This is a genomic window from Erwinia sp. STN24 (assembly GCF_041320675.1).
GTDB lineage: Bacteria > Pseudomonadota > Gammaproteobacteria > Enterobacterales > Enterobacteriaceae > Erwinia > Erwinia aeris.
Window position 1 is genome coordinate 1 of sequence record NZ_JBGGPM010000002.1, and the last position, 56,547, is coordinate 56,547.

Here is a 56,547-nt window from a genome sequence, read left to right on the forward strand (position 1 = left end):
AGCTTCGAGGCGAAACTCTGGGCTAAAATTGCGTCTGTTACGTCCGGTCATAATGTCACCTGTTTTGACTATGAGGCGATGATATCACCTCTATTCAGGTGGCCAAATTCACTATGCCACTACAAAGGTATTGTTGCATTGCTTGTACTAATCGGTTGTAGGCGTATGTGTTTGTACATTTACTAAAACGCTCAAGTAGTTCTTTAAGTCTATCTTTGCGTAGTTCTACGTAATACTGATGTGCTACATGAACATCTAAACTACTACCTGATTGCTTCGTCTTTCCATCTATACGAATCTGTGCATAGTACTTACCAGTTCTTTTATCGAGATATACACCTTTGATACCATGCTTAGAAGATGAACGTTTGAAGAGATTGTTGATTACTCTTGGAACCATGATACAGTTTTGTGGGCTATATTCTCGATTACCTTGAATCAGTATATCTTTATCAACATGCCAATCTTTTACATAGTTATCTACATACCACTTATAAAAGTTACTGAACAAGTACCAATCATCGCATATCGTTACGTCTTCATATCCTTTAGTCTTTCCTGCTCTGTTATGTATTGAACACCAGATAGGGTAAGCTAAATCTTGTAGTGGTAGGTTTTTTCTTTTTATGTCATTTACTTTTTTTATCATTATATATCATCCTTGATATGCTGAAGTACTTCATCCTGAAGTACCAATTTATTGTGTATGTTTTATAGTGTTGTCTTCACTTACTTTAGAATCATTGCGATATTGATAAGGTATTGAACACTTGCGGCAAGGTTCTTTGCTTTACCATCTTCTATCAATGAATCTAAAAATTCTTTTTGTGTAGGGGTAAGTTTTACCGTAACTTGTTCAGTTTTCTTTTCTTTCATATTGTTCCTTGAATTAAATTCCTTTTTATATAAAATCCATGCAAAAAAGCCCCCATCGTTGCGACGGGGGATCTTAAGATTGGAGGATTTCATATCGGACGCTTTTTAGCGTGCTGTACCTACATTATACCACAAGCTTTTCAGCCGTTTCATTTATCTACAACGAGTATAGAACAACACTCCAAAGCGTTTCGTATTTTTTTATATAAGTATTTAGTCTTCTTTGCTTCTGATACTATCTTTATACTTTTGGTAAGTCAGTACTACTTCTGCGATAAATGCCAGTACTAAGTACACCATAAAAAGAACGTATGCATATACAATCCATCCAGTGATCATAAGCACGAAGAAGAATGCGATTATCAGTACATATACAAACCATTCTAACATTGTGAGTTTCCTTCTCTGAGTTAGTTTCTATGTAAGTATTTATCGCACAAAACAAAAAAGTGCTTCAAATGAAAAAGGGGCTTTCGCCCCTTTGTTTAACTAAAAATAAAAGTGAAATTATGTCGCATCCATATCGCTACTGCATCTTCATCTTCTTCGTGTCCTATGTAGTTCTGCAACATTGCATAATCTGTCATAGACAAAGGTTCATCTTCGGCAAAGTGAATTCGTGGCATCAAACCATCTTCAACTGAAAGTGCGAATGAAGGAGTACGATAGATTACCAAGTTACCTGTTCGTTCAATATCGATTGCAGATACAAGTACAGGAACCTTATTAGCTTCAACCATAAGTACATACTTGAACTGATCAACGTTACGGTACTTGATGTCGATGATGTAACTTTTACCGTTCCTGTATAGCTTAATACATTCGAGTATCTTTGAAAGTTCTCTTTCAATTTTCGAACGTATTTCAATTTTACGTACATCATAGAGCATTGAAGTATCAACATGCTTCAATGCATCAACATCCACATGTACTTGTTCCAGCGTTAACAGCCGATCAGAAAGTTCTTTTAACTTTGTCTGGGACTCTTCTAGCTCTACAAGAACGTCAAAAGGTACTTTCCTTCCGGCATTCCTTAAACGCTCTATTCCTAATTCATATTCTTGTATGTGCTTTTCTTCTTCCTGAATATTCAGGCGTAACAATTCCAATTCTGGATTAGATTCACCAGCTTGCACAATCTGAGCGAAGTCCAATCCCTTTATGTGTTCTATCACAAAACGTTCTACGATTTCATAACGCAATGCTTTATTCACACAAAGATTATCACGTTCCCCTAAACAGCGTATGTATCTATACTCTTCAATCTTAGGTTCACTCTTAACTGGCTTACGTTTAGATACTACAACGTTATGGTACATTGGCTCACCACAAAGAGCACATCGAAATATACCAGAAAAAATATTACTCTTCGTTACATCTTTACCGCTATCAACGGTCTCGTATTTTATTTTTCCTTTGTCATCTAGTTTTGGATCGCCGTTTTCATCTAATTCTCTTCTAGTGATCATACCGCCGTTTAAACGTCCTGAACCGGGCCTACGACTCGCTAAAAGCTTTTGTACTAAATCAAATTCTTCTTTACTTATGACTGGTGGATAAACATCCATTTCATAACGTTTTTGATCTACAGGGTTTTTTGTATTGCTGTAATCACGGATTATCTCTGAAATAAAGATAACACCGGTTACACGGCGATTTTTTAGAACTTTATGAACTGCTTCACCTCTCCATGCTCGATCAAATTGCCACTCTTCCCCTTTCCCTTGAAGAACTTTTGCAATAGTCGGACAACCTATACCAGTCTGATAAAGTCTAAAAATCTCTTCTACAATTTTAGCCTTTTCATTTAGTACATACTTGTTATCAACAACATCTATCCATTTGGGACGCTTCTGAGTAACGATTGTGCCGTTACTAAAAGCATTGTCACGCTTTTTAGCCCATCCAGTACGAATACGAGTACTTTTAAATTTTGATTCATCATATGCACGCTGGGCATTCATCAAAACCATAGGCAACATCGCACTATTTTCACGACTGATGATAATATTCATAGTTGCATCGTGAATCGATATATTGTGATTGATTAAATCGTTGATGTATCCAATCACCGTAAAAGGATTTTGCCTGGAAAATCGATCTCCATTCTCGTACACGAGGTGAGAACCATCCCACATACCCGCACGAACTTCTTGCATCCATGCACCTAAGCCAGAAGTAATTAGCATGTTGTGTCCTTTGAAGGCACTCACCCCGCCCGACTCGGTGATGATTACAGGCTCTGGATCATCCATCTCAGCAAGGATGTTAGTACGTTTAAGGTATGCTTCAAGCAGTTCAGCTTGGCGGGCTAACCCTGAACCATCTAACTGTTGATCTGAGCTAACACGATGATAAACCACGCATCTTTTCATTTTTGGCCTAACCTTTTTTGTTTGTGCAACATTATACACACTTGTATGATTATCAAGCAAAAAAGGTGATATCTGCCGATCCGCTGCCGCAGGATCAGGCGCTGCGGGTGATTGAGATGCTGGACGAGGCCGCCATTCATGGCCTGCTGTATGTTGATAACGCGATGCTTTACCAGGCCGAAACCGGCCATGTAACCCGCACCATTAACTGGGGGCTGTCGCTGCCGGAACATCAGCGTCCGGTGTTTATTAAGGTGCCGAGCCTGAGCAAGGCGGCAGAAGAAGCGGAATCGATCTGGAAATTTGCCATATCCCATCCCGATACCCGCGCGCTGCAACAGTTTGCCGACAGCGTGGAGCAGGAAATGGGCCTGGCCTGCGAATGGTCCTGGCACGATCAGGTCGATATTGCCAAAGCGGGCAACAGCAAAGGCAAACGGCTGGCGGAGTGGGTTGAATCTGAAGGCTATCGGATGAGCGATGTGCTGGCCTTTGGCGATAACTATAATGACCTGAGCATGCTGGAAAACGTCGGGCTGGGCGTGGCGATGGGCAACGCCGACGATGCCATCAAGGCGCGCGCGCATCGGACGATCGGCACCAATCTGGAGCCGGGTATCGCACAGACTATTTATCAGGAAGTGCTGTAGCGGCTTTACCGATGGCAGGCGATCGGCAGCAGTCTGGCGCTGGGTATCGCACAGACTATTTATCAGGAAGTGCTGTAGCGGCTTTGCCGGTGGCAGGCGATCGGCAGCAGTCTGGAACCGGGTATCGCACAGACTATTTATCAGGAAGTGCTGTAGCGGCCTTGCCGATGGCAGGCGATCGGCAGCAGTCTGGCGCTGGGGATTGCACAGACTATCTGTCAGGAAGTGCTGCCAGCCTGGCTGACGATGTCCGCCTGTTGACGCGGGCATCGCCCTGAAAGCGATATCTGCGTCAACGCGACGGCAAAATGTATAAGCGGCGCGTCAGGCGGCGATCGCCACGCTTTTGATCTGGGCGTAGAGCCACATGCCCGGTTTAATCATCAGCTCATCCCGCGCCCAGGGCGTAATGCGCGCCCAGAGTTCGCTTTGCCCTATCAGCAGCTTCACCTCGACCTGATTATCGATATCCAGCAGCTCGCCGACCTGCGCCGGAATGACGTTGCGGATAGTGCTGTTCAGCGGCGGCTGCAGCACCAGCGAGACGTCGGCGGCCTGAATGCGAATGCGCAGCGGCGTTTTCAGCGGCGCGTCGATGCGGTTAACCCAGATATGCTGATCGCCCAGCGAAAGGGCCGTCATCGCATAGTGCGGATGCTGCTCCAGCACCTGAACGCGCAGCACGCTGCTTTGCTCCGCGCGCGGCAGCCACGGCCGCATGGCGCTGCTGGCCCAGACTTTTTCCAGCGCGCCCAGCGCTTTCACTTCGCCTTTATCCAGCACCAGCACGTTATCCGCCAGCTGGATAATCTCTTCAAGGCTGTGGCTGACGTACAGCACCGGAATGGCCACCTGTTTCGCCAGCGCCTGCAAATAGGGCAGCAGCTCACGCTTGCGCGGCAGATCCAACGAGGCCAGCGGCTCATCCATCAGCAAAATTTCCGGCGCGCTGAGCAGAGCGCGGCCTATCGCCACCCGCTGTTTTTCTCCGCCGGACAGCGAAAAAGGAAAACGCGACAGCAGCTCGCCGATGCCTAGCAGCGCTACCAGTTCATCGAACTGCGAGCGCATCGTTTTCGCCATGCCGTATTCCAGGTTGCCTTTCACCTTGTAGTGCGGAAAGAGGCGCGCATCCTGAAAAACATAGCCGATACGGCGCTTTTCCGGCGGCAGGTTCACGCTGGTCTGAGCATCGAACAGCACCCTGTCGTTCAGGGAAATATGTCCTTCCTGCGGCGTGGTCAGGCCGCCGATAGCGTTAATAAGTGACGTCTTGCCGGCGCCAGAGACGCCGAAAACAGCCGTGATGCCTTGCGCCGGTATGTTTGCGTTTACCTGCAAAGTGTGGTCGCCAAGGCGCTGGACAATATCAAGCTCTAACATGGCATCCCCAACTTTTTGCGTCCCCGACGCGCCAGCCATTCCGCCAGCCACAGCGAACAAAGCGCCAGCGCAATAGCGATCAGGCAAAGCCTGGCCGCCGCGTTTTCCGCGCCCGGCGTTTCAATCAGCGTATACATGGCGGAAGGAAGCGTGCGGGTTTCGCCAGGAATATTGGACACAAAGGTGATGGTCGCGCCGAATTCGCCCAGCGAACGGGCGAAGGCGAGCACCGTGCCGGCGATAATGCCGGGCAGCGTCAGCGGCAAGGTGATGGTGAAAAACACCCGCCAGCGGCCTGCGCCCAGCGTGCGCGCCGCCAGCTCCAGCCGACCGTCAACGCCTTCCAGCGCCAGGCGAATTGCCCGTACCATCAGCGGAAAAGCGACCACGGCAGAGGCCAGCGCCGCGCCGCGCCAGCTAAAGGCGAAGGTAAAGCCGAACCAGTCGTAGAGATACTGGCCGATAAAGCCGCGTCTGCCGAATCCAATCAGCAGCAGATAGCCGACCACCACCGGCGGCAGCACCAGCGGCAGGTGGATCAGGCTGTCGAGCAGCGTCTTGCCGGGAAACCGGCAGCGTACCAGCACCCAGGCCGCTGCTATGCCCAACGGCAGGCTGAACAGCACCGCCACGCTGGAGACTTTCAGGCTGAGCAGAACCGCCTGCCATTCGGGATCGCTTAATATCACAGAGGCGTAAATCCGTAGTGTTTAAACACGGCCGCAGCTTCCGGCCCTTTCAGATAATGATAAAACGCGGCGACGCCGGCGGTATCATGCCCTTTCACTTTCGCCATTGGATATTCCACCGGCTTGTGGCTGTCTGCCGGGAAAACGCCAACCACGGCCACTTTGCTGCTGGCTACCGCATCGGAGCCATACACGATGCCGTAAGGCGTTTCATTGCGCTCCACCAGTGCCAGCGCGGCGCGCACGCTGTTGCCTCGCGCCAGCATCGGCTCCAGCGTTGACCAGGCGCCCAGCGACTGCAATGCTTCCTTGGCGTAGATCCCTGCCGGAACATGATCGGGATCGCCTACGGACAGACGCTGGCCCTGCAACAGGCTTTTCCAGTCGGTGTTTTTCGACAGCGTGACTCGCGGCGATTTCGCTTCTTTCGGTGCTACCAGCACCAGCTCGTTGCCTAACAGCGTATAGCGGCTGGCTTCATCAATGCTTTTTTTCTGCGCCGCGTAATCCATCCACTGCTGATCGGCAGAGATAAAAAGATCGGCGGGCGCGCCCTGCTCTATCTGCCGCGCCAGCGTAGAAGAAGAGGCAAAAGAGGAGACAATTTTTACCTCTTTTCCCTGCTGGTAGCGATTAGCGATATCCTGCAACGCATTGGTTAAGGAGGCGGCGGCAAAAACGGTAATTTTTTCAGCCGCTACGGCCTGGCCGGTCAGGCTTGCCGTTACCACGGCACCGATCAAGAAATGGCGTAATTTCACAGACATGGTCTTCTCCGAAGGTCTCGTTATGTAGCCTTCACTATAACGATTTAACAACCGGTGTCATAAAGATTATCGGCATGAACGGAGAGAAGTTGAGGCGGCTCGCAAAAAATAGCGCCCGGTGTCGCCGGGCGTATCGGGCAGGGATCTAGCGGCGTTCTTTCGCAGGCTGCTCGTTGCGATGACCAAACTTTGAAATGACGTTAAAGACTTCGCCAAGGCCATAGATCAGGCCAAGGATTATCGCCATCACCACGGGAACCATGAGGATCGCTTCTGCAAGACCGATGAGTAATTCCAGCATGGTATTTTTCCTCACTGAATAAAAGAAGTTATTGTATCCGTAGCGGATAAAAGTGCACTGACCTTTTGTGCGTTTTACCTGTTTTTACGCCCCGCCTGCGCAACAGTGTACAATTCCGGAAACCCTTTTTTGCCAGGAGCGACCATGCAGGCTGAGCTTTCCCTGATCCTGAAATTACAGCAGCGGCTTTTCGCCGATCCCCGCCGTATCGAACTGCTTAAACAGATCGCCGCGACCGGCTCCATCAGTCAGGGCGCGAAAATGGCCGGGATCAGCTATAAAAGCGCCTGGGATGCAATTAACGAGATGAACACGCTGGCCGACCGCACGCTGGTAGAGCGCGCCACGGGCGGCAAAGGCGGCGGCGGCGCGCAGGTCACCGCCTACGGTGACAGACTGATTCAGCTTTTCGCGCTGCTGGAGCAGATTCAGCAGAAAGCGTTCGATGTATTGCAGGATGACGTGCCGCTGGGCAGCCTGCTGGGCGCCATCGCCCGGTTTTCGCTGCAAACCAGCGCCCGCAACCAGCTTTTCGGCACGCTGGTGCAGCGCGACGCGCAGACGGTGCAGCAGCATATTGAGATCCTGCTGGCCAACGGCGAGACGCGCATCAAAGCCGCGCTGACTGAACAGAGCGCCAATCGCCTTGAACTCACGCCGGGCAAAGAGGTGCTGGTGCTGATAAAAGCGCCGTGGATAGACGTGACCCAATCCGCGAGCCAGGCCGATAACCAGCTCGACGGCGTACTGAGCGAGTTGATTAAGGGCGAGACCCACAGTGAAGCGCTGATCGCGCTGCCGGGCGGCGAAACGCTGTGCGCTACCTTAACCAACCAGCGCGCGCAGGAGCAAAATCTTCAGCCTGGCGCGGCGGTAACAGCACATTTTAATGCCGATCGCGTGATTATCGCCACGCTGCTCTGAAAACGGCGGCACCATTTGACAGCGCCGCCGCTCAGCGTCGATAGTGAAGGGAATAGTGCATAAAATGGAATAAACAATGTCTACGTTGCAAATTTCGCAAGGCACGTTTCATCTTAGCGCGACCCGTAACCTGATGCTGCCGTCGCTGACGATCCGGGCTGGCGAAAGCTGGGCTTTTGTGGGCGCTAACGCCAGCGGCAAATCTTCCCTCGCGCGCGCCCTTGCGGGCGAGCTTGCCGCCGCACGAGGCGAAGTCGTCAACACTTTCCGCCCCACTCGTCTTTCGCTTGAGCAGTTACAAAAGTTGGTTTCCGAGGAATGGCAGCGTAACAACACCGATATGCTCAGCCCGGATGAAGAAGATACCGGCCGCACCGCTGCCGACATTATTCAGCAGGAGGTGCGCGATGAGGCACGCTGTCGTCAGCTGGCGGAAACCTTTGGCATCGCTTCGTTGCTCGATCGTCGTTTTAAATATCTCTCGACCGGGGAAACCCGCAAGACGCTGCTCTGTCAGGCGCTGATGGCCGAGCCGGACCTGCTGATCCTCGACGAGCCTTTTGACGGGCTGGACGTTGCGTCGCGCGCCAATCTGGCCCAGGTTCTGGCGCAGCTCCACCAGCAGGGGCACACGCTGGTGCTGGTGCTGAACCGTTTTGACGATATTCCCGACTTTGTCGAACAGGTTGGCGTGCTGGCCGAATGTGAGCTGACGCATGTAGGCGCACGCGAAGCAATCCTGGCCGAGGCGCTGGTCGCCCAGCTGGCACACAGTGAAAACCTGCAGGGGATGGCGCTACCGGAAGCGGACGACGCATCGGCAAAAACGGCGCTGTCATCGCAGACGCCGCTAGTGGTGCTGCGGGACGGCGTAGTCTCTTATAACGATCGCCCTGTTCTTAACCATCTTGACTGGACGGTGCAGGCGGGCGAACACTGGCAGATCGTCGGCCCGAACGGCGCGGGAAAATCAACGTTGCTGAGCCTGGTAACGGGCGATCATCCCCAGGGCTACAGCAATGACTTAACGCTGTTTGGCCGCCGTCGCGGTAGCGGCGAAACCATCTGGGATATCAAACAGCATATTGGCTACGTCAGCAGCAGCCTGCATCTGGATTACCGCGTCAGCAGCAGCGTGCGCAACGTGATCCTTTCCGGCTATTTTGACTCTATCGGTATTTATCAGGCCGTTTCCGATCGGCAGCAAAAGCTGGCGGAGCAGTGGCTACAGCTGCTGGGGATGCGTGCCGTGGCGGACGCGCCTTTTCAGAGTCTGTCATGGGGGCAGCAGCGGCTGGTGCTGATAGCCCGCGCGCTGGTCAAGCATCCGGCTCTGCTGATCCTGGACGAGCCGCTACAGGGGCTGGATTCGATCAACCGCCAGCTCGTGCGCCGCTTTGTTGACGTGCTGATTGGCGAAGGCGCCACGCAGCTTCTTTTCGTTTCGCACCATGCTGAAGATGCGCCACAGTGCATCACCCATCGCCTGACGTTCGTGCCGGACGGTGACGGCTATCGCTATCAGCAGGACAGGCTCTGAGGCGAGCTTAGGGTCAGCCGTCAGGCTGGCTCAGGCTACCTGTTCAAAGAAAGGATAGCGCATCGAAGTAACGGCATGGCGTGATGTACGTGGGCAACTCTTGCATAGTATGTAGGGCCAGTCTGGCTGGCGTGGGCGCGGGATGAATATGTAAATCTGAAGCCTGCTAAAATTTTGCAAAAATCTATATAAGGCTTATCTGATGAAGAAAAACAGACATATCAGTGCCGTCATGATGCCTGTTAAACATTTCCATTTTTTGGATTTTTCAACGTAAAAAAAGACCATGTAAAGTATGAATATAAATGATAGTGCCAGCCCACCAAAAACGTTTCCATTACCCCTGTTATTATTTAATGAACCTTGCGGGATAGTCGAATCCATATCGTAGATAACATCGTATTTATCAACCATAGATAAATAAATCAGCACCATGCAAACCAGATAAAAAAGAATAAATGCAATTCTAAAAAACTTATTCATAAAATCATGACCCTGTTACGAGACCAGTCTGGTAAAATGCTGCCAGTTTTTGACAATAAAATCACCATATCGCGTATCTTTTTTGATGCTTTCCAGACTCGGATTGGTGCCCCGGTTATATCTGGCTCCAATAATTCTCACATCATTCATACTGAGCCGAGAGGGTAACTTGTCATAGTCAGCAAGCTGGCGTAAGTGCATAGCCGCGAGGGTAATGTTATAGGCATCTTTTTCAAGACACCGTGATAGCGAGCGGAGTTCTGATGTACTCATCTTGTCTGCATTAAGGCCCATAGTTTTAGCTGCTGTACGCAGTTGCATGCTGACAAAGCCAAACGAGGTTTTAGCCGGCGGAGAGGTTACAGTAAGATTACGATCGATACAGACTGGGCCGCTCCAGTCTATGAAGCGAACTTCAAAAGCAAAACGATCTATAATATCTGGATCACCGCCTACCTCAATCCAGCAGACACCAGCAAGTAATTCTGGGGGCAGTTTATAGCGAAGAGCAGCCGATCTGATAAGCAAACTCTGTTTTTTGACCCAGGTATCTTTAAAACCTCTGGCATAAGATCTGCCACCGCCGAATCTTTCAGGAAGTATTTTCCAACGGAATACATCAAGGAAAGTCCATGAAGGGGATTTTGTCATCTTCCTGCATTGTTCAAAGTTACGCATATCCATATAAAAAATCTCCATTTATTTCTCTATGCTGCTCAATAAAACTGAGCGTTAATATCAGAAACCCTCGCCTTGTTGAGTACCAAAGAAATTTTAAAACGTGCGTTCCACTATGCTTTACTTATCTGACAAATCAGTCCTTACGCATGTTTTATACGACATATGAGTACCTACGACAACCCAAAATATACTGTATTTTTATAATGATTGTTTTCTTGTGATTGTAGCCTGAATTAAGAACAGACCGTTTATTTCATCCCCAACACTTAGTGCCTTTAAAAAAAGGCGCACTCCCATAATGGCCAGTAACACAGTCGCTCATATCTGGTTCGTAGATTTCGACATTATTCTACCGAGTAAAGCCATGATTATCTGCCCCTGTACGGCCTGAATAACCGCGTATAGTACCGCTACACTTTTTGGTATATACCAACTGCGCCATGCATGACGTAGACATGGCGTAAGTCCGTTCCTGGAGCCTCGGCACGCGTATCCCTGTGTTCGACGGTCGGGCCTCGTCTATACGTCCTGACAAGCGGCGAACGTTCGCCTGCCTGGATGTTGGCGCTACTCTTTTCGTTCTTTTAGTATGTTGGCACTAATGGTTCGCGCAGCCTTAGTATGTTGGCACTAAACACCAACAATGGTTTCAAGATGCCGGTGTGTCAGAGCGTCATCCGATTAATCTGATATTTACCCGCCATAGATTTCCCCTGCCCTGTCGACAGGCGGCACGCTCCGTGTAACCGCTACCACTTTCAACCGTAGCGGGAAAGGAATTTATGGATTAAACAGCCTTGAAACCTGCCTCTTAGGAATTTTCATCTTGTGTAAACGATTCCATTTATTCACACTCGATCACGCTTTATCGTTTCGCGCTGTGCTATTTTTCTTTCAGGCTTGCAGGCATTACAAAGTAATCAGGACTCAATATGCAGAAATTTAATCCGGTCGATCATCCGCATCGCCGCTATAACCCACTGTCCGATCAGTGGATTCTGGTTTCTCCGCATCGTGCCAAACGCCCCTGGCAGGGCGCACAGGAGACGCCTTCTCAGGAGAAGCTGCCTGCGCACCATCCGGACTGCTTTCTTTGCCCCGGCAACACGCGCGTAACCGGCGATAAAAATCCCGATTACACCAGCACCTATGTGTTTACCAACGACTTTGCCGCGCTGATGACCGATACGCCGGACGCGCCGGAGAGCGACGACCTGCTGATGCGCTGCGAAAGCGCGCGCGGCACCAGCCGGGTGATCTGCTTTTCACCGGATCACAGCAAAACGCTGCCGGAGCTGTCGGTTTCCGCGCTGGAAGACGTGGTTCGCACCTGGCAAGAGCAGACTGCCGATCTGGGTCAGCACTACCCGTGGGTACAGGTTTTTGAGAACAAAGGCGCAGCGATGGGCTGCTCCAATCCGCATCCTCACGGCCAGGTGTGGGCCAACAGCTTCCTGCCTAACGAAGCCAAACGCGAGGACGATCTCCAGTGCGCTTATTTTGCGAAAAAGCAGTCGCCGATGCTGGTGGATTACGCCAGTCGCGAGCTGAATGACGGCAGCCGCACGGTGGTGGAAACCGACCACTGGCTGGCCGTGGTGCCCTGGTGGGCCGCCTGGCCGTTCGAGACGCTGCTGCTGCCGAAAGCGCACGTCAAGCGCCTGACCGACTTAACGGACGCGCAGCGGGCCGATCTGGCCGTGGCGCTGAAAAAGCTGACCAGCCGCTATGACAACCTGTTCCAGTGCTCCTTCCCCTACTCTATGGGCTGGCACGGCGCGCCGTTCAACGACGACGCCAACGACCACTGGCAGCTTCACGCGCATTTTTACCCGCCGCTGCTGCGTTCCGCCACGGTGCGCAAGTTTATGGTTGGCTATGAAATGCTGGCCGAAACCCAACGTGATTTAACGGCGGAACAGGCGGCTGAACGGCTGCGTGCCGTCAGCGATATTCATTTCCGCGAGACCGGAGCATAACCATGAGTTTAAAAACCCTGACCCAACAGATTTTCAGCGAAAAATTTGGCTATGCCGCGCCGCAAACTATCCAGGCGCCGGGCCGCGTTAACCTGATTGGCGAGCACACCGACTATAACGATGGTTTTGTGCTGCCCTGCGCTATTGATTATCAGACCGTGATCGCCTGCGCCAAACGCGACGATCGCCAGGTACGCGTCATCGCCGCCGACTATGAAAATCAGGAAGATATTTTTTCGCTGGACGAGGCGATTACTCCGCATGACACGCAGATGTGGTCAAACTACGTGCGCGGCGTGGTCAAGCACCTGCAAAAACGCATTCCTGACTTCAACGGCGTGGATATGGTGATTGCAGGCAACGTGCCGCAGGGCGCGGGCCTCAGCTCTTCTGCCTCGCTGGAAGTGGCGGTCGGCACCGTGTTCCGTCATCTGTATGCGCTGCCGCTGGACGGCGCGCAGATTGCCGTAAACGGCCAGGAAGCGGAAAACCAGTTTGTCGGCTGTAACTGCGGCATCATGGATCAGCTGATCTCGGCGCTGGGCGAGAAAGATCATGCGATGCTGCTCGACTGCCGCACGCTGGGCACGCGTCCGGTGCCGATGCCGGAAGATATCGCAGTAGTGATCATCAACTCTAACTTCCGCCGTAACCTGGTGGGCAGTGAGTACAACACTCGCCGTCAGCAGTGCGAAGCGGGCGCAAAATTCTTTAACAAAAGTTCGCTGCGCGATGTCGATCTGGCGCAGTTTGCAGCGATGGAGCATGAGCTTGACCCGCTGGTCGCCAAACGCGTGCGCCACGTGCTGACCGAAAACGCCCGCACGCTGGAAGCGGCGGATGCGCTGGCGAAGGGCGATCTGGCGCGCATCGCCGTGCTGATGGCGGAATCTCACGCTTCCATGCGCGACGATTTTGAAATCACCGTGCCGCCAATCGATACCCTGGTAACCATTGTGAAAAACAGCCTGGGCGATCGCGGCGGCGTGCGCATGACCGGCGGCGGCTTTGGCGGCTGCGTGGTGGCGCTGATGCCGTTGGATCTGGTCGACAGCGTGAAAGCGGCCGTGGCGGAGCAGTACGAGGCGCAGTCCGGCATTAAAGAAACTTTCTACGTCTGCAAAGCCTCTGAAGGAGCGGGCCCATGCTGAGTCACTCGCATGCGCCAGACGGCCAGCCGTGGCGCATCACAACGCTGCGCAACGCGGGCGGCATGGTAGCGACCTTTATGGACTGGGGCGCCACCTGGCTTTCCGCGCGCGTGCCGATGAAAGACGGCAGCGTGCGCGAAGCGCTGCTGGGCTGTGCCACGCCGGCCGACTACCTTAATCAGACCGCCTATCTGGGCGCAACGGTTGGCCGCTACGCCAACCGTATCGCTAACGCCGCTATCAGTGCAGGCGAGCAGCGCTGGCAGCTGGCGGCCAATCAGGGGAAACATCAGCTGCACGGCGGGCCACAGGGCTTTCACGCCCGTCGCTGGCAGATCGTCAGCCAGACCGGCCAGGAAGTCGAATATCAGCTGGATTCCCCTGACGGCGATCAGGGCTATCCCGGCCATCTCCAGGTTACCCTGCGCTATCGGCTGGAAGAGGACAATACGCTCACGATCCGCTATCACGCCACGGTGGACCAGGCCTGTCCGGTTAATCTGACCAACCACGCCTATTTCAATCTGGATGCGCAGCACGGCGACGCGCGCCATCATCGCCTGCGCCTGCGTGCCGACCATTATTTGCCGGTCGACAGCGAAGGCATTCCCAACCGCCTGCTGACCGACGTCACCGATACCGGCTTTGATTTCAGAGAGATCAAAACGGTGGCGCAGGACTTCCTGCTGGATGACGATCAGCGCGCGGTCAAAGGCTACGATCACGCGTTTCTGCTGAACGGCGGTGACGATACGCAGCCGGACGCGGAGCTGTGGTCGGCCGACTGCAGGCTGAAGCTCAGCGTGTTTACCACCGCGCCTGCGCTACAGTTCTATTCAGGAAATTATCTGGAAGGCACCCCGGCTCGCGAGCAGGACGTCTATACTGCCTTTCAGGGCATTGCGCTGGAGAGCGAGTTTTTACCCGACTCGCCTAATCATCCGGAATGGCCGCAGCCCGACTGCTGGCTGCAGCCAGGTGAATCGTATCAGTCAGAAACGCGTTATCGCCTGACGCCGCTTTGATTAAGCGCATGAAAAACGTGCATCGCGCCTGCGGCAGGCTTACGTGGCGCGCAGATTTCCGCTATGGTAATGGCCAGTTAAAATTGCGTCGGCAATTTTCGCTTTCCGTTATCTTAGAAACGTCAGATTATTAAGGAGTTAAGCTATGGCTGTAACTAAGCTGGTTCTGGTACGTCACGGCGAAAGCCAGTGGAACAACGAAAACCGCTTTACCGGATGGTACGATGTCGATCTGTCCGATAAAGGGCGTACCGAAGCGAAAGCGGCGGGTCAGCTGCTGAAAAAAGAAGGCTTTACCTTCGATTTCGCTTATACCTCCGTGCTGAAACGTGCCATCCACACGCTGTGGAACATTCTTGACGAAGTGGATCAGGCCTGGCTGCCGGTTGAAAAATCCTGGCGTCTGAACGAGCGTCACTACGGTGCGCTGCAGGGTCTGGATAAAGCGGAAACCGCGCAGAAATATGGCGACGAGCAGGTTAAACAGTGGCGTCGCGGCTTTGCCGTCACGCCGCCGGAGCTGGATCGCGCTGACGAACGTTTCCCTGGCCACGACCCGCGCTACGCCGCGCTGACTGCCGAGCAGCTGCCGACTACCGAAAGCCTGGCGCTGACCATCGATCGCGTGCTGCCTTACTGGAACGAGTCTATTCTGCCGCGCATGAAGAAAGGCGAGAAAGTGATCATTGCTGCACACGGCAACTCGCTGCGCGCGCTGGTGAAATACCTGGACGACATGAGCGAAGAAGAGATCCTTGAGCTGAACATCCCAACCGGCGTGCCGCTGGTGTATGAGTTCGACGAAAACTTCAAGCCAATCAAGCACTACTATCTGGGCGATGCGGACGAGATCGCGGCTAAAGCCGCCGCCGTAGCGAATCAGGGTAAAGCGAAGTAAGAGCCAATAAAAAAATCCGCCGAAAGGCGGATTTTTTTATGTCGCGTACGGGAAACTTATCCGCGACGCGCTTTCACCGCCTCTGCCAGCTGGCGCAGCACGGTTTCAGTATCTTCCCAGCCGATGCAGCCATCGGTCACGCTCTTGCCGTAGACCAGCGGCTCGCCGCTTTCCAGGCTCTGATTGCCTTCAACCAGATGGCTCTCGATCATTACGCCGATAATCGCTTTTTCGCCGCCCGCAATCTGCTGCGCCACGTCGTCCGCCACGGTCAGCTGCTTTTTAAACTGCTTGCTGCTGTTGGCATGGCTGAAGTCGATCATAATTTGCGGCTCCAGGCCCGCTTTCGCCAGGCCTGTCTTCACTTCTTCCACATGCTGCGCGCTGTAGTTCGGCTCTTTGCCGCCGCGCAGAATGATATGGCAGTCGCCGTTGCCGCTGGTTTCCACAATGGCGGAGTGTCCATATTTGGTCACCGACAGGAAGCAGTGCGGCGCGCTGGCGGCATTGATCGCATCAATAGCCACTTTAATGGTGCCGTCGGTGCCGTTTTTGAAGCCGACCGGACAGGAAAGCCCGGAGGAAAGCTCGCGGTGCACCTGAGATTCGGTAGTGCGCGCGCCAATCGCGCCCCAGCTCATCAGATCGGCCACGTACTGCGGCGTGATCATATCCAGAAATTCGCCCGCCGCCGGCAGGCCGGTATCGTTGATGTCCACCAGCAGCTTGCGCGCAATGCGCAGACCGTCGTTGATCTGATAGCTGTTATCCATATGCGGATCGTTGATCAGCCCTTTCCAGCCAACCGTGGTGCGCGGTTTTTCAAAGTAAACGCGCATGACCACTTCCAGCGAGTCGCTCAGCTCTGCGCGCAGCTTCAGCAGACGGGCAGCGTACTCCTTTGCGGCCTCGGTATCGTGAATTGAGCAAGGGCCGATCACCACCAGCAGGCGATCGTCGTTTTTTTGCAGGATACGGTGAATGGCCTGGCGGGTATCAGCGACAGTTTTAACCGCCGTCTCCGTGGCAGGAAATTTTTCAAGCAGCGCAACGGGAGGTAAAAGTTCTTTTATTTCTTTAATTCTTAAGTCATCATTCTGATAATTCATAATATTTCCAGATAGTTACTGAGCCGTACTGCACACCAGGCGCATCCAGACCAATTTATCGCGTGAACCCCAGCCTGTAAATCGACTTTGCACAAATTATTATCAGTACGAGTTGCCGTTTTCGCGCTTTTTACTACACTTTAACTTGTTAATACTTAAAAAAAACGCACAGGGATCGCCTGCTTTATCGCCGCGTATCGCTTGCGTAAGGAGAGGTTGCCTCTTCCACTTTATGCAAACCGCTTTTTTAGCAGGGTTTGGTTCGCCAAGACGCAAAAAAAATTAACGGAGTAAGATGATGAAAAAGTTTGCAATCGTTTTCCTGACAGCAGCAATGACTCTGGGCAGCGCTTCCGCCATGGCGGCGGGCAGCAACAACGGTACCGCTAACCAGGCGGCAGACGCCGGGGCCGCAGCGGGCAGCGCAAAACAGAATATTGCGCCGAACAACGTTGATAACAGCCATATCAATAATACCGGCGACGCCACTGCCAATACCACGCACAAAACGACCCATCACGCTAAAAAGAAAATGACCGCGGATGAGATCGATAAAAATACCCAGTGCAAAGACGGTAAATGTCCTGACATTAACCAGAAGGTAGGCCCTGGCACTGACAGAAAAACCGACGGCACCTCGCAGTAAGTTAGCCGCGGATGACAAAAGGAGAGCTGAGGCTCTCCTTTTTTTATTGGCCGCCCCAGCGCATTCACAATAAAAAAGCCCGTCACGGGCATGCTCCATTCCTTGTTATGATAAAGCAGGTTTATTGAAAAGATGGATACTTATGGCGCATTCGCATTCTCATAGCGGCGGAAACCGCAATCGTTTACTGGCCGCCTTTCTGGTCACGGCCGTTTTTATGGTCGCGGAAGTTGTTGGCGGCCTGCTTTCCGGCTCGCTGGCGCTGCTGGCCGATGCCGGGCACATGCTCACGGACGCCGCCGCGCTGCTGATGGCGCTGCTGGCCGTGCAGTTCGCCAGTCGCAAGCCAAACGCACGCCACACTTTCGGTCTGCTGCGGCTGACTACGCTGGCCGCGTTTATCAATGCTATCGCTTTGATCGTGATTACCGCGCTGATCGTCTGGGAAGCCGTCCAGCGCTTTATGCATCCCGAACCCGTGGCCGGTGGCTTTATGCTGGGCATTGCCGTAGCGGGCCTGCTGGCGAACCTGCTCTCTTTCTGGCTACTGCATCACGGTAGTGAAGAGAAGAACATTAACGTTCGCGCCGCCGCGCTGCACGTGCTGGGCGATCTGCTGGGTTCCGTCGGCGCCATTGCTGCCGCGCTGATTATTATGTTTACCGGCTGGACGCCCATCGACCCGATCCTGTCGCTGCTGGTGGCGGTGCTGGTGCTGCGCAGCGCCTGGGCGCTGCTGAAAGAGAGTTTTCATGAACTGCTGGAAGGGACGCCGCCGCAGCTGGACGTGGAGAAGCTGAAGCGGGCGTTAACGCGTGATATTCCTGAGGTACGCAACGTGCACCACGTTCACCTGTGGCTGGTGGGCGAAAAGCCGGTGATCACGCTGCATACGCAGGTGATCCCGCCTTACGATCACGACGCCCTGCTGCACCGTATTCATGACTACCTGCACGAGCACTATCAGATCGAGCACGCCACGGTGCAGATGGAATACCAGAGCTGTGACGATGGCGACTGCGAGCTGTCATGGGGAAAAAGCGGGCACGACCATGCCCACCATCATCACTGATTAAGCCAGCGCCTGCCTGCGGGCGCTTTTAATCCAGAGCCACGAGCCGTTCAGCGCAATTAACGTCAGAATGGCATATTCCAGCGACATTGCATAAACCCCCTGACGAGCGAAGATCATCACGCTAATCACATCAATCACCACCCACAGCAGCCAGTTTTCGACATATTTCCGCGTCATTAAAATCATCGCCACCACCGACAGCACCAGCAGACAGGAATCCCAGAACGGGAAAGCGTCCGGCTGAAGCTGCGGCATCGCCACCGCCAGTCCCAGCGTCTGCATCAGCTTAACGGCGACTTCCGTCAGCCAGCCAAAAACCGGGTTGATATACAGGGTCATCAGGGCAATCGCCACCACGCTGAACAGCGCCCAGCCAAGGGCTTTTGGCAGGCCCAGCCAGCGAATTTGCAGCGCCTGCTGGTTGTCGGTGGTCTGCCGCGTCCATGCATACCAGCCGTAAACGTTAGCGCCGAAGAAAAAGAGCTGCAGCAGCAGGCTGGCATAAAGCTGGATCTGGAAAAAGATCGCCGCGAAGAGCGTGACGTTGATCAAACCAAAAACGTAGTTGATGTTTTTTTCAAGGCTGGCGAGCCAGATACAGAGCAAACCCGCCAGCGTGCCGATCGCTTCAATCCAGGAGAGATCGTAGCCGCCCGCCCCTACAGGGATGTGAACCAGAATATTTTGCGTGCTGAAAAAATCCATATTGGCACCTTGTAGCTGAAAACGGGCGTTATTTTAATGATGCAGCAAAGGTTAGCATACGATCCAGCGGCCGTAACGCGCCTTCGCGCAGCGCCGCATCAACGTTAATTTCATGTTCGCTGCCGCCGTGCTCCAGCCCTTCTGCAATAGCCTGTAGCCCGTTCATCGCCATCCACGGACAGTGCGCGCAGGTGCGGCAGGTTGCGCCCTCGCCCGCCGTTGGCGCTTCCAGCAGCTCTTTGTCCGGGCAGGCCTGCTGCATTTTGTAAAAGATACCGCGATCGGTTGCCACAATCATTTGCCGCTGCGGCAGCGTTTTCGCCGCCTGGATCAGCTGGCTGGTTGAGCCTACTGCATCGGCCAGCTCGACAATGGCCTGCGGCGACTCAGGGTGCACCAGTACCGCCGCATCGGGATAGAGCGCTTTCATCCGCGCCAGCGCCTGGGTTTTGAATTCGTCATGGACGATACAGGCCCCTTGCCAGCACAGAATATCCGCGCCGGTCTGGCGGGTAACGTAGCGGCCAAGATGGCGATCCGGCGCCCAAATAATTTTTTCCCCCAGACCGTCAAGGTGTTCAATCAGTTCAACGGCGATGCTGGAGGTCACTACCCAGTCCGCGCGCGCTTTTACCGCTGCGGAAGTGTTGGCATACACGACAACGGTACGATCGGGATGCGCATCGCAAAACCGGGTGAATTCGTCAATCGGACAGCCCAAATCCAGCGAGCATTCCGCCTGAAGCGTCGGCATCAGAATGGTTTTTTCCGGGCTGAGTATTTTTGCGGTTTCGCCCATAAAACGTACGCCCGCCACCAGCAGCGTGGAGGCCGGATGCTGGCTGCCAAAGCGCGCCATCTCCAGCGAATCCGCCACGCAGCCGCCGGTCTCTTCCGCCAGCGCCTGGATTTCCGGATCGGTATAGTAATGCGCAACCATTACCGCATCGCGCTCTTTCAGCAGCCTTTTGATTTTGCTGCGATAAAATTGCTTTTCATCAGGCGTTAAGCGGGCAGGCTTAGGCGGAAAAGGATAGACAGCGGTTTCGGGATCGAACATCAGGCTCATCACACGGCTCTCGTTTTGTGCACTTAACCAGAGTGGCGGCCATAACGTTCGTTACGCGCTTATCCGCCCGGCTTGTTTTATATGCTAAACAAGATAGCCGAAACTTTCACCGCTGTCGCGGATTATTTGCTGCCCTTAACGAAGCTGGAAGTTATCCGTCGCCTCCAGCTTCAGTAAATAAGCCTTAACCTCAAGCCCACCGGCAAAACCGGTCAGCTTGCCGTTGGCGCCGATCACCCGATGGCAGGGCGCAATAATCGATACGGGATTTTTGCCGTTAGCCGCGCCTACCGCGCGTACTGCGGCTGGATGCCCAATCTCGCAGGCAATCTCCCGATAGCTGCGGGTTTCGCCAAAGGGGATCGCCACCAGCGCGGCCCAGACTTTTTTCTGAAATTCCGTGCCGACAAAATCAAGCGGCAGCGCGAACTGCCTGCGTTTGCCGGCAAAATATTCCGAAAGCTGGCGCGCCGTTTCCAGCAAAATCGGATGCGATCCTTCCCGCAACAGCTCGGGAAGTCGGTAACGCCTGGGATCTTCGTTTTCCCACAGTACGGCTGCAAGCCCTTTATCGCTGGCAATCAGTTTTAACGTGCCGACCGGCGACGGCATAAGCGTGTAAAAATGACTCATCTTATTTCCTCCTCCTCCGTGCTACGGACAGTAATTATCCGCGTAACGGCCCGAGTTGCCAGCCGTTTTCGGTCATCGATCTGAAATAGTTAGCTGTCCGAAAATGGCTGGCACGGCATCGAAAAGCGGCCTACTCTGCCAGACAGGTTGCCTGACGGGAAAAGATGATGATTGATGCAAAAATCGCGTACCTTGCGCTTACCTCGCGCGACAGCCGTTTCGATGGCGTGTTCTATGTAGGCGTGATCTCGACGGGGATTTACTGTCGCCCGGTCTGTCCCGTAAAGGCGCCGCTGGCGAAAAATTGTCTGTTCTTTGACAGCGCTGCCGCCGCCGAAAAAGCGCATTTCCGCCCTTGCCTGCGCTGTCGGCCTGAACTGGCACCCGGCAATGCGCCTATTGATAACGGCAGACGTATTGCGGACAGCCTTATCCAGCATATTGCCGAGGGCGTGCTGGAAGAAGACGCCAGTCTGGAAACGCTGGCGGCCCGTTATTCTGTCAGCCTGCGGCAGCTGCGGCGCATTGTGCATAAAGAACTGGGCGTATCGCCGCTGGAGCTAAAGCAGACTCGCCGGCTGCTGCTGGCAAAACAGCTGCTGACTGAAACCGCGCTGCCGGTGACGGAAATTGCGCTGGCCAGCGGTTTTGCCAGCCTGCGCCGCTTCAACGATGCCTTTAGCAAGCGCTACCGGATGCCGCCCGGCCGCCTGCGCAAACAGATACCTGCGGATAGCGATACCTCGACGCTGTTACTGCATTACCGCCCCCCTTTTGACTGGGTGGCCCTGCTGGATTTTCTTCGCCTGCGCGCGCTAAAAGGCGTGGAAGCGGTCGATGACGTCAGCTATGCCCGTACGGTGCGTCTGGGCGCGCATCGGGGCTGGATCCGCGTCATCCACACAGGAAACTCGCTTCAGGTAACCTTTACGCATTCACTCGCGCCGGTTTTGTCTGCTTTGCTTTTGCGGCTGCGAAATTTATTCGATTTGGATGCGCATCCGCAGATCGTTGCGGAGCATCTTGGTCAGGATCCTTTATTGAGCGAAAGCCTGCTGAAAAACCCCGGCCTGCGCGTGCCTGGCGCTTTCGATAGCTTTGAAATGATGGTGCGGGCCGTACTGGGCCAGCAGATTACGGTAAAGGCAGCCACAACGCTTGGCGGGCGCTTTGCTGACGCTTTTGGCGAGGTTATTACCACGCCTGTTCCCGGTCTGACGCATCTGTCGCCTGAGGCGTCTACAGTTGCGTGCAGCACGCCTGAAGCAATAGCCAGCCTTGGCATCGTACGTACGCGAGCCAGAACGCTGCTGGCGCTGGCAGATGCCTGCGCGCAGGGCATGCCAGAAACAGCCGCGCAGCCGGAGCTGATGATAGCCAGGCTGACCGCCTTGCCGGGCATCGGCGATTGGACGGCACATTACATAGCTATGCGCGCCTTACGCTGGCCCGATGCGTTTCCGGCGGCGGATATCGTGGTGCGAAAAAATTTGGGTAGCGTGACGGCAAAAGAAGCGGAACGGCTGGCAGAAGCCTGGCGGCCGTGGCGCAGCTACGCGGTGATGCATATCTGGAAAAACCTGACGCCGCTGAAGTAGCACGGCAGTTGAAGCGCTGCACTCAGGCCGCTTTAGAGCGACCGGAGCTGGGCGCGTATGGACGCGCGAAACGAGCCTGGGGGACGGCGCGTCCGTGTTCCGAGCTGCCTCAGCCGCCTCTGCTGCCATTCTCCGATCTTATCGCGACAGAATAATAATACTGCTGCTTCAGGCCAGTTAGCCAGGTTCGAACCCCGCCCGAATTACAAACGGCAAAAAGGCGCCTTTAGGGCGCCTTTCTATATTGGTGGGTCGTGCAGGATGACTCGGCTAAAGCCTCGCCCTTCGGGTCGTTGCCTTTGGCAACGCTGTCTCCCTCTGGTCGACTCGACCTGCGGCAGGTTCGAACCCTGCCCGAATTACAAACGGCAAAAAGGCGCCTTTAGGGCGCCTTTCTACATTGGTGGGTCGTGCAGGATTCGAACCTGCGACCAATTGATTAAAAGTCAACTGCTCTACCAACTGAGCTAACGACCCGAAGTGGTGGGTGATGACGGGCTCGAACCGCCGACCCCCTCCGTGTAAAGGAGATGCTCTACCAACTGAGCTAATCACCCACTTCGGTACTTCTCGTGAAAGTAATCCTTCACGTTTTACAGCGGTTACCATTTTAGTAATGGTGGGTCGTGCAGGATGACTCGGCGTCCCTGGGCCTGACGGCCCGTTGCTTATGGCAACGTTGTTTCGCTTTGCTCAACCGAACCTGCTGCAGGTTCAAATCCTTCACGTTTCACAGCGGTTACCATCTTAATAATGGTGGGTCGTGCAGGATTCGAACCTGCGACCAATTGATTAAAAGTCAACTGCTCTACCAACTGAGCTAACGACCCGCTGTGTACTGCCTGCCGCTTAATGCCTGAAGACCGGAAGGTTCAAATCCTTCACGTCTTGCATCAGATACCACTTAAAAAGTGGTGGGTCGTGCAGGATTCGAACCTGCGACCAATTGATTAAAAGTCAACTGCTCTACCAACTGAGCTAACGACCCGCATCATGCGGTACTGCTTACTACTTAATTAGTGGTGGGTCGTGCAGGATGACTCGGCGTCCCTCGGCCTGTCGGCCCGTTGCTTAACGCAACGTTGTTTCGCTTCGCTTAACCGAACCTGCTGCAGGTTCAAATCCTTCACGCTTACCTTTTGTCACTACTTAATTAGTGGTGGGTCGTGCAGGATTCGAACCTGCGACCAATTGATTAAAAGTCAACTGCTCTACCAACTGAGCTAACGACCCACTTTTACGCTGTCAGAACGTTTTAACATATGTCCCGGCAACGGCGGCATATATTACTGATTTACCGTTTCAGCGCAACCACTATTTTCAGATAACTTGTTCAACTGCCTGAGTTTCACCCGACCGGGCCATAAATTAGGCTAAACCCGTTCGTAAGCGGTTAATTACAGCGCAGCCGCACGTTTTTGCGCTTGTTTCGCCACGTCGGTGTTTGGATACTGTTTGATCACCTGCTGGTAGACGGCTTTCGCTTTCGCGCTGTCGCCCTTCTCCTGCATGATCACACCCACTTTATACAGCGCATCCGCGCTTTTCGGCGATTTAGGGTAATTTTTCACTACGGTGGCGAAATAGTAGGCCGCGTCGTCTTTTTTACCCTTGTTGTAATTCAGCTGTCCCAGCCAGTAGTTAGCATTCGGCTGGTAGGTTGAATCCGGATACTTCTTGATAAAAGCCTGGAACGCAGCGATAGCCTGCTCGTTCTGCTTTTTCTCCAATACCAGCGCCACAGCCGCGTTGTAGTCGCTGTTGGCGTCGCCACCCTGCGTCGGCGCAGCAGAAGCGCTGTCGCTGGCTGTAGCGCCTTCTGCGGCCGCTGCCGGAGCCGTAGCGCCTGAAGCCGCCTGAGGCTGCGCAGACGCGCCGCTGCTCAGCGTATCTATCTGCTGATAGAGATTCTTCTGGCGTTCGGTGATCTGGTTAAGCTGATACTGGTTTTCCTGAATCTGACCACGCAGCGAGTCAATGTCACGCTGGTTGTCGGCAAGCTGCTGCTGGAATTGCTGAAGAAGCTGTGCCTGCGCGTTAGAGATACGCTCAAGCGAGGTGACGCGGTCTTCGACCGAGCCTGAACCTACGTTACTGATTGACGCCTGGGCATTAGCGGCCCAGGGGGCCGCTACGCCAACCAGTAACGACAGACCCAGCAAGTGAAGTCTGAAGTTACTAATCATATGATTCTCTTAGTATACCAGTACGGCACGACGGTTTTTGGCGTAAGCCGATTCGTCGTGGCCCAGTACGGCTGGCTTCTCTTTACCGTAAGAAACGATAGAGATCTGGTCAGCAGAAACGCCTTTGCCCTGCAGGTACATTTTAACGGCAGTAGCACGACGCTCGCCCAGGGCGATGTTGTACTCTGGCGTACCACGCTCATCCGCATGACCTTCTACAGTCACTTTGTAAGACGGGTTGTTACGCAGGAAAGTAGCGTGCGCGTCCAGCATCTGAGCGAACTCAGACTGGATGTCATACTTGTCCAGACCGAAGTACACGATGTTGTTGCGTTGCAGCTGCTGCATCTGCAGGCGCGCCTGCTCGTCGGAGGACATATTGCCGCCGTTCATGCCGCCGTTCATGCCGCTGTTCATGCCGCCGTTTGCGTCATCGCCCATACCCATACCGCTGGTCTGGTCGTTGTTGTTGTTTTTGTGTGAGCTACATGCAGCCACTGCGATAACTGGCAGTGCCAGCATTAAGCCTTTCAGCACTTTATTCAGTTGCATTTCTACAATCCTATTATTGTTTGCCATACATATTTATATGCATCACAGATACGGCGACCAGGCAGGTGATTTTACCTGTCCATCAGTAGCCGGAAGACGCGCTTTGAAACGACCGTCGGTCGACACCAGCTGCAGTACGGATCCCATGCCTTGAGTAGCGCTGTAGATAACCATAGTGCCGTTTGGCGCGAGGCTCGGCGTTTCATCCAGGAACGTGTCCGTTAATTGTTGAACGGCTCCCGTTTCCAGATCTTGTCTGGCGATATGTTGCGCACCGCCGTTGGTGCTTACCATCACCAGAGATTTTCCATCGGTGCTGACATCGGCGTTCTGATTCTGAGAGCCTTCCCAGGTCAGACGCTGCGGCGCGCCGCCGTTTACACCAATTTTATAGATTTGTGGACGACCGGCCTGATCCGAGGTATAGGCCAGCGTCTGGCTGTCCGGGAACCAGGTAGGTTCAGTGCTGTTATAGCGGCCGTCGGTGATCTGACGCATCTGGCCTGAACCTAAGTCCATCACGTAAAGATTCATGCTGCCGGATTTCGACAGGGTGAACGCCAGCTTGCTGCCGTCAGGCGAGAACGCAGGCGCGCCGTTATGACGAGGGAAAGAAGCAACCTGGCGGATAGCGCCGTTGGCCAGCGTCTGGATCACCAGCGCCGATTTGCCGCTTTCAAAGGTCACATAGGCCAGCTTGCTGCCATCTTTCGACCAGGCCGGAGACATCAGCGGCTCAGGCGAACGGTGCACCACAAACTGGTTATAGCCGTCATAGTCGGATACGCGCAGCTCATACGGGAACTGGCCGCCGTTGGTCTGCACCACATAGGCGATACGGGTACGGAACGCGCCTTTGATGCCGGTCAGCTTTTCAAAGCTTTCATCGCTGGCCGTATGCGCCGCGTAGCGCAACCATTGTTTAGTCACCTTGTACTGATTCTGCGCCAGCACGGTGCCCGGATTACCGGAGGTATCCACCAGCTGATAAGAAACGGTATAGCTGCCGTCGGCGCCAGGCTGGATCTGCCCGACCACCACCGCATCAATACCCAGCGCGGTCCATGCAGCAGGCTGCACTTCCGCTGCGGTGCCTGGCTGCTGTGGCAGACGAGCGCGATCCAGCGGATTGAATTTGCCGCTGTTGCGTAAATCCGCCGCCACGATGCCGCCAATATCTTCCGGGGCTGCGCCCGGGCCAGCCCATTTAAACGGGACTACGCCGATAGGACGTGCGGTGTTAACGCCCTGGGTAATCTCAATGCGAACTTCTGCATGCGCCATAGCGACAAACAGCATCAGGAAACTTAGTGCTACTCGTAATGCCTGCTTCATCTTCTCTCCCTTACCTGAACGCTACGTCCACGATAATTAGCAGTGTTTCAACAAACCAATGGTGCATTTATAGAGTACGGCAAGTTGACCATAGTTCAACCTGCCGCGTCCTGGCATCTTCTTACAGCTAATCTTACGGTTTGAAGATTAACGTCGCCTCTTTCACCGCCTGATACACATCCGTGCTTGGCGGTTTCGGGATCCTCGCCATGCGGGCAGCGTTAATAGCCGCCTGACACAGCGCCGGATCGCCGCCTGCCGGGGTGGCCGAAATCAACAGCCCGTCCGGCGCCAGCTTGATATGCACGTTACAGGTGCGTCCTTTAAACGTATCCGCGTCATAAAACTTGCTCTGGATAGCGCTCTGTACCTGGCCAAGGTAGCTGTCGATAGCGGCGCCGGAGGCACCCGATTTCTTCTGGTTGCCCTGCCCCGCCGCGCCCGCGCCGCCGGTTTTACCCTCTTTTGGCGCGTTCTTGCCGGAGGTCAGGCCGCCCAGCAGGTCGTCGACGTCGCTGCTCTCTTTAGCCGCTTCCGCCGCGGCTTTCTTCTTCGCATCGGCCGCCGCTTTCGCTTTTGCGGCTGCGTCCGCTTTGGCTTTTGCCGCCGCTTCGGCCTTCGCTTTCGCCGCCGCTTCGGCTTTCTCTTTTGCTTCCTCAGCCGCTTTTGCCTTCGCCGCCTCGGCCGCTTTTTCTTTGGCTTCTTTTTCTTTGGCTTCTTTCGCCTGCTGCGCCGCTTTCTCTTTGGCTTCTTCGGCGGCTTTTTCTTTCGCCGCCTTCGCTTCGGCAGCAGCCTGGGCTTTCGCATCGGCCTGCGCTTTGGCTTTTGCCTCCTGCGCCGCTTTCACTTTAGCCGCCTGCGCCGCCGCGGCCGCTTTTTCTTCCGCTTCTTTTTTAGCATCCGCCGCGGCTTTTTTCGCTTCGGCTTCCGCTTTCTTCTGCGCGTCCGCCGCGGCTTTCGCCTGCGTATCGGCCTGCGCTTTGGCATCCGCCTGGGCTTTAGCTTTCGCTTCTGCCGCCGCGGCCGCTTTGGCATCCGCCTGGGCTTTGGCTTTCGCCTCTGCCTGCGCCGCGGCCTGCTGCTCGGCCGCCTGCTTCGCCGCTTCCTCAGCTTTTTGCTGTTCTGCGGCCTGCTTCGCGGCCTCTTCCGCTTTCTTCTGTTCCGCCGCCTGCGCCGCTTCCTGCTTCGCCTCCAGCCGCTCTTTTTCCAGCGCTTTCAGACGCTGCTGTTCCGCAGCCTGCTTCTGCTGTAGCTCTTCCGCCTGCTGCTTCGCCTGCTTTTGACGCTGCTGCTCGGCGCGCTGGCTGTCGCTCTGCTGATTCTGCTGGCGGTTGTACTGCTCGACGATAGCGCCAGGATCCACCATGACGGCATCAATGTCGCTACCCCCGCCGCCGCCGCTGCTGGCGTCGATATGTTCGTCAAACGAGCTCCAGATCAGTAACGCAATCAGAAAGATATGCAGGATCACTGAAATGATGATGGCGCGTTTTAACTTATCGTTCTGTTCGGTTACCTTCGACACTTTCGATTCCCAAAAACGGTCCGAAATTAAATCGGCTGCGTCATTAATCCAACCGACTTCACGCCCGCCTGATGCAGCAGGTTCAGCGCCTTGATGATCTCATCGTAAGGCACCTCTTTCGCGCCGCCGATCAGAAACACCGTCTTCGGATTCGCTTCGATACGGCGCTGCGCTTCAGCGACGACCTGCTCCGGCGGCAGCTGTTCCATGCGATCGTGATCGACCACCAGGGTGTATTGTCCCACGCCCGCCACTTCAACAATCACCGGCGGATTATCGTCGCTGGACACCGTTTTGGAATCCGTGGCGTCCGGCAGATCCACCTCTACGCTCTGGGTGATAATCGGCGCCGTCGCCATAAAGATCAGCAGCAGTACCAGCAGAACGTCGAGCAGCGGAACAATATTGATTTCGGACTTCAGGTCGCGTTTACGGCGACCGCGCGTTCTGGCCATAGGTCACTCCTACCTGCTGTTCTCGCTGGAGAAAGCCTGACGGTGCAGAATAGCGGTGAACTCTTCCATAAAGTTATCGTAATTCTGCTCCAGCTTGTTCACGCGCTGGTTGAGGCGGTTATACGCCATAACTGCCGGAATAGCGGCAAACAGACCGATAGCGGTCGCGATCAGCGCTTCGGCAATCCCCGGCGCCACCATCTGCAGCGTGGCCTGTTTTACCGCGCCCAGCGCGATAAAGGCGTGCATGATGCCCCAGACCGTACCGAACAGGCCGATGTAAGGACTGATCGAGCCAACCGTGCCCAGGAAAGGAATATGGTTTTCCAGCGCTTCCAGCTCACGGTTCAGCGAGATGCGCATGGCGCGCGTTGCGCCTTCCACCACCGCTTCCGGCGCGTGGTTGTTGGCACGATGCAACCGGGCGAACTCTTTAAAGCCGGCATAGAAAATTTGTTCAGATCCGGCCAGCTCATCACGGCGCGCCTGGCTTTCCTGATACAGGCGCGACAGCTCAATGCCCGACCAGAATTTGTCTTCAAACGCGTCGGCTTCACGGCCCGCCGCATTCAGAATACGGGTGCGCTGAATAATGATTGCCCAGGAGGCAACAGAAAAGCCAATCAAAATCAACATGATAAGTTTGACCAGAAGGCTCGCCTTCAGGAACAAATCAAGAACGTTCATGTCAGTCACTGCTTGAACTCCGCGACAATAGACTTGGGAAGCGCAATGGGCTTCATCAGATGTGGATTGATGCAGGCGATCAGGACTTCGGCTTCATTCAGCGTCCGGCCTTCTGCATTAACAATACGTTGTGCGAATGTCATGGTCGTTCTGGTCATGTTGACGACCTCGCTCTGCACCTCAAGAAGTTCATCAAGACGCGCGGCGGCCAGGTAATCAACCGTGAGACGACGCACGACAAAACCGACCTGCTGTTCCAGCAGCGTCTGTTGACTGAAATGGTGCTGGCGCAGCATCTCGGTTCGTGCCCGTTCATAAAAAGCGACATAGCTGGCATGGTAAACCACGCCACCGGCGTCGGTGTCTTCATAGTAGACACGCACCGGCCATCGAAAAAGCATTGTACTCACTCTACATCCCGGTATAACTTTTTAAACGTTGCTACTATACGCAAGAGCATACGCCTTTGGAATGGATTGCCAGAGGCTAAACAAAATAATTATCTTCCGGAAACAATTATGTGGATTTAGGGAGAAATCTTAAACGTTTACTGACATAACCCAGGGCTGAAAAAAGCCGGGTTAACGAAGGAGAGCAGCGGCGACGAGCAGGAAAAACGGACCGGCGAACCGATCCGTTATTATCCCGCTTTTATTACGGCAGGCAGTAAAATTCTTTTATGCGCGCTTATCGAGATGTTCGATAGCCAGCGCGGTAATCACCCCGATGGCGCAGGCCAGCAGCGTGCCGAGGATCCAGGCAAAATACCACATCGTTCTGCTCCTTAATCAGTAAAGGGAATGCGTGTTGGCTTCTATCTGCGCGCGCGTGATGCGGCCAAACATTTTGTAGTAGCACCAGCTGGTGTAAATCAGAATAAGCGGCACAAAGATCGCGGCCGTAACGGTCATGATTTTCAGCGTCAGCAGGCTGGAAGTGGCGTCCCACATGGTCAGGCTATGGTTCATCATGCTGCTGGAAGGCATCACAAACGGGAACATCGCCACGCCCGCCGTCAGGATCACGCAGGCTACCGTCAGCGAAGAGCAAAGAAACGCCCAGCCGCCTTTATTCATCCGTGAACAGATAACGGTAAACAGCGGTAGCAGCACGCCCAGCGCCGGGATAATCCACAGCAGCGGCTGATGGGTAAAGTTTACCAGCCAGCCGCCCGCTACGCGGGTCACTTCTTTCGCCAGCGGATTGGAAGCCGCATTGTGATCCAGCGTGGACACCAGCTGATAGCCTTCAATGCCGTACTTCACCCAAATACCGGCCAGCACGAAGCCCGCCATCATCACCAGCGTGGCGATCTGCGCGATCGTTTTGGATCTGAGATACAGCTCACCCGTGGTGCGCATTTGTAGGTAAGTGGCGCCCTGAGTCAGGATCATGGTGACGCTGACCACGCCTGCCAGCAGCGCAAACGGGTTCAGCAGCTGGAAGAAGCTGCCGGTGTAGAACAGACGCAGATATTCATCGGCATAGAAAGGCACGCCCTGTAACAGATTGCCAAACGCCACGCCAATAACCAGCGGCGGCACAAAGCTGCCGATAAAAATGCCCCAGTCCCACATGCCGCGCCAGCGCGGATTTTCTATTTTGGAGCGGTAGTCGAATCCTACCGGCCGGAAAAACAGCGAGGCCAGCACCAGCATCATCGCCACATAAAAGCCGGAAAAGGCGGCGGCGTAGACCATCGGCCAGGCGGCAAACAGCGCGCCGCCTGCGGTGATAAGCCATACCTGATTGCCGTCCCAGTGCGGCGCGATGGTGTTGATCATAATACGGCGCTCAACGTCGTTGCGGCCAATCAGACGGCCAAGCATCCCAACGCCCATATCAAACCCGTCGGTAACCGCGAAGCCGATCAGCAGCACGCCAATCAGTACCCACCAGACGAAACGCAACAGTTCATAGGTGATCATGGTTAAACTCCTGTTCCGGTGGCCTGTTCAAAGTGATAACGCCCTGTTTTCAGGCTGCTTGGCCCGCGCCTGCCGAACTTAAACATCAGGTACATCTCGGCAAGCAAAAACAGCGTGTAAAGCCCGCAGATAAGCAGCAGCGAAAACAGGATTTGACCCGTGGTCAGCGATGAGTTGGCAACGGCCGTCGGCAGCACTTCGCCAATCGCCCACGGCTGGCGGCCATATTCGGCAACAAACCAGCCGGCTTCCGCAGCAATCCACGGCAGCGGGATGCCGTACAGCGCGCATTTCAGCAGGAAGCGGCTTTGACCAATGCGGTTACAGATGACGCTCCAGAAACAGCAGAGGGTAACCAGCAGCATCAGCACGCCGCACGCCACCATGATGCGGAAAGCGAAATAGAGCGGCGCGACGCGTGGGATGGAATCCTGCGTGGCCTGACGGATCTGCGCCTCGCTGGCATCGGCTACGTTTGGCGTATAGCGTTTCAGCAGCAGCCCGTAACCCAAATCCTGCTTCGCCTGGTTAAAGGCGGCGCGTACTGCCGGATCGCTGTTGCCTTCCCGTAGCTGTTCCAGCAGCTGGTAAGCGCGCATCCCGTTGCGGATGCGGATCTCATGCTGCGCCATCAGATCTTTGATGCCGGTAACCTGTTGATCCACAGAGCGGGTAGCGATCAGGCCCAGCGCCCAGGGGATCTGAATGGCGTAGCGGTTTTGCTGCGCCTGCTGATCGGGCAGGCCGAACAGCGTAAAGGCCGCCGGCGCGGGCTGCGTTTCCCATTCCGCTTCGATAGCGGCAAGCTTGGTTTTCTGCACGTCGCCGACCACATAGCCCGACTCGTCGCCCAGCAGGATCACGGCCAGAACGGCTGCCATGCCGAAGCTGGCGGCAATAGCGAAAGAGCGCTTAGCAAAAGCGATATCGCGACCGCGCAGCAGATAGAAGGCGCTGATGCCCATAATGAACATGGCGCCGCAGGTGTAGCCTGCCGCAACGGTATGCACAAATTTGACCTGCGCCACCGGATTGAGGATCAGTTCGGAAAAGCTAACCATCTCCATGCGCATGGTTTCAAAATTGAATTCTGAGCCGACGGGATTCTGCATCCAGCCGTTCGCCACCAGGATCCACAGCGCCGACAGGTTAGAGCCTAACGCCAGCAGCCAGGTGCACGTCAGGTGCTGCACTTTACTCAGCCGATCCCAGCCGAAAAAGAACATGCCGACAAAGGTGGATTCAAGGAAAAAAGCCATCAGGCCTTCAATAGCCAGCGGCGCCCCGAATATATCGCCGACGTAATGGGAATAATAAGACCAGTTGGTGCCGAACTGGAATTCCATCGTCAGGCCGGTGGCCACGCCAAGCGCAAAGTTAATACCGAAGAGTTTCCCCCAGAATTTCGTCATATCTTTATAGATTTGTTTGCCTGACAGCACATAAACCGTTTCCATTATTGCCAGCAAAAACGCCATTCCCAGCGTTAAAGGGACAAACAGAAAATGGTACATCGCCGTTAGCGCAAACTGTAAACGCGACAGTTCGACCACATCTAACATGTTGACTCCTTGCTCCGTGCTCAGTTTTGTCCATGCGCCGGGCGGCCAGCGTATGGCGCAACAGGATCGCTCCTCATCGGGGTGACGTAACCCTGTAGGTAAGTGAATAATGTTAATGAGAAAAAATCAGCGGGCCCGCGCCGTTGCTGTTTTTTCAGGATAGCGATCGGGAAAATTTGCGATCGACACAGGAAGTCCCTTTTTATAATTAAAAGCGTAAAGCTGATTTTTTGACGCAGAGCAATTTAATCCCAAAGCTGATTTTTAGCCAGCCTCCGAAGCGTAAATAACTTGCGTTTCTTTGATCGCGATTAATTAATTGCGATAAAGTAAATATGAAAGGGATTATTTTAACAAAGAGGATTATTTAATTTAATTAATATTCAATACAGAAAACAATTTTGTAATATTAACCGGCGGGGTTAATTTTATCGCGTTATTTTACAGGAAGCTTTGCATTATATTAGCTTATTAATAAGAAAGCTTAACCAATATTCTGGCATGAATGCAAAAATAAAAAAGGCTGCCCTGAGGCAGCCCTGATGAGAAGACGGATCCGGCTTACTGCGGCAGAACCGCTTTCACCGCATCGCCGATATCGGCCAGGCTGCGCACGGTTTTCACGCCGGCCGCTTCCAGCGCCGCGAACTTCTCGTCCGCCGTGCCTTTACCGCCTGCGATAATCGCGCCCGCGTGGCCCATACGCTTGCCTTTCGGCGCGGTAACGCCTGCGATATAGCCGACAACCGGCTTGGTCACGTGCTCTTTGATAAAGGCGGCGGCTTCTTCTTCCGCACTGCCGCCGATCTCGCCGATCATGACGATCGCTTCAGTCTGCGGATCGTCCTGGAACAGTTTCAGGATATCGATAAAGTTAGAGCCAGGGATCGGGTCGCCGCCGATGCCCACGCAGGTGGACTGGCCGTAACCGATATCGGTAGTCTGCTTCACGGCTTCATAGGTCAGCGTGCCGGAACGGGACACGATGCCGATACGGCCTGGCTTATGAATGTGGCCCGGCATGATGCCGATTTTGCATTCGCCTGGGGTGATGACGCCAGGGCAGTTCGGGCCAATCATACGCACGCCCGCTTCATCCAGCTTCACCTTCACGGTCAGCATATCCAGCGTCGGGATACCTTCGGTGATGGTGATAATCAGTTTGATGCCCGCGTCGATCGCTTCCAGGATGCCGTCTTTGCAGAACGGCGCCGGAACGTAAATTACGGAGGCGGTGGCGCCAGTGGCTTCTACCGCTTCACGCACGGTATTAAAGACCGGCAGGCCCAGATGCTCGGTGCCGCCTTTGCCTGGCGTTACGCCGCCAACCAGCTGCGTGCCGTAAGCCAGCGCCTGCTCGGAGTGGAAAGTGCCCTGTCCGCCGGTGAAGCCCTGGCAGATTACCTTGGTGTTTTTATCGATCAGAATGGACATTATTTACCCTCCGCTGCGGCAACAACGCGCTGCGCCGCGTCGCTCAGGCTGGTTGCTGCAATAATATTCAGGCCGCTGTCCGCCAGTTTCTGCGCGCCCAGCTCGGCATTGTTTCCTTCCAGACGCACCACGACCGGCACGTTAACACCCACTTCCGCTACCGCGCCGATGATGCCGTCAGCAATCAGGTCGCAGCGGACGATGCCGCCGAAGATGTTGACGAAGACGGCCTTCACCGCGTCGTCAGAAAGGATGATTTTGAACGCTTCGGTCACGCGCTCTTTGGTGGCGCCGCCGCCAACGTCCAGGAAGTTAGCCGGCTGGCCGCCGCTCAGCTTCACGATGTCCATGGTGCCCATCGCCAGGCCTGCGCCGTTAACCATACAGCCGATATTACCTTCCAGCGCCACGTAGTTCAGTTCCCACTGCGCAGCGTGCGCTTCGCGGGAGTCTTCCTGGCTTGGATCGCGCATTTCACGCAGCTCCGGCTGGCGGAACAGCGCGTTGCCGTCTGCGCCCAGCTTGCCGTCCAGGCAGATCAGATCGCCCTGCCTGGTGATCACCAGCGGGTTGATTTCGACCAGCGCCAGATCGCGCTCCAGGAACATGGTCGCCAGACCCATAAAGATTTTGGTGAACTGACCAACCTGTTTGCCGGTCAGGCCCAGTTTGAACGCCAGCTCGCGGCCCTGATAAGGCTGCGGGCCGGTTAACGGATCCAGCGCCATTTTGTGGATCAGATGCGGCGTCTCTTCCGCCACTTTTTCAATTTCCACGCCGCCTTCGGTCGAGGCCATAAAGACTACGCGACGGGTGCCGCGATCCACGACCGCGCCCAGGTAAAGTTCCTGATCGATGTCGGTTGCCGCTTCCACCAGGATCTGGTTGACCGGCTGACCGTTAGCGTCGGTCTGGTAAGTGGTCAGACGCTTGCCCAGCCAGTGCTCGGCAAATGCGCGGATCTCTTCTTTGCTTTTTACTACCTTCACGCCGCCCGCTTTACCACGGCCTCCGGCATGAACCTGACATTTCACGACCCACGGGCCAGCGCCAATTTTAGAAGCGGCTTCTTCTGCTTCGCGTGGAGTGGTGCAGGCATAGCCGACAGGTGCCGGTAAACCATACCGGCCAAACAGCTGTTTTGCCTGATATTCATGTAAGTTCATGTTGTTAATCCATCCAGTTCGGAAAAGACTTGGCCAAATCCGGCAGTATGCCAGCGCTTTGGCCACACATAGGGTTGAGCGCGGCTTTCACCGCGCCCGACAGGAATTAAACGTCCAGCAGCAGACGAGACGGATCTTCCAGCAGCTCTTTGATCGCGACCAGGAAGCTCACGGACTCTTTGCCGTCGATCAGGCGATGATCGTAAGAGAGCGCCAGATACATCATTGGCAGGATCACCACCTGACCATTGACCGCCATCGGACGATCTTTGATCGCGTGCATCCCCAGAATGGCACTCTGCGGTGGGTTGATGATCGGCGTGGACATCAGCGAGCCGAAGACGCCGCCGTTGGTAATGGTGAAGTTACCGCCGGTCAGTTCGTCTACGGTCAGCTTACCGTCACGGCCTTTGATCGCCAGCTCTTTGATTTTTTTCTCGATATCCGCCATGCCCAGCGCATCGATATCTTTCAGCACCGGCGTAACCAGGCCGCGCGGCGTGGATACCGCGATGCTGACGTCGAAGTAGTTGTGGTAAACCACATCTTCGCCGTCGATAGAGGCGTTAACTTCCGGGAAGCGCTTCAGGGCTTCCACTACCGCTTTCAGGTAGAAGGACATAAAGCCCAGACGGATGCCGTGACGTTTTTCGAAGGCTTCGCCGTACTGCTTGCGCAGGTTCATGATCGGCTGCATGTTGACTTCGTTAAACGTGGTCAGCATCGCGGTGCTGTTTTTCGCTTCCAGCAGACGCTCGGCGATACGCTTACGCAGACGAGTCATCGGCACGCGTTTTTCGCTGCGGCCAGCCAGCGAAGGCGCGGCTTCAGCCGCTTTCGGCTCGGCGGCTTTGGCAGCTGGCGCTTTCGCCAGGTGTTTCTCTACGTCTTCACGGGTCAGACGTCCGCCCACGCCGGTGCCTTTGATCGCCGACGGCTCCAGACCGTGTTCGGCAATCAGGCGACGGATAGCCGGGCTGAGCGCGTCGTTGCTCTCTTCTTCCAGCGAGGCGCTCTGGCGCTGCGCCGGAGTAGACTCTTTCTCTTCCGTTTTGGCGGAGCTTTCTTTGCCGCCGCTGTTGCCTTCTTTCAGGCGACCCAGCGCCTGACGAGAAGTTACGGTGGCACCTTCGTCTTCCAGAATCGCTTCCAGCACGCCGTCGGCGGAAGCAGGCACTTCCAGCACCACTTTGTCGGTTTCGATTTCTACCAGCACTTCGTCACGGCTGACCGCGTCGCCAGGTTTTTTGTGCCAGGTCGCTACGGTGGCGTCGGCGACGGATTCAGGCAGGTCGGGAACGAGAATATCTACGCTACTCATTATTTTTCCTTTAATTAATTAACGTTCAGCGCGTCATTAACCAGATCTTGCTGCTGCTGCTGGTGAACGGACATATAGCCAACTGCCGGCGAGGCCGAAGCGGGACGACCGGCGTAACGTAATGAAGCACCAAACGGCACTACCTCACGGAAATGATGCTGGCTACAGTACCAGGCACCCTGATTCAGCGGCTCTTCCTGACACCAGACAAAATCATGCACGTGCGCGTACTGCTGGAGTTTTTCCTGCACCGCTTTGTGCGGGAACGGATAGAGCTGTTCAATGCGGACGATAGCCACGTCGGTCTGCTCGTTTTTACGCCGCTTTTCCAGCAGATCGTAATAGACTTTGCCGGAGCAGAGCACCACGCGCTTAACGCCTTTTGGATCGAGATCGTCGACTTCGCCAATCGCCGGCTGGAAGCTGCCGTTAGCCAGCTCTTCCAGCGAAGAGACCGCCAGCGGATGACGCAGCAGCGATTTCGGCGACATCACCACCAGCGGACGACGCATCCCGCGCAGCGCCTGACGACGCAGCATGTGGTAAACCTGCGCCGGCGTGGAAGGCACGCAAACCTGCATGTTCTGCTCGGCGCAGAGTTGCAGATAGCGTTCCAGACGCGCGGAGGAGTGCTCCGGCCCCTGCCCTTCATAGCCGTGCGGCAGCAGCATCACCAGACCGCACATGCGGCCCCATTTCTGCTCGCCGGAACTGATGAACTGGTCGATAACCACCTGCGCGCCGTTGGCGAAGTCGCCGAACTGCGCTTCCCAGATAGTCAGCGTGCGCGGTTCCGCCGTGGCGTAACCATATTCAAACGCCAGCACCGCTTCTTCAGAGAGCACGGAATCCCAGACGCGGAACGTGCCCTGACCGTTATGGATATGCTGTAACGGCGTATAGGTAGAGCCGTTGGCCTGGTTATGGATCACCGCGTGACGATGGAAGAAGGTGCCGCGGCCCATATCTTCGCCGGACAGACGGCACGGAATGCCTTCGTCTACCAGCGTGGCGTAGGCCAGGTTTTCCGCTGCGCCCCAGTCAAATGGCTTCTCGCCTGCGGCCATCGCGGCGCGGTCGTTGTAGATCTTGGCCACGCGCGACTGCATTTCAATCGCTTCCGGCACGGTGCTGATGCGTTTGGCCAGCGCCTGCAGGCGTTTCAGATCCAGCGTCGCCGGATAGCTTTCGTCCCACTCGTGGTTCAGGTAAGGCGACCAGGTAAAGGAGTGCAGGCTCATCGGACGCCATTCCGGCACCACGCATTCACCGGCATCCAGCGCGTCGCGATAGAGATTGACCATCTCCGTCGCGTCTTCCAGGCTGGCGACCTGTTCCGCTTCCAGACGGTCGGCGTAAAGCTTACGCGGCGTCGGATGCTTTTTGATTTTCTGGTACATCACCGGCTGCGTTGCGCTTGGCTCGTCGGCTTCGTTGTGGCCGTGGCGGCGGTAGCAAACCAGATCGATAAAGACGTCGCGCTTGAAGGTGTTACGGAAATCAAGCGCCAGGCGGGTAACAAACGCCACCGCTTCCGGATCGTCAGCGTTGACGTGGAAGATCGGCGCCAGCACCATTTTACCGATGTCGGTACAGTACTGCGTGGAGCGCGCATCCTGCGGATTAGACGTGGTGAAACCAATCTGGTTGTTGATCACGATGCGCACGGTGCCGCCAACTTCATAGCCGCGTGCCTGCGACATGTTCAGGGTTTCCTGCACCACGCCCTGGCCGGTAACGGCCGCGTCGCCGTGGATGGTGATCGGCAGCACTTTGCTGCTGCGCGGCTCGTCCAGACGATCCAGACGGGCGCGAACCGATCCCATGACTACCGGGCTGACGATTTCCAGGTGCGACGGGTTAAACGCCAGCGCCAGATGCACCATGCCGCCTTCGGTTTCCACGTCGGACGAGAAGCCCATATGGTATTTCACGTCGCCGGTGCCGAGATGCTCTTTATGCTTGCCGGAGAACTCGTCGAACAGGTCCTGCGGCTTTTTGCCCAGCACGTTGATCAGCACGTTCAGACGACCACGGTGCGCCATACCCAGCACCACTTCGCGCGTGCCGCTTTTGCCCGCGTGACGGATCATCTCGTTCAGCATCGGCACCAGCGCATCGCCGCCTTCCAGCGAGAAGCGTTTCGCGCCGGGGAATTTCGCGCCCAGATAGCGCTCCAGCCCTTCCGCAGCGGTCAGCTGTTTCAGAAAGCCTTTTTTCTCATCCGTAGAGAAAGAGGCCTGGCCCGCCACCGATTCAATGCGCTGCTGGATCCAGCGTTTCTCTTCGGTGTTGGTGATATGCATATATTCCGCGCCGATCGAGCCGCAGTAGGTTTGCTGCAGCAGGCTGAACAGATCGGCCAGCTTCATCGTATCTTTGCCGAAGGCGAAGGAACCTACGTTAAAGGTTTCCTGGAAATCGGCCTCGGTCAGATCGTGAAACGCGGGATCCAGATCCGGCACCGGCTCCTGTTTCCACAGGCCCAGCGGATCGAGATTGGCCTGCTGATGGCCACGGAAGCGGAAGGCGTTAATCAGCTGGAGCACCTTCACCTGCTTGGCGTTGGTGTCGGGATCGCTGACGGAAGAGGTATAGCGAGAGGCATCTTTCGCCAGACGCTTGAAATATTCGCGAGTGGTGGAGTGGAATTGCTCTGGCCTGACTCCGTGACCCGGAAGCTGCTGAAACAGCGTTTTCCAGGCCGCATCGACAGAGTCAGGATCGGTCAGATAGTCCTCATAGAGCTGCTCTATATAGGTCTGATTCGCGCCGGCCAGCCAGGAGGAGTCCAGCCAGGGTTTCATCGCGCTGTTCTGCATTGTGATCCCTTAAAGCATTACGCTTTTTTGTTGCCGTGATTATGTAACGGAACAGCTAAGCCCCGCGCCGCGTCAGCGGCTTGCCCTCGGCCGTGTTCCGCTTAAGCAAAACCCGGCCTGATAAAACGACCGGGAGCCAGGCTCCCGGACGGTCTGCGCTTAAGCGCTTCGCGCCAGCAGCATCGACTTGATATGGCCGATGGCGCGCGTCGGGTTCAGCCCTTTCGGACAAACGCTGACGCAGTTCATAATGCTGTGGCAGCGGAATACGCTGAACGCATCGTTAAGGTCATCCAGGCGTGCACCGGTTTCCGTATCGCGACTGTCGATCAGGAAACGGTAGGCCGCCAGCAGCCCCGCCGGCCCGATAAACTTGTCCGGGTTCCACCAGAACGACGGGCAGGAAGTGGAACAGCACGCACAAAGAATACACTCGTACAGGCCGTCCAGTTTTTCCCGCTGTTCCGGCTGCTGCAGGTGCTCGCGAGCCGGTGGATTTTGCCCATTATTCAACAGGTAAGGCTTAATTTTCTCATATTGAGTGTAGAACTGGCCCATGTCTACTACCAAATCGCGGATGACCGGCAATCCAGGCAGGGGACGGATCACAATTTTACGTTTTCCCGCGCCGAGCGCGGAAACCGGCGTAATGCAGGCCAGGCCGTTCTTACCGTTCATATTGATGCCGTCGGAGCCGCAGACGCCTTCGCGGCAGGAGCGACGGAAAGCCAGCGTCGGATCTTTCTCTTTCAGACGGATTAGCGCATCCAGCAGCATCATATCGCGCCCTTCTTCCGACTCCAGGCTGTAGTCCTGCATCCGCGGCGCGTCATCGACGTCCGGGTTATAACGATAAACTGAAAATTCGATTCTCATCATATGCTCCGCGAACTAGTAGGTACGGGCTTTCGGCGGGAAAGCCGCGCGCAGTTTCGGCTCCATGTTCACCTCACGGCGAGTCATGCTTTCGCTCTGCGGCAGATAGACGCTGTGGCACAGCCAGTTTGCGTCGTCACGTTCCGGGTAATCGAAGCGGCTGTGCGCGCCACGGCTTTCCGTACGGTAGTTGGCGGCAACCGCGGTGGCGTAAGCCGTTTCCATCAGGTTATCCAGCTCCAGACACTCAATACGCTGGGTATTGAAGTCAGGCGAACGGTCGTCCAGACGGGCGCTTTTCAGCCGCTCGCGCAGGACTTTCAGCTCTTCCAGACCTTTTGCCATCGCGTCGCCTTCGCGGAATACCGAGAAGTTGTTCTGCATGCAGGTTTGCAGCGCTTTACGCAACTCGGCAGGATCTTCGCCGGTTTCGTTATTGTTCCAGCGGTTCAGGCGCGCCAGCGAGGCGTCGATCTCTTCGTCGGTAGCGTCCAGCAGCTCGCCCTGCTCCAGCATCGACTGCTGTAAATGCAGGCCAGCCGCGCGGCCAAATACCACCAGGTCCAGCAGCGAGTTGCCGCCGAGACGGTTAGAGCCGTGTACGGATACGCAGGCGATTTCGCCTACGGCAAACAGACCCGGCACCACGACGTCTTCGCCCTGCTCGTTCAGCGTTATCGCCTGGCCGGTCACTTTGGTCGGAATGCCGCCCATCATATAGTGGCAGGTCGGGATAACCGGAATAGGCTCTTTGACCGGATCGACGTGGGCAAAGGTGCGGGAAAGCTCCAGGATACCCGGCAGACGCGCTTCCAGCACATCTTTACCCAGATGATCGAGCTTCAGCTTGATATGCGGGCCCCACGGGCCTTCGCAGCCGCGGCCTTCGCGGATTTCGATCATCATCGAGCGGGCAACCACGTCGCGTCCGGCCAGATCTTTGGCGTTAGGCGCGTAGCGTTCCATAAAGCGCTCGCCGTGCTTGTTCAGCAGGTAGCCGCCTTCGCCGCGACAGCCTTCCGTCACCAGCACGCCCGCGCCAGCAATGCCGGTCGGGTGGAACTGCCACATTTCCATATCCTGCACCGGCACGCCGGCACGCAGCGCCATGCCCACGCCGTCACCGGTATTGATGTGTGCGTTGGTGGTGGACTGATAGATACGGCCTGCGCCGCCGGTCGCCAGCACGGTGGCTTTTGCTTTAAAGTAGACGACTTCGCCATCTTCGATATTCAGTGCGGTACAGCCGACCACCGCGCCGTCGGCGTTTTTCACCAGATCCAGCGCATACCACTCGGAGAAGATGGTGGTCTTGTTTTTCAGGTTCTGCTGATAGAGCGTATGCAGCAGCGCGTGGCCGGTACGGTCAGCCGCTGCCGCGGTACGTGCCGCCTGCTCGCCGCCGAAATTTTTCGACTGGCCGCCGAACGGACGCTGATAGATACGGCCATCGTCCAGACGGGAGAACGGCAGGCCCATATGCTCCAGCTCCAGAATCGCTTCCGGGCCGGTTTTGCACATATATTCAATGGCGTCCTGGTCACCGATATAGTCGGAACCTTTCACCGTGTCGTACATATGCCATTCCCAGTTGTCTTCATGACTGTTGCCCAGCGCGACGGTAATACCGCCCTGCGCGGACACGGTGTGGGAACGGGTCGGGAATACTTTAGATAACAGGGCACAGGTCTGGCCCGATTGGGAAATTTGCAGTGCGGCACGCATACCTGCACCACCTGCGCCGACTACGACGGCATCAAATTCTCTGACTGGCAACTTCATTTTTTACACACCCCACACAACGACGGTTCCATAAATCGCATAGACAAACAGCACTACCACAATCGCCATCTGCAACAGCAGACGCGTCGCCAGATGTTTGATGTAGTCTGTCAGCACCTGCCACATCCCTATCCAGCCATGCATCAGAATGGAGAACAGCGTCAGCAGCGTGAACACTTTCGTTACGGAGGAGGCAAAAAAACCGCGCCAGATGTCGTAAGTCAGCGTGTCCGTCATTACGATAAAGCCGAGGATGTAAAGGATGTAGAGCGTCATCACAATAGATGTGGCGCGCACCAGCAGCCAGTCGTGAACGCCGTTGCGTCCTAATGCGGAAGCGTTGCTTAACATACGAGGACTCCAGCCAGAATTGAAAGCACGACGGTGATACCAAAGCAGATTTGCGCCGAACGCGTTCCCACCACCTGCGTCTCTGCCAGGTAGCCAAAATCCATTAACATATGACGTATCCCGCCGACGGTATGGTACGCCAGCGCGGTGAGAATGCCCCACATGATGAATTTAACGAAGAAGCTTTGCATAACGGCAGACGCCTGCAAAAAGCCTTCGGGCGACGACAGCGACAGGCCCAATAACCAAAGCAGTATGCCCAAGGCAACAAACGTAATGACGCCGGACACGCGGTGGAGAATGGACGCGATTGCGGTAACGGGAAACCGGATCGTTGAGAGATCCAGGTTGACAGGTCTTTGTTTTTTCACGGTTTTGCCCACAGAGCCTTTCTTATTTTGCTTCCTCCGGTCCTGAAGGTGACAGCCAAATACATAAGCATTCGGACTGTGAACCGGCACCAAAACAGCAACATCCAGTGTTAATTGTGGCGCTAAAACGCTGGGTGGCTCCTGGTGTCAGGGTATTCCGGAGACCTGGCGGCAGTATAGGTCGATCACAATCTCATTACAATTCCCCTACAAACATCTTGGTGAAAAATAGATGGAACAGTGATCTCACTCACGTTTTTCACAAATTGTACAAATTTAATTATCTGATTTGACAAAACTTCAACATTTTTGTTACAAACTGAGCGCGAAAAGTTCTATGATGCACAAAAGTTATGGGGATACACTTTCCCCTAAGCACAAGTTATGTAACATTGGTGAGCTAAACTTATTAAGCATCAGGTTAACAAGTTACGACCATACCGAATCTTTAACAACTGCTAAACAAAGCCTGATTGTGCCCTTCCGGCCCATAGGCGCCGTCACTCTGTACCCTGCACGTAATAAGATGCCACAGAGTTGATACTGCTTACCCGCAGCGGTGGACATAACGGCGTTTCAGATGTCATAGATTCATCGACAAGGCGCTAAGGAGACTTAAATGGCTGATAAAAAAGCAACGCTTAACCTGCCCGGCGAAGACGCTATCGAACTCGACGTACTGAGCGGCACGCTAGGCCAGGAAGAGATCGATGTCCGTAGCCTCGGTTCTAAAGGTTATTTCACTTTTGACCCGGGCTTTACCTCCACCGCCTCTTGCGAATCCAAAATTACCTATATCGACGGCGACGAAGGCGTTCTGCTGCACCGTGGATACCCTATCGACCAGCTGGCGCTGCACTCTAACTACCTGGAAGTGTGCTATATCCTGCTGAATGGCGAAGCGCCAACCAAAGAGCAGTTTGAAGAGTTCAGCACTATCGTTACCCGCCACACCATGATCCACGAGCAGATCCACCATCTGTTCCGCGGCTTCCGTCGTGATTCTCATCCGATGGCGGTCATGTGCGGCGTAACCGGCGCGCTGGCGGCTTTCTATCACGATGCAATGGACGTGAATATCGAGCGTCACCGCGAAATCGCCGCTTTCCGTCTGCTGTCGAAAATGCCGACCGTGGCCGCCATGTGCTACAAGTATTCCATCGGCCAGCCGTTCGTCTATCCGCGCAACGACCTTTCCTATGCCGGTAACTTCCTGAACATGATGTTCTCTACGCCTTGCGAAGAGTACGTGGTCAACCCGGTGCTGGAACGCGCCATGGATCGTATTCTGATCCTGCACGCGGATCACGAGCAGAACGCCTCCACTTCTACCGTGCGTACAGCTGGTTCTTCCGGCGCTAACCCGTTCGCCTGTATCGCTGCGGGCATCGCTTCCCTGTGGGGACCGGCGCACGGCGGCGCCAACGAAGCCTGCCTGCGTATGCTGGAAGAGATCAAAACGGTTGAGCATATCCCGGAATTCCTGCGTCGTGCGAAAGACAAGAACGACTCTTTCCGCCTGATGGGCTTCGGCCATCGCGTGTATAAGAACTACGATCCGCGCGCCACGGTGATGCGTGAAACCTGTCACGAAGTGCTGAAAGAGCTGGGCATGAAGGACGACCTGCTGGAAGTGGCCATGGAGCTGGAGCATATTGCGCTGAACGACCCGTACTTTATCGAGCGCAAACTCTATCCGAACGTCGATTTCTATTCAGGCCTGATCCTGAAAGCGATGGGTATCCCTTCCTCTATGTTTACCGTTATCTTCGCCATGGCGCGTACGGTCGGCTGGATCGCCCACTGGAAAGAGATGCACGACGACGGCATTAAAATTGCCCGTCCGCGTCAGCTTTACACCGGCTACGATCAGCGCGATTTTAACTCGTTGACCAAATAAGGCTAACGTTGCTATGAGAAGCGCCGCAATGCGGCGCTTTTTTTATGTCTGACAGCCCGGACACCAGTAAAAAGGCCGTGAAGAGAGCGAGGTTTTCTCAATGATGCCACCGCAGCGCTCGCACGGTTTGCCCGCCCGATGAAAAACTTTAAAGCTGAACAGCGCGCCATGATGCTTGTTTTCTTTTGCCACGCCACGCGTCTGGTAAGAAAGCCGGGGGATGGCCAGCAGCGCTTCCGCCAGCTTGTCCAGCTGCGCCTCGTCTAAATCCTGTGCCTTATGCTGCGGCGCCAGACCGGCGTGCCAGAGGATCTCTACCCGCAGATAGTTGCCTAAACCCGCCAGGAAAGCCTGATCCAGCAGCAGGCCGCTGAACTGGCGCCGCCGGAAGCGCGGTGACAGCAGGCGCGCCTTGACCTCTTCCACCGTCAGCGTCATATCCAGCACGTCCGGGCCGACGCGCAGCAAAAAAGGATGGGCGGCCAGCGTATCCTGCGTCAGCAGTTCAATATCAGAGGCGCTATACAGCAGCAGCGTTTTATCTTCTGCCGCCAGCTTCACGCGCAGCACCCGATTGCTTTGCGGCTCGGTGCCGCTTTTAATCACGCGCCAGACGCCGTAAAGCTGGTTATGGCTGTAGAGGATCAATCCGTTGGAGAAATGCGTCAGTATCGCTTTGCCGCGCGTTTCGATCGCCTCTACCCTTTCGCCAATCAGCGAGGATTCGTAGGTTTTCAGTTGGGGAAAAGCAAACCAGACGTCGGTCAGCGTTTTACCCTTGATGGCTTTTTCCAGCTTGTCCGCCGCGCGGCGGATCTCAGGCCCTTCCGGCATGGTGCCTCCTTGTTATTGTGTGGCGCCGCCTTCCAGCTTTTTGTCCTCTTCCACGGTCAGCGCGATGCTCAGCGCCATCTCCAGCGCCAGCACTACCGTCTGGAGCGGCATACTGGCCGCGCCCGGATGCCTCACCGCCTGCTGCGGCAAATACGGCACGTGGATAAACCCACCGCGACCGCCCTGCTGCGCCTGGCGATGCAGCAAACCGTAAAGCACATGATTGCAAACGAAAGTCCCGGCCGTTTGGGATACCGCCGCGGGGATATCCGCCTCGCGGATACCTTCGACGATCGCCTTAATCGGCAGCGTGGCGAAATAAGCGGCCGGGCCGTCCGCAACGATGCGTTCATCAATCGGCTGTCTGCCCGCATTATCGGGAATACGCGCGTCGTCAATATTAATTGCCACGCGCTCGACCGTGATATTGGGCCGGCCGTTCGCCTGGCCGACCACGATCACCAGCTCCGGCTCCAGCTCATCCATCGCGTCGTTTAATACCTGAAGCGATTCACCAAATACGCAAGGCAGCTGTTTCGCCACCACGTGCGCGCCGCAGATCATTCTTTCATGCAGCTGGCTGACCGCTTCCCAGGAGGCGTTGACCAGCTCGCCCTCGAATGGCTCAAACGCCGCCATTAATACTGTTTTCATTGCCGCCTCACCGAAACATCAGAAACCAGAGAAGAAAAATATTGGTTATTAACAATAGCACGCCGGTCGGTATCTGAGCCTTGATCACCGCATTACGATCGGGCAGCTCCAGCAGCCGGGCGGGTACGATATTGAAGTTGGCGGCCATCGGCGTCATCAGCGAGCCGCAATAGCCGGAGAACATGCCGATCGCCGCCATCACGGCCGGGTTGCCGTGGTGCTGCAAGACCAGGATCGGGATGCCGATACCGGCGGTGACGATAGGGAAAGCCGCAAAGGCGTTGCCCATAATCATGGTCAGCAGCGCCATGCCTGTAGCGTAGGCCGCTACGGCGATAAAACGGTTGTCCACGGCAAGGTAAGTTTCCGTCAGATGCGCAATCGCCGTGCCCACCCCGGCGGTAGTAAACAGCAGGCCCAGCGTGGCGAGGATCTGCGGCAGAATAAAGGCCCAGCCGATAGCATCAAGCAGGCGGCGCGCTTCCTGTACGGACTGCGCGGGCGCTTCATGCGTCATTTTCAGCGCGATCAGCCAGCCCACCACGCAGCCAACCATCATAGAGAAAAGCGTGACCAGCGTGGCCTGATTGCCTTCCCCAAACAGCGCTACCCGTGCGCCCGGCAAATTATTAAACAGCAGCACGCCGGCAACCGTAACCACCGGGATGGCCAGCGCAGGCAGAAACAGCCGGTTGCGCAGGCGTTTGGCGCTCGCCTCGCGCTCCTGATGGCTGCGCTGATGGTAGGAGCCCAGCTTTACGCCGCCCAGACCGGCAATCAGCGCCATAATCACCACCACCACGCCGATAGCAATATGGAGCGAACGCGCGCCGAACCATGCCGATGCCCCGTCGCTGACCAGAAAAACCAGGCCGTAGAGCGCCCAGAACAGGCCGGTAGTCAGACGACGCGGATTAGCTTTGTCTCGCCAGGACATCACGGCGACCACCAGCAGGATCAAACCCGCCAGCCAGTAAAGATACTGTTGCTGAAACATCAGCGCCCTCCTTTGGCTTTCTGCGCCTGCGCATTCAGCGCGGCAAGCTCTGCCGCCAGGGTTTTATCCAGGCGACGCAGGCGAAAGGCGTGGATCAGAAAAGCGCAAACGGCGGTCGGGATGCCCCAGAGCGCTATCTGTAGCGGATCGGTCTGGATGCCCGCCGACTGCTGCATAAAATTATGCATAAAGATGATGGCGCCAAAAGCGACAAAGATATCCTCGCCGAAAAACAGCCCGACGTTATCGGTCGCCGCCGCCATAGCGCGCAGGCGATGACGCACTTCCGGCGGCAGCTCGCCGTAACGATTTTCGGTAGCGCCTTCCGCCATCGGCGCCAGCAGAGGACGCACCATTTGCGGATGGCCGCCCAGGCTGGTCAGCCCCATCGCCGCCGTCAGCTCACGCACCAGCAGGTAGACAATAAGCAATCTTCCCGCCGTAGCGCTTTTGATCTGCGCAATCCAGGCCTGGGCGCGCTCTTTCAGCCCGTGGCGCTCCAGCAGGCCTATCACCACTAAAGGCAACAGCAGGATCAGCGGCAGGTTGCGGGTATTGAGAAAGCCCGAACCCAGTTTTTCCAGAATATCGCCGATCGGCATTTTTGCCGCCAGCCCGGTGATTAAACCGGCGACCAGCACCACCAGCACCGGGTTAAAGCGCAGTAGAAAACCAACCACGATGGCAGCGATGCCGGCCAGCGGCCAGAGATTAACGACAGGATCCATTTATCCTCCTGATAAAGGCTGAAGCTTCCCGCTGCGTGCAGGAGCAATAAGGGAGACGGCCAGGCAAGCGGGCCGTCCGTAGCGATACGTCAGCCGTAGCTGACTGCAATATCTCGTGCGGCGAACGCCTCACGGAGCTGGCGGGCAAAGGCCAGCGCATGGGCGCCGTCGCCGTGCAGGCATACGGTTTGGGCATTGACGCTGACCCATTCGCCGCTGACGGCCCGCACTTTCCCCCGCTGCACTATCGCGAGCGTTTGTGCAATAGCCTGCTCGTCGCTCTCTATCAGCGCGCCGGGCTGCGAGCGAGGCACCAGCGAACCGTCCGCCTGGTAGCCGCGATCGGCAAAAACCTCCTCTCTGGTGGTCAGGCCCGCTGATTTAGCGGCGCGAACAGATTCGCTGCCCGCCAACCCCACCAGGATCAGGTGCGGATCGGCAGCCCTGACCGCCTGCGCGATAGCTTCCGCCAGCGAGGCGTCCTCAGCGGCCTGGTTGTAAAGCATCCCGTGCGGCTTCACATGCGTCACCTTGCCGCCTTCGCTGCGGGCAATAGCCTGGAGCGCGCCAATCTGATAAAGCGTCTGCGCATAAATCGTTTCAGCAGGCAGTGCCATACGCGTGCGGCCAAAGTTTTCGCGATCGGGAAAGCCGGGATGCGCCCCAATCGCCACGCCATACTCCAGCGCCCAGCGCACGCACTGCCGCATGGTTTCCGCGTCGCCCGCGTGAAAACCACAGGCGATATTGGCCGAGGAAACCAGCTGTAATAAGGCGCGATCGTTGCCGCAGCCCTCACCCAAATCGGCGTTTAAATCAATTTTCATGCGCTAATCCCCATGCCATTTGTTCCAGTACCCGATCGCGCTCGCGCTTCGCCTGCAGCGCTTCTTCCAGTGTGCAGTGCACAAAATGGATCGGCTCGCCCAGACGGATCTGCGCCAGATGATAGAGGTCGGCTTCAATCACGCAGGCGATACGCGGGTAGCCGCCGGTGGTTTGCGCATCCGCCATCAGCACAATCGGCTGGCCGTTAGGCGGCACCTGCACCACGCCGGGGATCAGCCCGTGCGACAGCATATCGCGCCCGGCTTCGCGCACCAGCGCGCGACCCTGTAAGCGATAGCCCATACGGTTGCTCTGCGGGCTGAGCTGCCAGCCCGTCCGCCAGAACAGCTCCCGGCTTTCGCGGCTGAATTCGTGGTATTCCGGGCCGGCCATCGCGCGAACGCGGTTGCCAAACAGCAGCTGGCGCACGCCCGCCGGTTTGCTGAATGTGCGCGCGGGTTCGCCCAGCGGCAGCCTGTCGCCGTCTTCAATCTGCCGTCCCGCAAAGCCGCCCAGGCCCGTTTTCAAATCGGTGCTGCAGGAGCCGAGCACGGGCACGGCGGCAAAACCGCCAGCCAGCGCCAGGTAGCTGCGCATCCCGCGCTGCGGCATTTTCAACGTCAGGCGCGATCCTTTGCGTACGGCGAGGCGCCAGCCCGTCCACACCGGTTTGCCGTCCAGCTCGGCGCTACAGCCCGCGCCCGTCAGCGCCATCCAGCCGTCCCGGGTAAACTCCGCGCAGAACTGGCCGAGCGTAATTTCCAGCACCGGGCTGTTCTGCTCATTGCCGACCAGCAGGTTGGCCGTCGCCATTGCCGGATAGTCCAGCGCGCCGCCGCTGCTGACGCCGAACTGACGCCAGCCGATACGGCCTGCGTCCTGTAAGGTGGTACTCATGCCAGCCCGAATAATATTCAGCACAGGCCCTCCTTTTGCGGAATAAAGCGTACCTGATCGCCGGGACGTAAAAGCGTCGGCGGCTGCTGTTCAGGCGTAAACAGAGCGATACTCGTCTGGCCAATTAGCTGCCAGCCGCCCGGCGCGGCAAGCGGATAAACGCCGGTCTGGCTACCGCCGATGCCCACGGATCCGGCCGGCACCTTCAGGCGCGGCTCCGCCCGCCGGGGCGTATGCAGCCGCTCGTCCAGGCCTGCCAGGTAAGGGAAACCGGGCTGGAAGCCGATAAAATAAACGGTATAGCGCCCCGCCGCGTGGGCTTCCACCACCTGCTGCGGCGTCAGTCCGCTTTGACGCGCCACCTCGTCCAGATCCGGCCCTGCTGCGCCGCCGTAGATAACGGGAATGGCGATATCCCGCGTTTCCAGCACCAGCGCTTCGCTTGTTTCCCACCAGCCCTGGAGCCACTCGATGGCGTCCAGCGCGTGCTGTTGCGGGTTGCTTAAAATCACCGTGATATTGTTCATGCCGGGAATGACTTCCGTGACTTCCGGCCGGCCGGTCAGACGCGCTGACAGGCCCCAGATACGCTGCTGGCTGCTGAGAGAGACAGGGGGTTCCAGCTCAAGCACTACCGCGCGCTCACCTGAAAGGTAACAACGTGCTCGTTGCAAAACACTCTCCCGGCCCGTTGATAAGGCCACCGTTTTCCAGAAAGAAGAAATAGTTATGCGGAAATGTCAGAGAAGTGTCAATAATCGATTAGCCAGGCGCGACACAGTGGCTACTATTACGGTTTCTGCATAAAGGAGGTAGCGATGAGCACGACATTCAAAATTCATTACGAACATCAGGCCGAAGGCCATCTGCATTCCGAAGAAGTGCTGTTGGAAAGCGAGGGCGAACCGACAGAGGAAGCCGTACAGGACGCGGTGCGCCAGGATATTGCGAAGCATCACGGCGCGGCAGAGTTTACGGTGATCTCAGTCGCACCCTACCCTTAAGCGGGCGTTGAGGTTAACAGGCGGCCACCGGGGCCGCCTGTCTGCTGTCAGGCGGGGTTGTCGATATCGATAAAGGTGACGTCCAGGCCATGCTGTGCCGCCAGCCATTCACCCAGCGCCTTGATACCGCCGCGCTCGGTAGCATGATGTCCGGCCGCAAAAAAGTGCAGGCCCTGCTCGCGCGCGCTGTGAATGGTTTGTTCGGAAACCTCGCCGGAAATAAAAGCGTCCACGCCGAAAGCCGCCGCGGCATCAATAAAGCCCTGGCCGCCGCCTGAGCACCACGCCACTTTGCGGATCAGCGCTGGCGCGTTATCGCCGCAGTGCAGCGGGTCGCGATGCAGGGTCTGGCCGATGCGTGCGGCAAGCTGCTCGCCCGTCAGCGGCTCCTGCAGCTCGCCCCAGAACACCAGCGGCATCACTTCGCCTTTGACCTCAATCCCAAACAGTTTCGCCAGCTGCGCGTTATTGCCCAGCTCGGGATGCGCGTCCAGCGGCAGATGCCAGCCGTAAAGGTTGATATCGTTCGCCAGCAGCGTTTTCAGCCGGTTGCGCTTCATGCCCTTAATCACCGGCGCTTCGCTTTTCCAGAAATAGCCGTGATGCACCAGCACCGCGTCCGCCTGTAAACGTACGGCCTCATCCAGTAGCGCCTGACAGGCGGTCACGCCGGTAACGATTTTCTGTACCTGCTCGCGCCCTTCTACCTGAAGACCGTTCGGCGCATAGTCGCTGAAGCTCGCGGTATTCAGCTGCTGGTTAACGATGTTTTCTAATTCACTGTTTTGCATAGGGCGTACACTCTTTTGCCGTTCTCAATGCGGCTACTTTAGCAGAGGGCGGCAAAACGCGCGGCTATTTCCTTGCCGCCTCGTAGGCCGCCAGCGCACGTTTGCGGGCCTCTTTGTGGTCAACGATGGGGTGAGGATAATCGAGCTGAACGCCGTTTTTCCGCGCCCATTCATGCGGCTGGTGAATATGCTGAACGGGCACCGCCTTCAGTTCCGGTAGCCATTGCCGAATGAATTCGCCTTCTTTATCAAAGCGTTCGCCCTGCGTAGTGGGATTGAAGATGCGAAAGTAAGGCGCCGCATCGTTGCCGCTGGAAGCGGCCCACTGCCAGCCGCCGTTATTCGCTGCCAGATCGCCGTCGATCAGCTGCGACATAAAATAGCGTTCGCCGATCCGCCAGTCGATCAGCAGATCTTTAATCAGGAAACTGGCGGTAATCATCCGCAGGCGATTATGCATCCAGCCAAGACTGTTCAGCTGCCGCATAGCGGCATCCACTATCGGATAACCGGTTTTGCCCTGCTGCCAGGCGGCCAGCTGGTCATCATTGCGCTGCCATTGCACCTTTTTTGTCCAGCTGATAAAGGGCTGATGTTTGCAGAGCGCGGGCCAGGCGACAATCAGGTGCCGGTAGAACTCGCGCCAGATAAGCTCGTTAAACCAGCTGAATATTTTGTCGTTTTCTAACGCGTCGGGATGCTCGCGCAGCAGGCGATGCAGGCACTGGCGCGGCGACAGCACCCCGGTAACCAGATAAACGGACAGGCGGCTCGTGCCGTCAATGGCCGGCGTGTCTCGCCTGGCCGCATACTCCGCGACCGGCTGCTGACAGAACTCGCGCAGACGTTGGATAGCCGTTTTCTCCCCTACCGGGAAAAGATCGGTATTAAAGTCTTCCTGCGGGTAATCAAATGGTTCCAGAGCGGGTAGTTTTTCCAGCGGCGCCTGAGCGCGCGGTTTGGGCGCGGGCGCGCATTCCGGCATCCCTTCATGCAGTCGGCGAACAAAAGCTTTGCTGAATGGCGTAAAGACTTTAAACATTTCCCGATTGCCTGTCAGCACGCTGCCGGGCGGCAGCAGACCGTCATCGAAGCCCTGCACAACTATATCCAGCTCGCTCAGTTCGCGTTCCGCTTGCGCATCGCGCTGGCGCTCGTTGACTTCGTGCTGATAGTTATAAAACAGGCTGTCGACATGATGCTCACGGCAGAAATCTTTCAGCGCTTCAACGGAGGCGGAAAAATCATCGCGCTGTAAATAGTGCAGCGGGATGCCTTTTTCTGCCAAAGCACCCTGGACATCGTGCAGGCTTTGATAAATAAAAGCGGCCTGCTTCGGTGACATATCATGCGATTGCCACTGTTTTGGCGTGGCGATATAGAGAACGAGCACTTCCGCATTGACATCGCTGCAGGCTGCATAAAGCGCGTAGTTATCGTGGATGCGCAGATCGTTGCGCATCCAGACCAGATGGGTGGCCATAGCTTTCCCTGTAATTAATGGCCGTAACGCAGGCGAAGCGCTTCCGGATAAGGCTCAAAATAGCGTTGCTGGGTAAGGTAAGGATCGGGATATTCCGACATATAGTGTTTGAGCAGCGTCATCGGCGCCAGCAGCGGTTGTAAGCCCTGACGATAGTGATCGATCAGCGAGGTCAGCTCCTCGCGCTGTTTGGCGTTCAGCTGCGGTCGGAAATAGCCCTGTACGTGCATCATCACATTAGTGTGGTTGCCGCGCGTGGCTTTATGCTTCAGCAGATCCATCAGGCGCTGACGATACTCAAAAGCAAAGGCTTCCAGTGAAGGCCACTGCTCAATAGCCGCCACAAAGCGACCAATCTCGCGATATTCCGGCTGTGAATGCGCCAGCAGCGTTAGCTTATAGCGGCTGTGAAAGGCAATAAGCTTGCCGCGCGTCAGGCCGCTGCGCCACAGCTGGTTAAATTCATGCAGCGTGTAAATGCGCTCAACAAAGTTCTCGCGCAGCACGGGATCGTGCAGCCTGCCGTCTTCTTCGACCGGCAGCCACGGCATTTGCTTCATCAGTTCACGCGTAAAGATGCCAACGCCTTCTTTACGGTTGTTGTTATTTTCTGGCTGGTAGACGCGCACCCGCTCCATGCCGCAGCTGGGCGATTTGGCGCAGACGATGTAGCCGCAAAGGTGATGCAGGCTGGCGATTTTTTTCTCGGAAAAGCTTTGCATTTCCTGGGTCAGCGGATCGCCTTTCCCGTTGCTGAAGCAAAGCTCAACGCTATTTTCGGCCGTTTCGGTCAGGCGCAGGGCCGGACGCGGCGTGGGCAGACCAATCGCCATTTCCGGGCAAACCGGTTCATAACGCATAAAAGGCGCCAGATCTTCGGCGGCAAAGGCGCAACGTTTGTGGCCGCCATCAAAGCGGACACTGTCGCCAAGCAGGCAGGCGCTGATGCCTACCGGAATTTTCTCACTCATACCTTTCTCCCCTTCGCTACTTTCATCATTAAGTGTAGCGGTTAAATCTGTACAAGACAAAATAAGTTGTACAACTTTATGGAAAGAATTGCTACCGGTGATTTATCGAAAAAAGGCCGGCCCACGAAAAACCTTACGGAACAAGGCAAAGCGGCAGGAAGAAAAGAAAAATGCCCCTAAAACGGGGCATTAACAGCGGTCTGAAGGCGGTGGAAAGATAAGAAGCATGCCCCGAAACCGGAGCATTAAGAAAAATCTAAAGCATGAGGATAAGGCGGCGTTAAAGCATGCGGGCGCGATTAATAAAAATCGGCAGCGGCCCTTTCCGCCTGCGCCAGCCACACGGGCTGCGTACTGGTTTTGCACCAGCAGCGATGCAGGTAGCTGTAAAAGCGCGAGCGGTCGCGATAAAAAAGCATAAAAGGCAGCGCGACAACACCGACCGCAAGCGTTGCCAGCCGACGCAGTAGAAGATGAGGCAGCGAGTATTGATGATAGAGATTCATACGCCCTCCGGAAAAGTAAAAGTCTGGCTAAAATAATACCGATCTGGCGATATATTTACCACTCATCCGACCAGATTAAATTAAAAATTATCCAGGTAAAGGCAATAAGTTAAATTAAAGTTAATTTAAATTAAATAAATAACAACTACGTTACATTGCATCTGTTTAAATATGGCCATAACCACCGCCCCGCGCCGTTGCAGCAAGCCTGTAGCCGCATGGCCACTGCCTGAAGGGGTTTAAGCAGTTTTGTACAGGGTAAATGCATTATTGTTCAACTGTTTAAGCTTGATGCTGTTTTATCACTGCGCCCTGTTTGTTCCAGCCACTCCCGGAACAGACGGCTTGGGTATACGAATAAGGGAAGTTCACAGCTTTAAAATCGGCTGAATTATTCGGGACATCCCGAAACAGGCAAAATTGGAATATAAAAAAGGCGCTAATAAATTAGCGCCTTTTATTTTCAGCCCTGATATCAGGCGTTTTTCAGTACTTCGCTAACAATTTCTACCGCTTCTTTCTCAATCTTCTCGCGGTGCTCGGCACCCAGGAAGCTTTCGCAATAGATTTTGTAGGCGTCTTCCGTACCGGACGGACGCGCTGCGAACCAGCCGTTCTCGGTCATCACCTTCAGGCCACCGATTGATGCGCCGTTGCCTGGCGCCGCCGTCAGGCGAGCGGTGATAGGATCGCCCGCCAGCGTATCGGCGCTGACCATTTCCGGCGACAGCTTCGACAGCGCCGCTTTTTGCGCGGAGGTCGCAGAAGCCTGCAGACGGTTATAGCTTGGTGCGCCAAAGCGCTCCGCCAGCTCGTTATAGTGCTGCTGCGGATTTTTACCGGTCACAGCGGTGATCTCGGCGGCCAGCAGGCACATGATGATACCGTCTTTGTCCGTTGACCAAGGCGTACCGTCAAAACGCAGGAAGGAAGCGCCCGCGCTCTCTTCGCCGCCGAAGCCGAAACTGCCGTCGAACAGGCCGTCAACGAACCATTTGAACCCTACCGGCACTTCCACCAGCTTACGGCCGATGTCGTTGACCACGCGGTCGATCATCGCGCTGGAGACCAGCGTTTTGCCGACGGCAACCTCTTTGCCCCACTGCGGACGGTGCTGGAACAGATAGTTAATAGCAACGGCCAGGTAATGGTTAGGGTTCATCAGGCCCGCAGGCGTAACGATGCCGTGGCGGTCATAGTCCGGGTCGTTGGCAAACGCCAGATCGAACTTATCACGCAGCGCCAGCAGGCCCGCCATCGCGCTTTCGGATGAGCAGTCCATACGGATCACGCCGTCTTTATCCAGGTGCATAAAGCGGAACGTCTGGTCGACCGAATCGTTAACGATAGTCAGATCCAGATTGTAATATTCCGCGATACGCTGCCAGTAGGCGATGCCGGAGCCGCCAAGCGGATCGACGCCGATTTTCAGGCCCGCTTTCTGAATAGCCGGAATATCGATGATCTGCGCCAGACCTTCGATATAAGGCTGGATCAGATCTTTTTCCTGCAGATGGCCGCTTGCCCAGGCTTCGTCCAGCGCCATGCGCTTAACATCTTTCAGGCCGTCTTTAATCAGCTGGTTAGCGCGATCTTCCACCACTTTAGTGACGTTAGTATCGGCCGGGCCACCGTTTGGCGGATTGTATTTGATGCCGCCATCTTCCGGCGGGTTATGCGAAGGCGTGATAACGATGCCGTCAGCCTGCGCGCCGCCGGCTTTGTTGTGCTCAAGGATAGCGTTAGAGATGGCAGGCGTCGGCGTGTAGCCGTTGTCCTGCTGTACAATCACATCCACGCCGTTCGCCGCCAGCACTTCCAGTACGGAAATAATCGCCGGTTCGGACAGCGCGTGCGTATCTTTACCCACGTAGCAAGGGCCGGTAACGCCGTTCTTTTTGCGCTCTTCCGCAATCGCCTGCGCGATAGCCAGAATGTGCGTCTCGTTGAAGCTCTGTCGGCCTGCGCTACCGCGATGGCCGGACGTGCCGAATTTCACCGCGTGTTCCGCGTTGCCTGTTTCCGGCTGCAGGACGTAATACTG

The 56,547-nt window shown here is 55.6% G+C and carries 53 protein-coding genes, 5 tRNA genes, 3 other RNA genes and 1 pseudogene (1 of these 62 only partly in view); 12 read left to right on the forward strand and 50 right to left on the reverse strand.

All coding sequences use genetic code 11. The features are described from left to right. Positions 1–94: 94 nt before the first annotated feature. The 3 genes from ACA373_RS10150 to ACA373_RS10160 all read right to left on the reverse strand — a co-directional run bounded on the left by ACA373_RS10150 (position 95) and on the right by ACA373_RS10160 (position 3,239). Positions 95–649, reverse strand: a complete 555-nt coding sequence (locus ACA373_RS10150; RefSeq protein ID WP_370734472.1) for a hypothetical protein — start codon at positions 647–649, stop codon at positions 95–97. A gap of 80 nt (positions 650–729) precedes the next feature. Beyond that, the gene (locus tag ACA373_RS10155) at positions 730–876 is read right to left on the reverse strand and encodes a hypothetical protein (protein ID WP_370734473.1); all 147 of its coding nucleotides are present in this window, start codon (positions 874–876) and stop codon (positions 730–732) included. 485 nt (positions 877–1,361) lie between these two features. Then, positions 1,362–3,239: a recombinase family protein gene (locus tag ACA373_RS10160; protein WP_370734474.1), complete on the reverse strand. Its 1,878-nt coding sequence runs from the start codon at positions 3,237–3,239 to the stop codon at positions 1,362–1,364. 47 nt (positions 3,240–3,286) lie between these two features. Here ACA373_RS10160 and ACA373_RS10165 point away from each other — a divergent pair. Next, positions 3,287–3,901, forward strand: a pseudogene (locus ACA373_RS10165) (pyridoxal phosphatase); the annotation flags it as partial. Between the two features lie 324 nt (positions 3,902–4,225). Here the strand turns inward: ACA373_RS10165 and modC are convergent. The 4 genes from modC to ACA373_RS10185 all read right to left on the reverse strand — a co-directional run bounded on the left by modC (position 4,226) and on the right by ACA373_RS10185 (position 7,041). Further along, positions 4,226–5,284 carry a molybdenum ABC transporter ATP-binding protein ModC gene (gene modC, locus ACA373_RS10170; RefSeq protein ID WP_253454850.1) on the reverse strand — a complete coding sequence of 353 codons (1,059 nt, stop codon included), beginning with the start codon at positions 5,282–5,284 and terminating at the stop codon, positions 4,226–4,228. Then, positions 5,278–5,973, reverse strand: coding sequence for a molybdate ABC transporter permease subunit (gene modB / locus ACA373_RS10175; protein ID WP_253454851.1), 696 nt, complete (start codon positions 5,971–5,973; stop codon positions 5,278–5,280). The genes modC and modB overlap by 7 nt, the downstream gene beginning before the upstream one ends. Further along, positions 5,970–6,740, reverse strand: coding sequence for a molybdate ABC transporter substrate-binding protein (gene modA / locus ACA373_RS10180; RefSeq protein ID WP_370734475.1), 771 nt, complete (start codon positions 6,738–6,740; stop codon positions 5,970–5,972). The genes modB and modA overlap by 4 nt, the downstream gene beginning before the upstream one ends. Before the next feature lie 145 nt (positions 6,741–6,885). Further along, complete coding sequence (locus ACA373_RS10185) at positions 6,886–7,041, reverse strand: AcrZ family multidrug efflux pump-associated protein (RefSeq protein ID WP_253454853.1); 156 nt, start codon at positions 7,039–7,041, stop codon at positions 6,886–6,888. A gap of 144 nt (positions 7,042–7,185) precedes the next feature. Here ACA373_RS10185 and modE point away from each other — a divergent pair, with 144 nt between their 5' ends. Both modE and modF read left to right on the forward strand, forming a co-directional pair. Next, positions 7,186–7,965, forward strand: coding sequence for a molybdenum-dependent transcriptional regulator (gene modE, locus ACA373_RS10190; RefSeq protein WP_370734476.1), 780 nt, complete (start codon positions 7,186–7,188; stop codon positions 7,963–7,965). A 76-nt stretch (positions 7,966–8,041) separates the two neighbouring features. Beyond that, a complete protein-coding gene (gene modF / locus ACA373_RS10195; RefSeq protein WP_301253498.1) occupies positions 8,042–9,505 on the forward strand; it encodes a molybdate ABC transporter ATP-binding protein ModF in 1,464 nt (487 codons plus the stop codon). A gap of 498 nt (positions 9,506–10,003) precedes the next feature. Here modF and ACA373_RS10200 read toward each other — a convergent pair whose 3' ends face one another. Then, positions 10,004–10,687, reverse strand: coding sequence for a hypothetical protein (locus ACA373_RS10200; RefSeq protein ID WP_253454856.1), 684 nt, complete (start codon positions 10,685–10,687; stop codon positions 10,004–10,006). Positions 10,688–11,601: 914 nt separating this feature from the next. Here ACA373_RS10200 and galT point away from each other — a divergent pair. The 4 genes from galT to gpmA all read left to right on the forward strand — a co-directional run bounded on the left by galT (position 11,602) and on the right by gpmA (position 15,722). After that, positions 11,602–12,648, forward strand: a complete 1,047-nt coding sequence (gene galT, locus ACA373_RS10205; RefSeq protein ID WP_370734477.1) for a galactose-1-phosphate uridylyltransferase — start codon at positions 11,602–11,604, stop codon at positions 12,646–12,648. A gap of 2 nt (positions 12,649–12,650) precedes the next feature. Continuing rightward, a complete protein-coding gene (gene galK, locus ACA373_RS10210; RefSeq protein ID WP_253454858.1) occupies positions 12,651–13,799 on the forward strand; it encodes a galactokinase in 1,149 nt (382 codons plus the stop codon). Next, positions 13,793–14,824, forward strand: coding sequence for a galactose-1-epimerase (gene galM, locus ACA373_RS10215; protein WP_370734478.1), 1,032 nt, complete (start codon positions 13,793–13,795; stop codon positions 14,822–14,824). The genes galK and galM overlap by 7 nt, the downstream gene beginning before the upstream one ends. 145 nt (positions 14,825–14,969) lie before the next feature. Continuing rightward, positions 14,970–15,722 (forward strand): 2,3-diphosphoglycerate-dependent phosphoglycerate mutase, encoded by a 753-nt coding sequence (gene gpmA, locus ACA373_RS10220; RefSeq protein WP_253454860.1) that lies wholly within the window; start codon positions 14,970–14,972, stop codon positions 15,720–15,722. 56 nt (positions 15,723–15,778) lie between these two features. Here gpmA and aroG read toward each other — a convergent pair whose 3' ends face one another. Further along, the gene (aroG, locus tag ACA373_RS10225; RefSeq protein ID WP_253454861.1) at positions 15,779–16,831 is read right to left on the reverse strand and encodes a 3-deoxy-7-phosphoheptulonate synthase AroG; all 1,053 of its coding nucleotides are present in this window, start codon (positions 16,829–16,831) and stop codon (positions 15,779–15,781) included. A 295-nt stretch (positions 16,832–17,126) separates the two neighbouring features. Between aroG and ACA373_RS10230 the strand changes: the two genes are divergently transcribed. Both ACA373_RS10230 and zitB read left to right on the forward strand, forming a co-directional pair. Continuing rightward, positions 17,127–17,477 (forward strand): YbgS-like family protein, encoded by a 351-nt coding sequence (locus ACA373_RS10230; protein ID WP_125288878.1) that lies wholly within the window; start codon positions 17,127–17,129, stop codon positions 17,475–17,477. 142 nt (positions 17,478–17,619) lie between these two features. After that, entirely contained in the window at positions 17,620–18,549 is a 930-nt protein-coding gene (zitB, locus tag ACA373_RS10235) for a CDF family zinc transporter ZitB (RefSeq protein ID WP_301253501.1), read from the forward strand. Here the strand turns inward: zitB and pnuC are convergent, their stop codons facing one another. From pnuC to ACA373_RS10250, 3 genes are all read right to left on the reverse strand, one after another. Then, a complete protein-coding gene (gene pnuC, locus ACA373_RS10240; RefSeq protein ID WP_253454864.1) occupies positions 18,550–19,257 on the reverse strand; it encodes a nicotinamide riboside transporter PnuC in 708 nt (235 codons plus the stop codon). Positions 19,258–19,285: 28 nt separating this feature from the next. Beyond that, positions 19,286–20,326 (reverse strand): quinolinate synthase NadA, encoded by a 1,041-nt coding sequence (nadA, locus tag ACA373_RS10245; protein WP_253461066.1) that lies wholly within the window; start codon positions 20,324–20,326, stop codon positions 19,286–19,288. Between the two features lie 135 nt (positions 20,327–20,461). Beyond that, entirely contained in the window at positions 20,462–20,959 is a 498-nt protein-coding gene (locus tag ACA373_RS10250; protein ID WP_253454865.1) for a methylated-DNA--[protein]-cysteine S-methyltransferase, read from the reverse strand. 167 nt (positions 20,960–21,126) lie between these two features. Here ACA373_RS10250 and ACA373_RS10255 point away from each other — a divergent pair, with 167 nt between their 5' ends. Beyond that, complete coding sequence (locus tag ACA373_RS10255; protein ID WP_370734581.1) at positions 21,127–22,557, forward strand: AlkA N-terminal domain-containing protein; 1,431 nt, start codon at positions 21,127–21,129, stop codon at positions 22,555–22,557. A 245-nt stretch (positions 22,558–22,802) separates the two neighbouring features. Here ACA373_RS10255 and ACA373_RS10260 read toward each other — a convergent pair. The 26 genes from ACA373_RS10260 to sdhC all read right to left on the reverse strand — a co-directional run bounded on the left by ACA373_RS10260 (position 22,803) and on the right by sdhC (position 42,922). Beyond that, positions 22,803–22,927, reverse strand: a non-coding RNA gene (locus tag ACA373_RS10260) — RtT sRNA. 31 nt (positions 22,928–22,958) lie between these two features. Beyond that, positions 22,959–23,034: transfer RNA gene (locus ACA373_RS10265), tRNA-Lys, on the reverse strand. Positions 23,035–23,038: 4 nt separating this feature from the next. Further along, a tRNA-Val gene (locus tag ACA373_RS10270) sits at positions 23,039–23,114 on the reverse strand. A 60-nt stretch (positions 23,115–23,174) separates the two neighbouring features. Then, positions 23,175–23,298, reverse strand: a non-coding RNA gene (locus tag ACA373_RS10275) — RtT sRNA. Positions 23,299–23,311: 13 nt separating this feature from the next. After that, positions 23,312–23,387 (reverse strand) — tRNA-Lys (locus tag ACA373_RS10280). An 82-nt stretch (positions 23,388–23,469) separates the two neighbouring features. Next, positions 23,470–23,545 (reverse strand) — tRNA-Lys (locus tag ACA373_RS10285). 32 nt (positions 23,546–23,577) lie between these two features. After that, positions 23,578–23,701: non-coding RNA, RtT sRNA (locus ACA373_RS10290), on the reverse strand. A 13-nt stretch (positions 23,702–23,714) separates the two neighbouring features. Continuing rightward, positions 23,715–23,790: transfer RNA gene (locus tag ACA373_RS10295), tRNA-Lys, on the reverse strand. A 164-nt stretch (positions 23,791–23,954) separates the two neighbouring features. Next, on the reverse strand, positions 23,955–24,743 hold the full coding sequence (cpoB, locus tag ACA373_RS10300; RefSeq protein WP_301729830.1) for a cell division protein CpoB: 789 nt from the start codon (positions 24,741–24,743) through the stop codon (positions 23,955–23,957). A gap of 9 nt (positions 24,744–24,752) precedes the next feature. Beyond that, positions 24,753–25,295, reverse strand: coding sequence for a peptidoglycan-associated lipoprotein Pal (gene pal, locus ACA373_RS10305; RefSeq protein WP_370734479.1), 543 nt, complete (start codon positions 25,293–25,295; stop codon positions 24,753–24,755). Positions 25,296–25,337: 42 nt separating this feature from the next. After that, the gene (gene tolB, locus ACA373_RS10310) at positions 25,338–26,630 is read right to left on the reverse strand and encodes a Tol-Pal system beta propeller repeat protein TolB (RefSeq protein ID WP_253454869.1); all 1,293 of its coding nucleotides are present in this window, start codon (positions 26,628–26,630) and stop codon (positions 25,338–25,340) included. Between the two features lie 133 nt (positions 26,631–26,763). Next, the gene (tolA, locus tag ACA373_RS10315; protein WP_370734480.1) at positions 26,764–28,155 is read right to left on the reverse strand and encodes a cell envelope integrity protein TolA; all 1,392 of its coding nucleotides are present in this window, start codon (positions 28,153–28,155) and stop codon (positions 26,764–26,766) included. Positions 28,156–28,181: 26 nt separating this feature from the next. After that, a complete protein-coding gene (gene tolR, locus ACA373_RS10320) occupies positions 28,182–28,610 on the reverse strand; it encodes a colicin uptake protein TolR (RefSeq protein ID WP_125288616.1) in 429 nt (142 codons plus the stop codon). Between the two features lie 9 nt (positions 28,611–28,619). Further along, positions 28,620–29,297 carry a Tol-Pal system protein TolQ gene (gene tolQ, locus ACA373_RS10325; protein WP_253454872.1) on the reverse strand — a complete coding sequence of 226 codons (678 nt, stop codon included), beginning with the start codon at positions 29,295–29,297 and terminating at the stop codon, positions 28,620–28,622. 5 nt (positions 29,298–29,302) lie between these two features. Beyond that, a complete protein-coding gene (gene ybgC / locus ACA373_RS10330) occupies positions 29,303–29,698 on the reverse strand; it encodes a tol-pal system-associated acyl-CoA thioesterase (protein ID WP_301289557.1) in 396 nt (131 codons plus the stop codon). Between the two features lie 276 nt (positions 29,699–29,974). Next, positions 29,975–30,070, reverse strand: a complete 96-nt coding sequence (gene cydX / locus ACA373_RS10335) for a cytochrome bd-I oxidase subunit CydX (protein ID WP_253454874.1) — start codon at positions 30,068–30,070, stop codon at positions 29,975–29,977. Between the two features lie 15 nt (positions 30,071–30,085). Beyond that, a complete protein-coding gene (gene cydB / locus ACA373_RS10340; protein ID WP_253454875.1) occupies positions 30,086–31,225 on the reverse strand; it encodes a cytochrome d ubiquinol oxidase subunit II in 1,140 nt (379 codons plus the stop codon). 2 nt (positions 31,226–31,227) lie between these two features. Then, complete coding sequence (gene cydA, locus ACA373_RS10345) at positions 31,228–32,787, reverse strand: cytochrome ubiquinol oxidase subunit I (RefSeq protein ID WP_253454876.1); 1,560 nt, start codon at positions 32,785–32,787, stop codon at positions 31,228–31,230. Between the two features lie 561 nt (positions 32,788–33,348). Further along, positions 33,349–34,221 (reverse strand): succinate--CoA ligase subunit alpha, encoded by an 873-nt coding sequence (gene sucD / locus ACA373_RS10350; protein WP_125288610.1) that lies wholly within the window; start codon positions 34,219–34,221, stop codon positions 33,349–33,351. After that, positions 34,221–35,387 (reverse strand): ADP-forming succinate--CoA ligase subunit beta, encoded by a 1,167-nt coding sequence (gene sucC, locus ACA373_RS10355; protein ID WP_301253167.1) that lies wholly within the window; start codon positions 35,385–35,387, stop codon positions 34,221–34,223. Before sucC ends, sucD begins: the two co-directional genes overlap by 1 nt. Before the next feature lie 106 nt (positions 35,388–35,493). Beyond that, complete coding sequence (gene odhB / locus ACA373_RS10360) at positions 35,494–36,708, reverse strand: 2-oxoglutarate dehydrogenase complex dihydrolipoyllysine-residue succinyltransferase (RefSeq protein WP_253454877.1); 1,215 nt, start codon at positions 36,706–36,708, stop codon at positions 35,494–35,496. 14 nt (positions 36,709–36,722) lie between these two features. Beyond that, positions 36,723–39,530 carry a 2-oxoglutarate dehydrogenase E1 component gene (gene sucA, locus ACA373_RS10365; RefSeq protein WP_253454878.1) on the reverse strand — a complete coding sequence of 936 codons (2,808 nt, stop codon included), beginning with the start codon at positions 39,528–39,530 and terminating at the stop codon, positions 36,723–36,725. Between the two features lie 159 nt (positions 39,531–39,689). Then, positions 39,690–40,406 (reverse strand): succinate dehydrogenase iron-sulfur subunit, encoded by a 717-nt coding sequence (locus ACA373_RS10370; RefSeq protein ID WP_253454879.1) that lies wholly within the window; start codon positions 40,404–40,406, stop codon positions 39,690–39,692. Between the two features lie 15 nt (positions 40,407–40,421). Further along, a complete protein-coding gene (sdhA, locus tag ACA373_RS10375; RefSeq protein ID WP_253454880.1) occupies positions 40,422–42,188 on the reverse strand; it encodes a succinate dehydrogenase flavoprotein subunit in 1,767 nt (588 codons plus the stop codon). 3 nt (positions 42,189–42,191) lie between these two features. Next, complete coding sequence (gene sdhD / locus ACA373_RS10380) at positions 42,192–42,539, reverse strand: succinate dehydrogenase membrane anchor subunit (RefSeq protein ID WP_125288605.1); 348 nt, start codon at positions 42,537–42,539, stop codon at positions 42,192–42,194. Next, complete coding sequence (gene sdhC, locus ACA373_RS10385; RefSeq protein ID WP_253454881.1) at positions 42,533–42,922, reverse strand: succinate dehydrogenase cytochrome b556 subunit; 390 nt, start codon at positions 42,920–42,922, stop codon at positions 42,533–42,535. The genes sdhD and sdhC overlap by 7 nt, the downstream gene beginning before the upstream one ends. Positions 42,923–43,529: 607 nt before the next feature. Here sdhC and ACA373_RS10390 point away from each other — a divergent pair. Continuing rightward, entirely contained in the window at positions 43,530–44,810 is a 1,281-nt protein-coding gene (locus tag ACA373_RS10390; protein WP_253454882.1) for a citrate synthase, read from the forward strand. 42 nt (positions 44,811–44,852) lie between these two features. On the opposite strand, the gene nei is transcribed toward ACA373_RS10390, so the two are convergent. The 7 genes from nei to pxpB form a co-directional block, all read right to left on the reverse strand. Beyond that, the gene (gene nei / locus ACA373_RS10395; RefSeq protein ID WP_369894981.1) at positions 44,853–45,644 is read right to left on the reverse strand and encodes an endonuclease VIII; all 792 of its coding nucleotides are present in this window, start codon (positions 45,642–45,644) and stop codon (positions 44,853–44,855) included. 12 nt (positions 45,645–45,656) lie between these two features. After that, the gene (gene pcp / locus ACA373_RS10400; RefSeq protein ID WP_253454884.1) at positions 45,657–46,298 is read right to left on the reverse strand and encodes a pyroglutamyl-peptidase I; all 642 of its coding nucleotides are present in this window, start codon (positions 46,296–46,298) and stop codon (positions 45,657–45,659) included. Positions 46,299–46,305: 7 nt separating this feature from the next. Beyond that, positions 46,306–47,298: a DUF979 domain-containing protein gene (locus ACA373_RS10405; protein ID WP_370734582.1), complete on the reverse strand. Its 993-nt coding sequence runs from the start codon at positions 47,296–47,298 to the stop codon at positions 46,306–46,308. After that, a complete protein-coding gene (locus ACA373_RS10410) occupies positions 47,295–48,023 on the reverse strand; it encodes a DUF969 domain-containing protein (protein ID WP_253454885.1) in 729 nt (242 codons plus the stop codon). The genes ACA373_RS10405 and ACA373_RS10410 overlap by 4 nt, the downstream gene beginning before the upstream one ends. An 89-nt stretch (positions 48,024–48,112) precedes the next feature. Further along, on the reverse strand, positions 48,113–48,850 hold the full coding sequence (gene pxpA / locus ACA373_RS10415) for a 5-oxoprolinase subunit PxpA (RefSeq protein ID WP_370734481.1): 738 nt from the start codon (positions 48,848–48,850) through the stop codon (positions 48,113–48,115). Beyond that, the gene (gene pxpC / locus ACA373_RS10420; protein WP_253454887.1) at positions 48,840–49,772 is read right to left on the reverse strand and encodes a 5-oxoprolinase subunit PxpC; all 933 of its coding nucleotides are present in this window, start codon (positions 49,770–49,772) and stop codon (positions 48,840–48,842) included. Before pxpC ends, pxpA begins: the two co-directional genes overlap by 11 nt. Further along, complete coding sequence (gene pxpB / locus ACA373_RS10425; RefSeq protein WP_253454888.1) at positions 49,766–50,422, reverse strand: 5-oxoprolinase subunit PxpB; 657 nt, start codon at positions 50,420–50,422, stop codon at positions 49,766–49,768. Before pxpB ends, pxpC begins: the two co-directional genes overlap by 7 nt. 144 nt (positions 50,423–50,566) lie before the next feature. Between pxpB and ACA373_RS10430 the strand changes: the two genes are divergently transcribed. Further along, positions 50,567–50,752 carry a hypothetical protein gene (locus tag ACA373_RS10430; protein ID WP_253454889.1) on the forward strand — a complete coding sequence of 62 codons (186 nt, stop codon included), beginning with the start codon at positions 50,567–50,569 and terminating at the stop codon, positions 50,750–50,752. Positions 50,753–50,799: 47 nt separating this feature from the next. Here ACA373_RS10430 and ACA373_RS10435 read toward each other — a convergent pair whose 3' ends face one another. The 5 genes from ACA373_RS10435 to pgm form a co-directional block, all read right to left on the reverse strand. Continuing rightward, on the reverse strand, positions 50,800–51,543 hold the full coding sequence (locus ACA373_RS10435) for a type 2 GTP cyclohydrolase I (protein ID WP_301253158.1): 744 nt from the start codon (positions 51,541–51,543) through the stop codon (positions 50,800–50,802). 64 nt (positions 51,544–51,607) lie between these two features. Continuing rightward, positions 51,608–53,026: a deoxyribodipyrimidine photo-lyase gene (gene phrB / locus ACA373_RS10440; protein WP_370734482.1), complete on the reverse strand. Its 1,419-nt coding sequence runs from the start codon at positions 53,024–53,026 to the stop codon at positions 51,608–51,610. Between the two features lie 14 nt (positions 53,027–53,040). After that, positions 53,041–53,997: a 2-thiouracil desulfurase family protein gene (locus ACA373_RS10445; protein ID WP_253454892.1), complete on the reverse strand. Its 957-nt coding sequence runs from the start codon at positions 53,995–53,997 to the stop codon at positions 53,041–53,043. A 299-nt stretch (positions 53,998–54,296) separates the two neighbouring features. Next, positions 54,297–54,503, reverse strand: coding sequence for a DUF2517 family protein (locus ACA373_RS10450; protein ID WP_253454893.1), 207 nt, complete (start codon positions 54,501–54,503; stop codon positions 54,297–54,299). Positions 54,504–54,978: 475 nt separating this feature from the next. Then, positions 54,979–56,547: the 3' portion of a phosphoglucomutase (alpha-D-glucose-1,6-bisphosphate-dependent) gene (gene pgm, locus ACA373_RS10455; protein ID WP_253454894.1), read on the reverse strand. The gene runs 72 nt beyond the window's last position; the window shows 1,569 of its 1,641 coding nt (coding positions 73–1,641); its start codon lies beyond the right edge, outside the window; its stop codon occupies positions 54,979–54,981.

What these genes read in the sequence shown, in the direction of transcription:
- ybgC (WP_301289557.1), bottom strand. Translation starts at nt 29,698, where the DNA reads ATGCTTTTTCGATGGCCGGTGCGTGTCTACTATGAAGACACCGACGCC.
- ACA373_RS10250 (WP_253454865.1), bottom strand. Translation starts at nt 20,959, where the DNA reads ATGAGTCATTTTTACACGCTTATGCCGTCGCCGGTCGGCACGTTAAAA.
- ACA373_RS10430 (WP_253454889.1), top strand. Translation starts at nt 50,567, where the DNA reads ATGAGCACGACATTCAAAATTCATTACGAACATCAGGCCGAAGGCCAT.
- tolB (WP_253454869.1), bottom strand. Translation starts at nt 26,630, where the DNA reads ATGAAGCAGGCATTACGAGTAGCACTAAGTTTCCTGATGCTGTTTGTC.
- ACA373_RS10155 (WP_370734473.1), bottom strand. Translation starts at nt 876, where the DNA reads ATGAAAGAAAAGAAAACTGAACAAGTTACGGTAAAACTTACCCCTACA.
- nei (WP_369894981.1), bottom strand. Translation starts at nt 45,644, where the DNA reads ATGCCGGAAGGGCCTGAGATCCGCCGCGCGGCGGACAAGCTGGAAAAA.
- pxpA (WP_370734481.1), bottom strand. Translation starts at nt 48,850, where the DNA reads ATGAAAATTGATTTAAACGCCGATTTGGGTGAGGGCTGCGGCAACGAT.
- ACA373_RS10435 (WP_301253158.1), bottom strand. Translation starts at nt 51,543, where the DNA reads ATGCAAAACAGTGAATTAGAAAACATCGTTAACCAGCAGCTGAATACC.
- pcp (WP_253454884.1), bottom strand. Translation starts at nt 46,298, where the DNA reads ATGAAAACAGTATTAATGGCGGCGTTTGAGCCATTCGAGGGCGAGCTG.
- gpmA (WP_253454860.1), top strand. Translation starts at nt 14,970, where the DNA reads ATGGCTGTAACTAAGCTGGTTCTGGTACGTCACGGCGAAAGCCAGTGG.
- modF (WP_301253498.1), top strand. Translation starts at nt 8,042, where the DNA reads ATGTCTACGTTGCAAATTTCGCAAGGCACGTTTCATCTTAGCGCGACC.
- modA (WP_370734475.1), bottom strand. Translation starts at nt 6,740, where the DNA reads ATGTCTGTGAAATTACGCCATTTCTTGATCGGTGCCGTGGTAACGGCA.
- ACA373_RS10230 (WP_125288878.1), top strand. Translation starts at nt 17,127, where the DNA reads ATGATGAAAAAGTTTGCAATCGTTTTCCTGACAGCAGCAATGACTCTG.
- modC (WP_253454850.1), bottom strand. Translation starts at nt 5,284, where the DNA reads ATGTTAGAGCTTGATATTGTCCAGCGCCTTGGCGACCACACTTTGCAG.
- galK (WP_253454858.1), top strand. Translation starts at nt 12,651, where the DNA reads ATGAGTTTAAAAACCCTGACCCAACAGATTTTCAGCGAAAAATTTGGC.
- nadA (WP_253461066.1), bottom strand. Translation starts at nt 20,326, where the DNA reads ATGAGCCTGATGTTCGATCCCGAAACCGCTGTCTATCCTTTTCCGCCT.
- sucA (WP_253454878.1), bottom strand. Translation starts at nt 39,530, where the DNA reads ATGCAGAACAGCGCGATGAAACCCTGGCTGGACTCCTCCTGGCTGGCC.
- ACA373_RS10445 (WP_253454892.1), bottom strand. Translation starts at nt 53,997, where the DNA reads ATGAGTGAGAAAATTCCGGTAGGCATCAGCGCCTGCCTGCTTGGCGAC.
- ACA373_RS10390 (WP_253454882.1), top strand. Translation starts at nt 43,530, where the DNA reads ATGGCTGATAAAAAAGCAACGCTTAACCTGCCCGGCGAAGACGCTATC.
- phrB (WP_370734482.1), bottom strand. Translation starts at nt 53,026, where the DNA reads ATGGCCACCCATCTGGTCTGGATGCGCAACGATCTGCGCATCCACGAT.
- odhB (WP_253454877.1), bottom strand. Translation starts at nt 36,708, where the DNA reads ATGAGTAGCGTAGATATTCTCGTTCCCGACCTGCCTGAATCCGTCGCC.
- ACA373_RS10255 (WP_370734581.1), top strand. Translation starts at nt 21,127, where the DNA reads ATGATTGATGCAAAAATCGCGTACCTTGCGCTTACCTCGCGCGACAGC.
- galT (WP_370734477.1), top strand. Translation starts at nt 11,602, where the DNA reads ATGCAGAAATTTAATCCGGTCGATCATCCGCATCGCCGCTATAACCCA.
- tolR (WP_125288616.1), bottom strand. Translation starts at nt 28,610, where the DNA reads ATGGCCAGAACGCGCGGTCGCCGTAAACGCGACCTGAAGTCCGAAATC.
- pnuC (WP_253454864.1), bottom strand. Translation starts at nt 19,257, where the DNA reads ATGGATTTTTTCAGCACGCAAAATATTCTGGTTCACATCCCTGTAGGG.
- ACA373_RS10370 (WP_253454879.1), bottom strand. Translation starts at nt 40,406, where the DNA reads ATGAGAATCGAATTTTCAGTTTATCGTTATAACCCGGACGTCGATGAC.
- cpoB (WP_301729830.1), bottom strand. Translation starts at nt 24,743, where the DNA reads ATGATTAGTAACTTCAGACTTCACTTGCTGGGTCTGTCGTTACTGGTT.
- tolQ (WP_253454872.1), bottom strand. Translation starts at nt 29,297, where the DNA reads ATGAACGTTCTTGATTTGTTCCTGAAGGCGAGCCTTCTGGTCAAACTT.
- cydB (WP_253454875.1), bottom strand. Translation starts at nt 31,225, where the DNA reads ATGATCACCTATGAACTGTTGCGTTTCGTCTGGTGGGTACTGATTGGC.
- ACA373_RS10410 (WP_253454885.1), bottom strand. Translation starts at nt 48,023, where the DNA reads ATGGATCCTGTCGTTAATCTCTGGCCGCTGGCCGGCATCGCTGCCATC.
- modE (WP_370734476.1), top strand. Translation starts at nt 7,186, where the DNA reads ATGCAGGCTGAGCTTTCCCTGATCCTGAAATTACAGCAGCGGCTTTTC.
- aroG (WP_253454861.1), bottom strand. Translation starts at nt 16,831, where the DNA reads ATGAATTATCAGAATGATGACTTAAGAATTAAAGAAATAAAAGAACTT.
- ACA373_RS10150 (WP_370734472.1), bottom strand. Translation starts at nt 649, where the DNA reads ATGATAAAAAAAGTAAATGACATAAAAAGAAAAAACCTACCACTACAA.
- galM (WP_370734478.1), top strand. Translation starts at nt 13,793, where the DNA reads ATGCTGAGTCACTCGCATGCGCCAGACGGCCAGCCGTGGCGCATCACA.
- sucC (WP_301253167.1), bottom strand. Translation starts at nt 35,387, where the DNA reads ATGAACTTACATGAATATCAGGCAAAACAGCTGTTTGGCCGGTATGGT.
- cydX (WP_253454874.1), bottom strand. Translation starts at nt 30,070, where the DNA reads ATGTGGTATTTTGCCTGGATCCTCGGCACGCTGCTGGCCTGCGCCATC.
- sdhA (WP_253454880.1), bottom strand. Translation starts at nt 42,188, where the DNA reads ATGAAGTTGCCAGTCAGAGAATTTGATGCCGTCGTAGTCGGCGCAGGT.
- ACA373_RS10185 (WP_253454853.1), bottom strand. Translation starts at nt 7,041, where the DNA reads ATGCTGGAATTACTCATCGGTCTTGCAGAAGCGATCCTCATGGTTCCC.
- ACA373_RS10450 (WP_253454893.1), bottom strand. Translation starts at nt 54,503, where the DNA reads ATGAATCTCTATCATCAATACTCGCTGCCTCATCTTCTACTGCGTCGG.
- ACA373_RS10200 (WP_253454856.1), bottom strand. Translation starts at nt 10,687, where the DNA reads ATGGAGATTTTTTATATGGATATGCGTAACTTTGAACAATGCAGGAAG.
- pal (WP_370734479.1), bottom strand. Translation starts at nt 25,295, where the DNA reads ATGCAACTGAATAAAGTGCTGAAAGGCTTAATGCTGGCACTGCCAGTT.
- sucD (WP_125288610.1), bottom strand. Translation starts at nt 34,221, where the DNA reads ATGTCCATTCTGATCGATAAAAACACCAAGGTAATCTGCCAGGGCTTC.
- cydA (WP_253454876.1), bottom strand. Translation starts at nt 32,787, where the DNA reads ATGTTAGATGTGGTCGAACTGTCGCGTTTACAGTTTGCGCTAACGGCG.
- zitB (WP_301253501.1), top strand. Translation starts at nt 17,620, where the DNA reads ATGGCGCATTCGCATTCTCATAGCGGCGGAAACCGCAATCGTTTACTG.
- sdhD (WP_125288605.1), bottom strand. Translation starts at nt 42,539, where the DNA reads ATGTTAAGCAACGCTTCCGCATTAGGACGCAACGGCGTTCACGACTGG.